The following is a 55,655-nucleotide window of genomic DNA, read 5'->3' as shown; positions in this document are numbered from 1 at the left end:
CGCCGGGACCGTGTGCGACCAGGCCGCGCGCAGGTCGTCGAGCGGCAGCTCGAACTGTCCCTGCACCTCGATCGAGGACTCCGGCACCGTGTAGCCCACGCGCACGGCGGGCACGCCGCGGGCCTCGAGCATCGCAGTGAAGCGCGGCTCGTCCTCGCGGATCACGCCCACGAGCACGCGGCCCTGGGTCTCCGAGAACAGCGCCTGAGCGGGCGTGACACCGTCGCGCTCGCACAGCTCGTCGAGGACGATGCGGGCACCCACGCCGTAGCGCAGCGAGGCCTGAGCCAGCGCGGCGGCGAGGCCACCCTCGCCGATCTCACGGGCGGCATCGGCCAGCCCGTCGCGCGAGCAGGCGACCATGACCTCGGCCAGGGTCTTCTCGGCCGCGATGTCGACCGTGGGGGCGTCGCCGCCCAGGTGGCCGGACAGTTCCGCGAAGCGCGAGCCGTCGAAGTCCGCGCCGGTGGTGCCGAGCACGTAAAGAATGAGGCCGTCCTGGCGCCAGCCGCTGGGGGTGACGCGCTCGACGTCATCGAAGATGCCGAGCATGCCCACGATCGCGGTGGGGTTGATGGAGCTGTCGATGCGGCCGGGCTCGCCCGTGCCGTTGTACAGCGACACGTTGCCACCGGTGACGGGCACGCCGAGCTCCTGGCACACGTCCGCCAACCCGCGAATAGCCTCAACGAACTGCCACATGGCGTCGGGGTCCTCGGGCGAGCCGAAGTTCAGGCCGTCGGTGATGGCCGTGGGCGTCGCGCCGGCGATGGCGACGGCGCGGTAGGCGGCGACCACGGACTGGCGAGCGCCGTTGTACGGGTCGAGCTTCGTGTAGCGGTCGTTGGATCGCGTCGCGATCGCGACGCCGCGCCCGGTCTCCTCGTCCACCCGCACCACGCCGACGGTGTCGGGGCGGGCGGCGGCGGTGTTGCCCTGCACGTACCGGTCGTACTGGTTGGTGATCCACGAGCGGTCGGACAGGTTGGGGCTCGCCATGAGGTCGACGACCGCCTGGCGAAGCTCCTTGCCGGTCGCGGGAAGCTCGGCCGCGTAGGTGTCCCCCTGCAGACCGTCCATCCACGCGGGACGCGCGTAGGGGCGGTGGTAGGTGGGACCCTCGTGGGCCACGGTGCGCGGGTCGACGTCGACGATGCGCTGACCGTGGTGATCGATGGTGAGGCGACCCGAGTCGTTGACCTCGCCCACCACGGAGGACTCGACGTCCCACTTGGCGGTGATGGCCATGAACTGGTCGAGCTTGTCGGGAGTGACGACCGCCATCATGCGCTCCTGCGACTCCGACATGAGGATCTCGCCGGCGTTCAGGGTGGGGTCGCGCAGCAGGACGTCGTCGAGCCACACGTGCATGCCGCCCGAGCCGTTACTCGCGAGCTCCGAGGTCGCGCACGAGATGCCGGCGGCGCCGAGGTCTTGGATACCCTGCACCACGTCCGCGCGGAACAGCTCGAGGCAGCACTCGATGAGCACCTTCTCCATGAAGGGGTCGCCCACCTGAACCGAGGGGCGTTTGGCGGGCACACCGTCCTCGAAGGTCTCCGAGGCGAGGATCGAGGCACCGCCGATGCCGTCGCCACCCGTGCGCGCGCCGAACAGGACCACCTTGTTGCCGACGCCCTCGGCGGAGGCCAGGTGGATGTCCTCGTGCTTCATGACGCCCACACACAGGGCGTTGACCAGGGGGTTGCCCTGGAAGCTCTTGTCAAACAGCGAACCGCCGCCGATGTTGGGAAGGCCCAGCGAGTTGCCGTAGCCACCCACGCCACCCACCACGCCGTGAACTACACGGGCGGTGTCGGGGTGATCGATGTCGCCAAAACGCAGCTCGTCCATCGCGGCGACGGGACGCGCGCCCATGGCGAGGATGTCGCGGACGATGCCGCCCACGCCCGTCGCGGCGCCCTGGTAGGGCTCGACGTACGACGGGTGGTTGTGGGACTCGACCTTGAACGTGACCGCCCAGCCGTCGCCGATATCGACCACGCCCGCGTTCTCGCCCATGCCGACCATGAGACGTTCCTTCATCTCAGGCGTGGTCTTCTCGCCGAACTGCTTGAGGTGCACCTTGGACGACTTGTACGAGCAGTGCTCGGACCACATGACGGAGTACATGGCGAGCTCAGCCGCGGTGGGGCGCCGTCCCAGCAGATCGACGATCTGCGCGTACTCGTCGGGCTTGAGGCCCAACTCCGCGAACGGCATGTCCTGTTCGGGAGTGGCGGATGCGTTCTCGACGGTGTCGAGGTGCTGGTCGCGTGCGTCGGTCATGTCGTCCCTTAATGGCCGCGGTCGGATACGGGTCAAGAGTACCGGCGGGCGTGCTGCCCATCGGCCCCGCCAGGGCGGCCGCTGCGCCGGTCGCCTGAGGCGGTCCCGTGCGGCTTCCCGAGGCGAGAGTTAGGTGCCGGTCACCTGGGCGGCGGCGAGGACCGCCTCGAGCAACTGCTCGGGGGTCAGCCCCTCGGAGCGGACGTGGATGAAGTCGCGGTCCTCGACCTCGGTGACGACGACCCCGGGCGTCGCGGTGAAGCGGTCGACGAAGCCGTCGTAGGCATCGGCCCCCGCCACGCGGCCCAGGTCCTCGTCGAGCCATACGGTCGCGGTCCAGCCGTCGGCCTGCGGCTCCATCACCGTGAAGGTGAGGTCGTTGTCGCCGACGGTCACGGTGCGCTCGACTCGGGTACTCATGCCGTCCACCGTAGCGAGCGGACGCCGCCGGGCCGGGTCAGACGCGGGCGAGCCTGCGCGCCTGCTCCAAGAGATCCTCGTGGCTCACGCCCGGGGCATCCACGTGGAGCAGCTCGGCGCTTTCCCAACCCACCTTGACGACGGACTCGAGCGCCGCGACCTGATCGGCGATGCTCTCAGCCACCACTGACGGGTCCATCCACAGCACGTGGGTGTAGCCGTCGGCACGAGAGGTGCCGCAGTCGAAAACACCCGCGTCATCGACGAACGCGGGCGGCCAGGTTCCCGCCCCGCGGCCGGGAAGGGGCGCGTCGGCCGGCGTCACGTCGGGAGCGAAGGACGGCTCGCCGTCGAGGTCGTTGGCGACCCGTGCGAGCGCGTCAAGGCCGTCGTCGCGAGGGTTGCCCATATCTGACCTCTCGTCACGTTGGTCCGGACCCTTGAGCGCCTCCGCTACGGCCTGCGCGGTGGCGAAGACCTCCGCGCCCAGCATCATGGCGGCGCGAAGATAGACCCGGTCACCCCCGGGCCACACGGCCTGCTCGATGCGGGGTTCGGCCTCGAGGGCGCGGCAGTAGCCCGCGGGCATCCTGACCGGGTCGACGTGGAGGGCGTGGGTGAAACCCGGTTCGCCGGCAGGTCCGACATCCAGGATCGTCGCGGCGGGAGCGGCGAGGGCCGCATCATCCGCGAGCGCGGAGCCGGGGTCGCGTGGGAGCCACTGGGGTTCCTGGGGGTGAAACATGCGTGCGCCTCGTCTGCTGGTGTTCTCCTGTCCTAACGCGCCGGACGGCCATTACTGTTCCCCCATGGTGTGGATTCTGAGCGTGCTCCTCGCGGCCGCACTGCTCGGCGTCGCCCTGCTCACTGTCCGCCTGCAGGCCACCCGCCGCCACGCCTACCGGCTCGAGCGTCAACTGACGCGCGATACCGAGGCGGAACGCGCACTCGCCGCGGCCGACGAGCGCGCCCGCATCGCCCGTGAGATGCACGACGTCGTCGCCCACACTCTGTCCGTCGTCGTGGCCCAGGCCGACGGCGGCCGCTTTGCCGCGAAGGCCGACCCCGCGCAGGCCGCCCACACGCTCGAGACCATCGCCGACGTCTCCCGCGCCGCACTCACGGAGATGCGCGCGCTGCTGGGGCTCCTGCGCATCGGCGACGAGGACGCCGCGTTGGGACCGCAGCCCAGCATCGGCGACATCCCCGCGCTCGTCGCCGCCACCCGCGACGGTGGCCTGGACTGCTCGTATGTCACCACCGGAACTCCGCGGACGCTGCCGATCGGGGCCGGGCTCGCGCTCTATCGCATCACGCAGGAGGGCCTCACTAACGTGTTGAAGCACGCGGGGCCGGCCGCGAAGGCCTTCGTGCAGCTCACCTGGGAGGCCGATGCCGTCGCGCTCACCGTCTCGGACGACGGCCGCGGCGCGGGGGCGCGCGACGACGGCGACGGTCAGGGCCTGGCCGGCATGCGCGAGCGGGCCACGGTGTTTGGGGGCACCCTCGCGGCCGGGCCGCGCGCGGGCGGCGGGTTTGTCGTGAAGGCGCGGCTGCCGCTCACGGCGGCCACGGCATCGGCCATACTTGCGCCATGACGGAGACTCCTGAGCGCGAAGTGCTCACCTGGCAGGGATACGGCGACGCGTCGCGCGAGCTCGCGCAGATGGTCGTGGACGACGGCTACGAGCCCGATGTGGTGGTCGCGGTCGCACGCGGCGGACTGCCGGTGGGTGGCGCGATCTCGTACGCTCTGGGCACCAAGGGCGTGGGCACGCTGAACGTCGAGTTCTACACGGGCATCGACGAGCGCCTGCCCGAGCCCGTGGTCCTTCCTCCCCTGCTCGACACCGACGCGATGGCGGGGCTCAAGGTCCTCGTCGCGGACGATGTCGCGGACACGGGCCACACCCTCGCGCTGGTCAAGAAGTTGATGGAAACTCACGCGGCCGAGGTGCGCACCGTGGTGCTCTACTCCAAGCCCCGCTCAGTCATCGAGCCCGACTACGTGTGGAAGCACACCGACCTGTGGATCACGTTCCCCTGGTCGGCACTCCCGCCCGTCACCCCTGGTAAGCCGCACCCCGAGGAAGGCTCGGCGGCCTGAGTCAGTCCGTGTAGTGATACCGGCAGGCGGCAATGCGGACCTCGTCGTCCACCACCTTGTAGACCAGCCGGTGCTCGTCGGTGAGGCGTCGTGACCAGTAGCCGTGGAAGCCGTGCTTGAGTGCCTCGGGCTTCCCGATGCCCTCGTGCGGGACGCCTTCCTGAGCGCCCCGCACGATGTCGCGGATCACGGTGTTGATGCGCTTCAGCACCCGGCGGTCAGCCGTCTGCCAGTGGACGTAGTCCTCCCACGCGGTCTCGGAGAAGACGAGCCTCACTCCACCAGGTCCCGCTCGGAGCCTTCGCCACGCTCGAGCGCCTCGATAGAGCCCAGGAGGCGCCGTGCATTTGCCGGGTTCTGCAACAGGTAGGCCGTCTCCTTGAGCGACTCGTAGTCGGCCAGGGACACGATCACCACGGGCTCCTTGCCCGCGCGCGTGACCACGACCTCCTCGCGGTCGTCGAGCACCGAATCGAGCACCCGGGCATAGTTCTGCCGCGACTGCGAATAGGACATGGTCTTCATGGCACCTCCTTACGTACAAAAAAGTGTACGTCGCGACCACGGATGGCGCCAGGCATACTGGGCGCCATGACCATCCGCGTCGCCCTGGTCGACGACCAGCAGCTCATCCGTGCGGGCTTCCGCATGGTCGTCGACTCTCAGGACGACATGGAGGTGGTGGCGGAGGCCGGGGACGGCGCCGCAGCAGTCGAGATGCTGAGTGCGCTCGAGCCGCCGGCGGACGTGGTCCTCATGGACGTGCGCATGCCTGGCATGGACGGCATCGAGGCCTGCTCGCGGGTGGCCGATGCCGTCGTCACCAAGGTCGTCATGCTCACCACCTTCGACCTCGACGAGTACGTGGTGGCGGCCATCAAGGCCGGGGCGAGCGGGTTCCTGCTCAAGGACGCGCCGCCCGAGGATCTGCTTGCCGCGATCCGCACGGTCCACGCGGGCGACGCGGTCATCGCACCCTCGTCCACCAAGCGGCTGCTCGCGACCGTCGCCGCCCAGGTGCCGGACCCTGCTCAGGCGAGTGACGCATCGGCCGTCGAGAGCCTCACCGAACGCGAGCGCCAGGTGCTGGTGCTGATGGCGCGCGGCAGGTCCAACGCCGAGATCTGCGCGGAGCTCTTCCTCGCCGAACCCACCGTCAAGACCCACGTGGGCCGGGTGCTCGCGAAGCTGGGCGCGCGCGACCGCGTGCAGGCGGTCGTGATGGCCTACGAGGCCGGGGTCGTGCGCGCGGGCTCGTAGCGTCATACCTGGGTATGACGCGATTGCATGCCGTGGGCTGACGCGGCGCCGCGACCGGCCCGCGTAGCGTGACGGCCATGGGGGAAGCAACGACGCCCGTCGCACTGACGGCACGCGGGCTCACGAAGACATATGGCTCCGGCCCGACCGGGGTGACGGCCGTTGACCACGTCGACCTGGACATCCCGGGCGGCGTGCTCACCGCGGTGATGGGGCCGAGCGGGTCCGGCAAGACCACGCTGGTGCACCTGCTCGCCGGGCTCGACAGGCCCGATTCCGGCCAGGTGTACGTGGGCGACGACGAGCTGACAGGGCTGTCAGACAAGCAACTCGCGCAGGTCCGCGGCCGCGTGGTGGGCTTCGTCTTCCAAGGCTTCAACCTCATCCAGACCATGAGCGGGCGCGACAACATCGTGCTGCCGCTGCGCCTCAACCGGCTGCCGCAGGACGAGCAGTGGCTGGCGACGCTCGTGGAGATGTTGGGCATCGAGCGGGAACTCGTTCGCAAGCCCTATGAAATGTCGGGTGGTCAGCAGCAGCGGGTCGCCATCGCCCGCGCGCTGATCACCCGGCCGCGCGTGGTGCTCGCCGACGAGCCCACCGGCAACCTGGACACGCACGCGAGCGCGCAGATCCTCTCGCACCTGCGCACGTCCTGCCGCGAGCTGGGCCAGTCGGTGGTGATGGTCACCCACGACCCCGCCGCGGCGTCCTATGCGGGCAAGGTCCTGCTGTTCGCCAACGGGCGGGTCGAGGGGCACATCACGGATCCCACGCCGGAGTCCGTGTTGGCTGGGTTGGACGCGCTCGCGGGGGTGGAGCGATGAGGTGGGTTCCTAGTGGCGTGATTGCCGTGTTCAGCGCGCTGTCGGCGTACGCGGCCTTGCCGCTGTACTCGGTGATCGCGAACTCGGGTGACCCGTTCCTGTTGGGGGGCATCTGGACTCCGCTGGGAATGCTCTTCTACCTCCCGATCCTCGTCGCGGTCGTCGGCGGTACCGCGGCCGTGTTCCGGGCGTTGTGGGTCGCCACCCGGCGAGCGGAGTTGGCCGCCTCGCTCGCCCTCGGCGGCACGCGGCGCGCACTGATCCGCTCACATGGCATCGCCGGCATACGCGACGCATGCGTGGGGTGGGGCGTCGGCACGCTGGTGGGGGCCGGGGCGCGCCAGCTGCGCGAAGGCATAGGCGAGGGATTCTGGATGGCCGATGCCGTCTCCACCTGGCTCGTGACACTCGCCATCGCTGTCGCCTGCCTTGCGGCCGCCTACGCCGCCGTCGCGCCGTGGTCGACACGCGGCTCGGTGGCCGATGTCTCCTCGGGCGCCTCCGTCATGACCGGCCCTGGGGTCCCGCAGCGCACGCCGGTGGCACCCGAAGCGGCGCGCCGGTCACGGCGGCAACGATGGGTGTGGGCGGGTGTGGCGGCACTCGCGATCGGTGCTGGCGTGATCAGCTTCGTGCTGCCGGGCCCGAACTCCGCAAACGACGATCCGGCCTGGCGATGGATCCTCAGTTTCGGAGCCGGCGCGGTCCTCGGATCCGTGGTCCTGGGCGTCATCCCCGCAGCGTTGGGATATGTCGGCGCACGGCTGGCTCGCGGAGCGTCCTTGTGGTCACTTCGCCGCGTGGGGGGCCAGGCCGTACCCGGCACTGCGAGAGCACTCGCGGCCGAGTCGCTTGCCCGTCCGGTGCCCCTCAGGTTCGGCACATTTGTCGCCATCGTCATGGTGATGGGCCTCACCGGCGCGCTCACCGTGGGATATGCGGGCAACGAGGCGCGCAACGAACTCAGCGGACAGTTGGAGACCCACGCGTCGATCTCCACGGTCGACCTGTTTGACGCCGACTTTGACGACGACACGGCGGCGACCACCGGCGGCTGGGCGCCTGGACTGCCGGGCGACGTTCTCGACGAGCTCCACGCCGACCCCGCGCTCACGGTCCTCCAGGCCGGCGTGCTCGTGACGGACGTCCGGATCGTCGAGGATCCATATAGCGAGAGCGAGTACGCGGCGCGCGACGTCCTCCTGGCCGTGCACGGCGCGGCCATCGACGCCTTCGTGCCGCACGCCACGTCTGCCCTGGGCTTGAGGGCGGGCACCGAATGGACATGGGGAGACCCGGGCAGTACGGGTGGATTTGGCGACGGCAGCCCCTTCGTCGAGGTCGGCGGCGTTCGCCGCGACACGACTGCGGCCAACAATGCACCGCCGTGGACAGGCATCGAACGAGGATGGGCGGAGTCTGTATGGGGCGCCTCCCCTACCGCCGCGGTCTTGCTCTTCCCGGCCGGCGATGTCAGCGTGGCAGACGCGATGGAAGCACACGACCTCACCGGTCTCCACACCATCGAGTTCAGCGGCTCCGCTCGTCATGAGGGGAGCGTCGACGGCGGTCTCGTCGCGACGATCGCGGCACCGTTCCTCCTCATCGCCGTCGCCATCATCGTGGGGATGGCCTGGGCATCGCAGCGGCTCCGCGCCCGAGACGACGCGACACTCCTTGCCCTCGGGGCCCGGGCCGGGTCCCTGCGCGGCGCGGCCGTGTGGGAGGCGGCGCTTCCCACCTTCTTCGCCTCGATGTTCGGCGTGCTCGGCGGTGCGGTGGTCGGCCTCGTCATCGAGGTCATCAACAATGCGGGCACGGCAGGCCTCGCGGGCGCCGCCTTCACCGCGTCGGTCATGCCGTGGGGCGCGCTCATCGGGCTCGTGCTCGGTGCCACCGCCCTCGCGGCCGCAGGCGCGGCGCTGGTCAGGGTCCGGCTCGACCGACTGACTCCGTCCGCGCAATTGCGCGAGGCGCAGAAGGCGGGGCTGTCGTGAACGGCGGGCCGATGCGGTGGGCCGCTGGCATCGTCCTCGCCCTTGGCGCGGGGGTCGGGTCCGCCATGGGCGGACCGGTGTGGACCTCGTTCGGCCAGTGGACCGGTGGAGACCTCGAGTGGCTCGTGTGGATCATGGCGCTGCTGTTCTACGGCATCCCCGGACTCATCATCACCGGTGTTCTCGCGACAGCATTCTTGCGCCTGGGGCTCGTGGGCGAGCGCGACGCGATCATGACGCGCATGGCGCTCGGTGAGCGGCGGGGAGAGATCGTGCGGGCGGCGGCGCGTGGTGGCGCAACGACGGGGCTGGCCGCGTCGGCGGTCGGCGTGCCGGTCGGGATGGTCATCGCGCAGGTGACCGACTCGGGCGCCCTGATGTCCTCGCGCAACTTCCCCGACGACCCCTCTGTGCAATGGGGCGCCATCGCGTGGAGCGTGGCCGTCGCCGTGGGCTTCACCGCGGTGGGCGCCATGGTCCACGCCATCGCGTTTGCGGCGGTCACGCGGGGCACGCCCGATGCCATGGCAGCCGCGAGCGCCGCCGGCACCGAGGTGCCGTACTCCACAGCGGAGCCGGTGCGGCGGTGGCACCGGGTGGCACGGACGGTGCCGGTAGCCGCGTTTGTCTTTGGCATGGCCATCGTCATCCTCAACCGCGCCGTGCCGCTCGACGCGTGGGCGATGGAGCACCTGTCTCCCGCAGGCTGGCTCATGGTGACCAAGAACGTCGGCCTGACCCTTGCCGTCGTGGGCGGCACGTGGTGCGGCTACCACCTGCTCGGGTGGGCGGCACGGCGTCTGGTGCGTGTCGCATCGGCCATCCTGGGCCGAGGGGACGCGACGGGCGGCCGGGCGTTTGCGGCGGACGGCCTCGCCCGCCCGACCGAGACGCGGCGACGTTCGCTCGCGATCACGGGGACGATCATGACGCTGTGGGTATGGGCGGTTGCCGCGAGTGGCGCCGAAGAGGCCGAGCTTGCGGCGGCGCTCGCGCTCGACGCCGACGCGATCGTGACCTCGGTTGACCCCTGGGCAGGAACCGGAGTACCCACGGGGCTCACGCAATTCGGGCTCGATCAGGACGTCATCGACGCGCTGACGCAGGACCCGGATCTGCGAGTCATCCCTGCACGCATCCTCGTCGAGGACGACACCAGCATGTGGTTCAGCAGCAATCTCGACCCAGATGAGCGCGAGCTCATGTATCAACCGTTCTCGCTGGCGATCACGCGCGAGGACGCGGATGTCGTGGCGCCCGACGCCTTCCGGCAGCTTGGGTTGTCCCCGGGCGTCCGCCTCACCGGTCGCGACACCGAGTATCTGCGCGACTACGAGTGGGTCGAGGTCGCCTGCTGCAGTACTGGCGTGAGCACGGTGAATACATGGATAGGCGCGTCACCCGTGTACTCGCTGTGGGCCCAAGCCCCCATGACTTCCGTCGACGGCGCCTGGGCGCGCGAGGTCTGGGGCGATGCACCCGTGTCGGCGCTGCTTGTCTTCGGTGCGGGAGGCCCGGACGAGCAGTTCGGGATGCCACGCTCGTCGGTCATTGCGGCCGTCGAGGAGGCCGTGCCGGAGGGATCGGGCTTTGTGTTGACGGCCGATGCGTCGACGGGGTGGATGTCCTTCACGAACGACGGCCTGGCGATGATCATCGGCGTGTTCGGTGCCGTGGTCGCCGTGGTGCTGTCGGCGGGGGTGGCGTCGGCATCGGCCCGCTCGCGCCGGCGTGAGCTCGCGACGTTCGCGGCGCTCGGCGCGTCGCCTCGGTCGCTGCGCGCAGCGCCGGTGTGGGAGGCAGTGGTGGTCTCCGTTGCGGCCGTCCTCGCGGGCACGGTGCTGGGTGCCGCGCTCGCCGTGACGCTAGGTAACCCATTCGTCCTCACGCCCGGCGCCCCGTTCGACCTCAGTGAGATCGCCTGGCACATGGGCCGCGACCTCGCGGCGGTGCCGTGGCTCGGCGTGCTGGGTGGGGCGGCGCTCGTGACGACTGCGTCGGCTTTGGTGGCGTGGCTGTTGGGGCGCGGGATGGCGATGGGTACGCCCGTCGATGAGCTACGCACCGCCGACAGGGAGGGCGTTAGATGATCGGGGTGCTGCTGCGCGAACAGCTACGGGCGCAGCGGGCGGCGCTGGCGTGGATGACGATGCTGATCGCTGCGGCCGCGGGCTTCGCCACGTACTCGTGGACGGCCAATCTGACGGACGATGCACTCGCCGCCCAAGGCGCGATCCTCCAGGGACGCGGCGAGCTGTGGGACCAATCCGCCGTGGTCGAGGACCACAGCAACGACGAGCTCGCCTCTGGCTGGGGCACGCCGATGACGCGCGACGAGATCGACGCGTTCGTCGCACAGGCGAACGCCGAGGGCGCGGGGCTCGTGGCGACCGAGACGGTCTACGACGCGTGGACCGCGCCCGAAGGTGACGCCGACGCGGGGTGGGGCGCGCTCGCCCAGGCCTTCTCCGGCGACGTGCTGTGGCACGAAGGGCTCGCGGAGGGCGACGCCCCCGGTGCCGGTGAGGTCGCGATCCCCGCCAACGTCGCCGCCGCGTGGGGCGTGGGGATCGGCGACCGCGTCGAGGTCGGCTACGACGCCGCTTCCGACACAGGTGACTACCACGCGGTCGGCGCTGGCACGCGGGTGGTGTCGGGCATCGTCGTCGACAGAGTGAACTGGGGAACCGACTGGGTCGGCGAGACGCCCACCGCCTTCTCCCCGGGCGACCCCCTTCTCGCCGCGAGTTTCGAGGCGTCTCCCGACTACGCCTGGGAGGGCGGAAAGTTCGCCCAGATGGAGTTCGCCTGGGAGCGCGACACTCCCGCAACCATCGCCGCGTTCCCCGATCATGGCTGGACGTGGGCGACGGGCGGCCCTCAGGCGAGCGGAGCGACGGTCTTGGCAGCGGTGCTGGCCGTTGGCACGGTCATCGCAGCCGTCGCCGTGGGTCGCTCCCAGGCGCAGCGCCGCGCTCGGTGGACGGCGACCGCGCGTGCACTCGGCGCCTCGCGATCATCCATTGCCGCCGCGACCCTCGCGGAGGGTTCGCTCGTGGGCCTGATCGGTGGCACCCTCGGGCTCGGCGCTGGGCTCGCGGTCGCGCAAGCACACCTTCAGGGCGTGCTGGACGCCGCCGCGGCCCCGCCCGACGTCACTCTCGCGGTACCGGCCACGACATACCTGACCGCCGTCGGCGGCGGGATCGTGCTGGGCCTGGTGATCACCGCGATTCCGGCGGCGCTGGCTGCCAGGGTGACCCCGGCATCGGCCCTCAAGGATGTCGCCGCCGTCGACGAGGCCGAATTGACGCGACGAGTGCGGGTGTGGCCTGTGGCGGTCATCACCGCGGTCGGCTACATCGGGATGGGCGTCTCCGCGGCGTTCTACCAACGCTCAGGTGACGGCTGGCTGCTGGTCTTCGGAGGCATCACCCTGGTGAGCGGCTTCGCGCTGCTCGTGGAAGGGTCGCGGCGGTGGGCCGGATGGCTGGGAGGGTGGCTGTCGCGGCGCTCGTCCCCTGCGGCGGTGCGTGCGGGACTCGACCTGCTGGCACATCCACGGCAGGCCGCGGCGCTCACCCTGTTGCAGTGCGTCACGCTCGGCGTGATCGTGGCGATGTCCACCATTTCCACGCTCACGGATACGAGCCCGGGAAGCGGGTCGTTCGGATGGTTTGCGTATGCACCGAACGGCGAGAGCTTCCCACTCCGGTGGGATGTCATCAGCATATGGATGGTGCAGTCGGCGGTGTCATGGCGGCTCTCCCTGGGCGTCCTGATTGCTCTGCAGGCGCTCGCAGGGGCGATCATCGCCGGCAGCCGCGGGCTCGCGGCCGTCGAAGAGGGTGCGGCGCGGGCACTGGGACTCAACGCACGGGCCGCACGCTGGGCAGAGGTGCTGCGGTTCACGCTCCCCCAGGCCGTCGGGGCGGCGGCGGGCGCCACTCTCGCGCTGGCTGCGGCGGTGCCATTCGTATGGGTGGGCGCGCAAGAGATGTACTACACCGGGCACGGGGTCACGCTGGTCGACGTCGCCGATGCGGCCCTCCTCGCGGCCCTCGTCGCGACACTAGCCTGGGCTGTCATCGCAGCGGGGGCCGCGGTGGCGTGGGCTGTCCGTGCGGTCAAGACGGGTCTGCGACGTGAAACAGCGCGCATCGGTGACGAGGTCACACGATGATCGGCACGCTGCTGCGCGAGCAGCTGAGGGCGCAGAGGCGTTTTCTCCTCTGGACGGGAGTCCTCCTGACGCTGGCGACCACCCTCGCGGCGACGGCCCTGACGGCCGCGGGAACACAGGCGAGCCTCGACGCACCCCTCGCGCCTCGAGAGCACGGCGCCTGGGTGCAGTGGTGGACCAACGGCGATCCCGTCTCGGGCAGCATCGAGGTGAGCGACACCATCGAGCCTGGTGACGTAGAGGCGCTCGTCGACGCGGCGCTGGTGGAGGGAACTGACGCTGGCGCCACCGTTGAGTCCTCGATCACGCCCGTCATGGCCACGGATACCGGAACCCCTCTCCTGGGCGCATACCCCTCGCTTAACTGGGCCGAAGTGCTCGTCGCGGGCACGGCACCTCAAGCCGGTGAAGTCGTGGTCTCCGCGAGCGTCGCCGAGCTGGTCGGCGTCGCTGTCGGTGACCTTGTCGATGTCGTCGACTCGTGGGGCGGCGATCGTGCAGCTACAGGGGTCAGGGTGAGCGGGCTCTCGGCCGCTGCGGCATCGGGCGCCTTCGTGACGTACCCCGCCACGGGATACGCCAACTGGGACGACGTACTCGACTGGGACGAGGCAACCGCAGAGATGACGGCGGAGAGTGCGAGCGGCACCACCACGCTCGCGAGCGCCCTCGTCTCATGGTCGGGACAGTCTGCCACCCTCGCGCCTCTCCTCACCGACGAGTCCGCGGCCCAACCAGCGTCCGCGGCCGAAATCTTCCGCGTGCCCCTCGACGGCTGGACGGGGACATTGTGGATCACTGCCCTCCTCGTCGGTGTCGCGGCCCTGGCGGCAGGTTTCGCCATCGGGCGATCGCAGGCGCAGGCACGTGTGGAGTGGGTCGCCACGGCACGTGTCCTGGGGGCCCATCGGGGCATGCTCCTAGCCGCGAGCGCGCTTGAAGCACTCGTGCTCGGGGCGGCCGCGAGCGCGGTGGGCCTGCTCCTTGGGTGGCTTGCCATCGCTGGAGTCCTCGCCATTCAGAGGTCGGCGCAACCCCTCGCAGACCTCCCGTCCTCGCCCGTGCTTCTGCCTGTCGCCGCCGGGTTCGTCGTGGGCCTTGGGCTCGCGCTCGCGGCACTGACCGCCGTTGTTCCGGCATTCTGGGCGGCCCGCGTTCCGCCAGCGGCTGCGCTCACGCCTGTCACCCCGCTCGCCGAGCAAAGCGTCTCGCGCACCGTGTCCGCGCGGTGGCTCGGTGCCCTGGTGATCACCGCCGCTGTGTGTGCAGCGTGTGGAAGCGCGCTGGCGAGCGCGGGAACAGGCTCCATTGCTCTCGCGCTCCAGTGGACTGGCCAGGTATCGCTCGTCGTCCTCGCGGCGCCCGTGCTCCTTGAGGCGTCGCGGCGTGCGATACCCCTCGTCGTCTCGCACGACGAGCGCTCGGGCGAGCCCTGGGCCATCGCCGCCGCGGGGGCGATGCGTGCACGTACCCGGCAGCTCTCCCTGGCCGCGATGATCGTGGGTCTCACCATGGCGGTGGCCTCGGGAGGACTCGCATGGACGAGACTCGACTCCGGTGACGCGGACCAGCTCTCGCTCGCGGCCGCCGCCGGAGTCGCGATCGCGGCCGCTACCGTGTCGATCCTCGTCGCGGTTGCCGTGGTGGCTACGGCCCGCGCCGCGGGTCGCGATGACGAGGGGGTTCGTGAAGCCCTCGGGCTCTCTCCCGCGAACGCACGACGTGCGGCAGCGGCGGAGTTGCGCGTGCCGGTACTGACGGGCGCCACGCTCGGCATCGGGCTCGCGTGGGTCACCGTCGTGGCCGCCTGGTCGCTGCGCGCGTCGACCGATGCGGGCGTCGACCTCGACGCCTGGGTCGCCGGCCTGCTGATCACGACCATCGCGGGATCGGTGACATGGCTAATCTCCGCCTGCGTGGGTGCGGGCGCCGCCGTTCTCGTGGGTCGCAGCGTGAGAACTCACTCGGGACACCGCCACGTTGCCCCGCGCCGATAGGCTCGCCGCCACCAACCTAAGGAGAACGATGCACCTCACTACCCGCCACCTCTCGATGGGCGCGGTAGCCCTGACGGGGGTCGCAGTCATGGGCGCGATCGTTGCGGGGATCGTGGCGATGCCTCCTGGACATCTCAACGAGGCATTCATCCCCGTCGATAATGCAGCAGGCGGCGGCCACGACGACGGGTACGTGCTCGACATCCCCGTCGCGTCCCAGTCCGAGTGGCAGGCCATGGTTGACGAAGTCATCGCAGCCGACCCCGATGCCCACATCTCCGTCACCGCACCCGCCGAGATCGAGGGTTTCGAGGGTTGGAAGACGCTGCTCGGGTCGACCACGGTGCCGCCCGAGGTCACGCTTCCCGGGGGCATGCCGCACACAGGCGAAGTGGTCCTCACTCGCCCCTTCGCGGAGGAGCTTGGCGTGGTGGCGGGCGACTCGATCTCTTTGCGTGACGGCGAGTCCGGCCCCGCGCCGTTCCCTGCCCTCGCGGTGAGCTCGATCACCGACAGCGATGATGCGACAGGCTTCGTGGCCTTCGAGGATGGGTGGGCGATGGCCGAGGCGTACTCATTCAGCGGCGCGATCGATACCTACCTCTCATGGGAGGGCGACATTCCTCCGTCCCTTGAGCCCTACGTGTGGGACGAGGGGTAGCGGGCACGTCCGCCGCCGTGCCTACACTGGCGCACATGAGCGGATACGCAGGCGACCTCACCCCGGCCCAGGCTTGGGAACTCCTCACGAGCAACCCGGATGCACGCCTCGTGGATGTCCGCACCGAGGCCGAGTGGCGCTTCGTGGGCGTCCCCGATACCTCTGCGACGGGCAAGGAGCCCATCCTCGTCGAGTGGGCGTCCTACCCCGCGATGAACCGCAACGAGGCCTTCGTGGATCAGCTTCTCGCTGCCGGGCTCGAGCCCGGCTCCGACAGCCCTGTCGTGTTCCTATGCCGCTCGGGTCAGCGGTCGATCGGTGGAGCGATGGCGGCCACGGCGGCAGGCATCGGCCCCAGCTACAACATCCTCGACGGCTTCGAGGGCGGTCCCGATGCCTCAGGCCACCGAGGTGCCCAAGGCTGGAAGGCCGAGGGCCTCCCCTGGCACCAGGGCTAGCTTCAAGCGCAAACCGGCCGATGCATCGGCCGCCCGTCATCGGTGCGTCACCTCGCGTTCAGGTTCCGTTTCGCTGACCCCCCTAGATTCTCCTCGTCCCTAGACACTCACGTCCCTACGAGGGGAAACACGTATGCCTTCAGTGAAGAGGGGGGCCGCGTACGCGGTGACCGCCACTCTCGCCGTCGCGCCGCTCGCGGTTGCGACCCCGGCGCTTGCCGCGCCACCCGCGCCCGAAGCGGCGCTCGTCATTAATGAGGTCAACTCGGACGGCACCGACTGGATCGAGCTTAAGAATCTGTCGGCGGAGCCCATCGACGCCTCGGGCGTCATCGTGTCTGACGCCGATGCCGACCACGCCTACGCCCTGCCCGAGGGCACCGACATTGCCGCGGGCGGCTACCTGGTGCTCGGTGCCGACGACTTCGGCTTCGGGCTGGGTAAGGGCGACTCTGTCCGGCTCTTTGCGGCGGGAACTGAGGTCGTCGAAGGAGTGATCTCCGCCACCGCTACGCCGTTTGACTCGACCACGTGGGCCGCGGGCGAGCACACGAATGCCTTCGGCGCCTCGTGGGGGCGACTTCCTGACGGCACCGGTGAGTTCACGTCCACGCAAGACGCGACGCCCGGCGCCAGTAACTCGCCCGCCGAGGTACCTGTCCCCACGGTCGAGTCCTCGGTCGTGATCAACGAGGTGCAGTCGAGCGCCCCGGACACCGAGATGGGTGGCGAGGACTGGATCGAGCTCGCCTCGACCGCCGATGCCGCGCTGGACCTCACCGGAGTGGTGGTGTCGGACGCGGACGCTGACCACGCGTATGTCCTGCCCGAGGGCACCGAGATCGCCGCCGGCGGCTACCTGGTCCTCACCGGCGACGTGTTCGGGTTCGGCCTGGGCAAGGGCGACTCCGTGCGCCTGTTCTCCACGGGCACCGCGATCGTGGCCGGCGAGATCGATGTTGCCGCGACTCCGTTCGAGGCCACCACCTGGCCCGAGGGCCAGCACACCGTCCCCTCGTGGGGCCGCTGCGCCGACGGCACGGGCGACTTCCGCATGACGGGGGCCGCGACGCCTGGCGCCGCCAACGACTGCTCCGGTGACGTCGAGGTCCCTGTCGAGGAGCCGGCCGAGTTCTCGGGCGACCTCACCATCAACGAGGTCGAGTCCAACGGCGACGACACCGACTGGGTGGAGGTCATGAACCTCACCGACGTCGACATCGACATCTCCGGCTGGGCGATCAAGGACGACGACGACTCGCGCACCGACGTGGTGCCGGCCGGCTCCGTCGTTCCCGCTGGCGGCCTGCTGGTGATCGACCAGGAATCGGCCACGTACCCCGAGGGCTTCACGTTTGGCCTGGGCAACGGCGACATGTTCCGCCTCTACGACGGCGCTCGTGAGCTCGCCGCGAAGTACACGTGGCCCGGCCACGCGCTCGTCTCCTGGGCCCGCTGCCCCGACGGCACCGGCGAGTGGGCGGATGCCACCGCCTCGACCAAGGGCGAGCCCAATGAGTGCTCCACGCCGCTGCGCCTCAACGAGGTGAACTCGTCCGGCGCCGACTTCGCGGAGATCATCAACATCGGTGCGACCGACGTGGACGCCTCCGGCCTCATCGTGAAGGACGCCGAGGACGACCACGTCTACGAGATCCCCGCAGGCACGGTCGTCGCCCCCGGCGCCGTCCTGCTGCTCACCGACCTGGGCTACGGCCTGGGCGGTGCCGACGCGGTGCGGCTCTTCGAGGCCGACGGCGAGACCCTCATCGACTCGTATGAGTGGGCCGAGCACGGCGCCCCCAGCTGGGGCCGCTGCCCCGACGGCCGCGGAGAGTGGGCGACCACGGCATCGGCCACTCCCGGTGAGCTCAACGACTGCGAAGGCTTTGTCCGGGCCGAAGTGTGGCCCGGTAGCGCCGACGTGATGGTGCTCGACGACGAGTCATGGTTCTCGGGCGACCTGTCCGGCATCGACTACGACGCCGCGACGGACACGCTCTGGGCCGTCCAGAACGGCGACGGCCTGCTCTACGAGCTGACGGCCGATGCGACGGGCACCTGGTCGCTCGCGCCCGGCTACGAAGCCGGCCGGGTTCTTGGCTACCCCGCCGGCGAGGCCGGCGTGGTCGACGCCGAGGGCGTCACCGTCCGCGAGGGCGAGCCGGGCGTGGTCTACGTCTCCTCGGAGCGCAACAACGACGCCAGCGGCGTGAGCCGCCCGTCGGTGCTGCGCTACGAGGTATCCGACACAGGCGCGCTCGTCGCGACCGACGAGTGGAACCTGTCGTCCATCCCGGCGCTGTCCGCGCTGCCCGCCAACGGCGGCCTGGAGGGCATCACCTGGATCCCGTCGCTCGACGCGTTTGCGGTGGGCGTCGAGGGCACGGCATCGGTATACGTGGTGCAGCTGGGCGCGGACGGGTCCGTGAGCCTGCTCGACACCCTGTCGACCGACGCGGCCGGCTTCTCGCTGGTGGCCGACGTGCAGTGGGACGCCGAGCGCGGCCAGCTGTGGGTGGTCTGCGACGAGGCCTGCGACGGCCGCATCGCGACCTTCGCCCTGGCGGATGGGTCGTGGGAGATGACGGCCCTGTACGAGCGCCCCGCGGGCATGGCCAACATCGCCAACGAGGGCTTCGCGATCGCGCCCTCGTCGACGGCTGTGGATGGTGCGGTCGCCACGTTCTATGTGGACGACGCCGACACCGACGGGTTCTCGCTGCGCTCGGGCACGCTGCCCGCTGTCAAGGCGGCGGACCCGGTGGATCCCGTGGATCCGGTTGACCCTGGCGACCCGGTGGACCCGGTGGACCCGGGCGAGCCCGCGGTTCCCGGTGACGGCTCGAGCGACGGCGCGGGCCAGGACGGTGGTGAGGGAGGCCAGGGCGGCCAGGCGCCCTCGGGTGACGATCTCACCGAGACCGAAAGCCCGAATAACCTCGGCTGCACCGTGGACGCACCCGGCTCCGCGGAGCGTGGCGGGGCCATCACGATCGTGATCGACCGCGCCTGCGCGGGCGCCGACGTCACGTCGGTCGAGGTGTGGATGTACTCCGAGCCCACCTTCGTGGGCACCTTCTCGGTCGCCGCCGACGGCTCCGTGGATATCGAGATCCCCACCTCACTTCCCGCAGGTCAGCACACCATCGAGGTGCGTTTGACGGATGGCACGATCGTCGGCTCGACCACGATCCAGGTGGCGACCGATGGGACCGCGTCACTGTCGAGCACCGGTCCGGCCGATCCCGCGGCGCTGACGTGGGGCGCGCTCACCTTGGCTCTCGCGGGCGCGGTCGTGCTGGCGGTGCGTCGCCGCGTGAGCTAGCCACCGCAACGGCGGAGGGCGGGGATCCCGTGAGGGGTCCCCGCCCTCCGCCGTTCTCGCTCCTTCGAGACGGACGTCCGGGGGGGCGACCACGGCATCGGCCCTCGCTAGTCTGAACCCATGGACAACCCGAATCTCAGCCCCGAGACCCTCGCCCTGCACACGGGCATTCACCGCTCCGAGGCCAATGAGATGTCGGAGGGCATGTTCCTGACTCAGGGATACGCCTACGAGTCCGCCGAGCAGGCCCGCGATGCCTTCGCCGGCAAGGTCGACGTCTACATGTACTCGCGCTACGCGAACCCCACCGTGACGGCGTTCGAGGAGCGACTTGCGGCCATCGAGGGTGCGGAGCGGTGTTTTGCGACCTCGACGGGCATGTCGGCGGTGTTCGTCGCTTTGGGTTCGATCCTCTCGGCGGGCGACCGTTTGGTGGCGTCGAAGGCGCTGTTCGGGTCGACGTTGCAGACCTTCGCCAACTTCTTCTCGAAGTGGGGCATCCAGATCGACTACGTCGACGGGAACTCCAACGACGCCTGGACCGAGGCTTTGGGGACGCCCGCGAAGGCGGTGTTCATCGAGTCGCCCACGAACCCCATGCAGGACGTGCTGGACATCCCCTTCATCGCTGAGGCCGCGCATGCGGCTGGCGCGATGCTGCTGGTCGACAACGTGTTCGCGACCCCTCTAGGCCAGAAGCCGCTCGAGTTGGGGGCCGATGCGGTGATTTACTCCGCGACGAAGCACATCGATGGTCAGGGCCGGGTTTTGGGTGGGGCGATCCTTGGCGCGGCTGACTACATCGACGGGCCGGTCAAGCTGATGATCCGCAACATGGGCGCGACCATCTCTCCGTTCAATGCGTGGGTGCTGCTCAAGGGCCTCGAGACGATGGGCGTGCGTGTACGGGCTCAGGCTGCGTCGGCTTTGGAACTGGCGTCCTGGCTCGAGTACCACCCGAAGATCGCGTCGCTGCGCTACCCGCTGCTGCCCTCGCATCCGCACCATGAGCGGGCCGTCAAGCAGATGACGTTGGGCGGGACGCTGGTGACGGTGGACCTGAACGTGGGCGACGGGGTGGACCGGGCGTCTGCGGGCGCCCAGGAGGCGGCGTTTAGGTTCCAGAACGGGCTGCAACTATTCACGATTTCCAACAACCTGGGCGACGCGAAGTCGATCTCCACGCACCCCGCGACCACCACGCACAACAAGTTGTCCGTCGAGGAACGCGCGGCGGTGGACATCTACGAGACGACCGTGCGGCTGTCGATCGGGCTCGAGTCGGTGGAGGACCTGCGGGCTGACCTGGATCGGGCGCTCGCGCTGGTGTAAGCAAGGGCACAGCACCGTCGACGGTCGTCGTATCAGCGTCAGTGTTGGCGGCGTCAGGCCCCTGGTGTGTCGGACGGCGTCGCAACGCCGCCATTGTTGGCGGCCGTGGTCGCCTCACGTTTGGCCCATGCATCAGCCATGCCATCGCGCACTGCTCGCCGAACCACCACATAGAGGACGTAAAAGGCCACCGCAAGCAGCAACACGTTCAGGACAAGAACTTCGAGGCCACCCATGGTGACCCATGCTGTCATACGGGCCTGGGACATGAGGCGGGGGACGTCTACACGGTGAGCTCTAGCGTCGTCCCCAGGCCCTGGTTTGTGGGTGGTTTGTCCACAGATTTTGGGTGTCTACCAGGGATGTCAGCGGTCGGTGCGATGCTGGTGTCATGACTTTTTCGACCGCCGAGCTCGACCGCACCGTCGCTGTCGCACGCTCGTTCGAGGGCGACGATCTGGGCTCGACGCCCGCGAACCGGTTGGTCGAACTCCAAAGCGCTTTGGTGCAGGTGCGTCGCATGACGGAAGTCGCTTTGGGTGAGGTGGCCGGAGAGTTGGCGCGGCGTTCGGATCCGGCCGACGGTCTCCAAGGCGTGGCACGTAAGCGTGGGTTTACGTCGCCGGGCCAGATGCTGGCCGACGCTCTTGGCGGCTCCGAGGCTGAAGCGCAACGGATCTTGGCGGTCGCCAATGCGACGCGGCCACGCGAGGTCGAGCCCGATGAATCTGGCGTGGATGCGGGTGGGGACGGTGAGGGTGCATCGGCGCCTGCGGCAGCGCATTTCCCGGTGCTCGCTGACGCCGTAATGTCGGGGGCGATCTCCATGGAAGCCGCCGCCGTCATCACCCGTGCACTGGAACGTATCGAGCAGGTCGCACCCGACAAGATCGTCGCCATCGAACACAAAGTCGTCACGAAGGCGCGAACACTGAATCTGCGTGACATTCGCCGCATGCTGCTGGCCGAAGAAGCCTGGCACCGTCCGCGCGATGTTGAAGAGCGTGATCGTGTCGCGTTCGAGAACCGGTACGTACAAATCAAGGACGAAGCCGACGGATCCGTCGGTATCCACGCCCGCCTCGACGTGTCCACCGCCGCACCCATCGTGACGCTGCTCAAAGGTGCGGTCAAAACAGTGATGCGCACCAGGCGTGACAACGCCCTGAAAAAGGGCAAGATCGGGATGGACTTCACCGACGACGACCGCACCCCCGGACAAATCCACGCCGACGCCCTCTCAGCTGCCGCGCGGCACAGTTTGGGCTGCACGGAAGTGCCCACCGGTGTGACGACCACCATCGTGCTGCGCGCCACCATCGACGATGTCGAGACCGGTGTGGGCTGCGCATCCGTGGACGGTATCGATTCACCCATCTCGGTCGGCACCCTGCGACGCATGGCCGTCGACCTCGAAGTCCTACCCATGATCATGGGCGGCGACTCCGTGCCCCTGGACGTGGGATGCAAAGACCGCCTGTTCAGTGCTGAGATCAAACTCGCCCTGGTCGAACGGGACGGCGGCTGCTCCTGGTGTCACGCCCCACCAAGTTACTGCGAAGCCCACCACATCAAATGGTGGAAACATGGCGGACCGACCGACCTGTCCAACGGCGTCCTCCTGTGCGTCAGCTGTCACCACCGCATCCACCACGGCGGCTGGGACATCGACATCCGCGGCACCGAAGTGTGGTTCATCCCACCCGCCTCCATCGACCCCGACCGCACACCCCGCATCGGCGGCAAAGCCCACTACCAACTCGAACAAGCCACCTAAACCCCTAGGGAGAACTCCGCCCGGCGCGGGGCGGTCGAACCGGGTCTGCGCGTGCTACGTTCCGAGCCATGAGCGACCCCGCGCCCCACGGCAGCGGATCGCGCATGCCCTTGTCCATCCGGATCATCGGGCGCAGCTCGGCGCCCGGGGCCTTGTTCGTGGTCGCGGTGGCGGCGTTTTTCGTGTTCGGGCTACCGCTCGTGGCCTCCTCGATCCCGGACACCGATGAGACGCCCGTTCCCGCCGACGCCACTCTCACCATCGGCGCACCGGACGCTTCCCAGGTCACCGTGACACTCTCCGGCGACTGGACCGAGGCCGCCCGCACCGATGGAAATATCACTCTGACGAACGCCGGCGCCGAACTCTCCATCGCCGCTCCCCAGCCCATCGCAGCGACCGGCACGCCGGACGACGTCATCGCGCGCGCCGTCGCTGACCTGACGGCAGATGTCGAAGCCTCGTGGGTTGCCTCCGACCCCATCGAGCTCACCACCGACGCGGGTGACTCTGGTCTCTGTGTCACCGGCACCACCGTCGTCGACGTTGCCATGACCTGCGCCGTCCAGCACGGCGAGGAGGTGTCGACGCTGACAGCGACGGCATCGGCCCAGGTATGGCCCTCGCTGCAGCCCAGCGTCGACGCCATGGTGCGGTCGATGCGGTTCACCGAGGCGGCCGCATGACCGCCGCCAGGGATGACGCCACGAACGCCGCCGCGGCTTCCGGCTTCGCCACCGCCGACCCCACCCCCACGGTCGCGATCGCCGCCATCCCGCGAGCCCTGCCGCGCACCCACACCTTCGTCGACGTGAGGTCGCTCGTGTTCTGGGCCGGCGCCGCCGTCACCCTCTACGGACTCGTCACCTGGATGCCGCTCGTTATCGCCGGCATGCGCATTCAGCCCGCGACGGGTGTCCTCTCGGGCCTGGTGTGGCTCATGTACGGCCTCGCCTTCATGCTCGTCCTGTACCGGATGGAGCTCTTCGAGCGGCGCTCTCCACTCACTGTCCTGGGCGCACTCGCATGGGGCGCCTTCGCCGCCCCCGGGCTCGCCTCGATCGCCGCACCCGCTATGCACGACGTGGTCGCCGCTGTCCTGCCGATCGACGAGGCCTGGGTCTCGTCGTTCGCGGCACCCTTGGTTGAGGAGCCCCTCAAGTGGCTTGGCATCGTCGCCCTTGCCCTGATCCCCGGGGCCCGCCTGCGCTCCGCCGCCGACGGCTTGTTCTACGGCGCCGTCGTGGGCCTGGGCTTCCAGGTCTCCGAGAGCTTCATGTACTCCGCGATCCTCAGCTCCGACGGCACCGCCGCCACCGTGTGGGCCATGCTCCTGCTGCGCGGCGTCATCGGCGGCCTGTGGAATCACCCCACGTTCTCCGGCATCGCCGGTGCGGGCGTCGGCTACTTTTTCAACGCCTCCGCCGGACCGTGGCGCCGCTGGGGAGTCATGGTAGGCACCCTCGCACTCGCCGTCACCGTGCACGGATTCTTCAACACGCCCATCGTGAACGCGAACGTCTTCGTCAGCTCCATCGTCAAGGGCATCCCCGTCCTCCTGCTGTTCCTGTGGGTGCTGCGCTGGGCCCACCTCCGCGAGCGGCGCACCTTCGCCGGCCTCGCCGCCGACGTCGTCCCCGATGACCTGGTGAGCCCCGCCGACTTCCGACTGCTCGCCACCCGGCGCATCCGCCAGGAGGTACGACGTGAGGCCGGCAAGCGTGCGGGCAAGCCCGCCGTGCGGACCCTGAAGTTCCTCCAGGGAGCCCAACTCGCGCTACTGACCGCCACCCACGAGGACGGGTGGGGATCACCCCGCACACTTGAGCTCTCGGCAGACGTCCGACTCATCCAGACCGACCTCCGCTCCATCTACGACGCCGCCGGCGTCGTCAACGGCCCCGGACTCACGGAGCAACCGCCGGTCTCGTCGCGCAGGCTGCGCGTCCAGCGCTGGGCCGAGTCCACCCGCGACCGCATCGAGACTCAGGGTGCCCGCCACGTGGTGCGGGCCGCCGCCACCGGTGCGACTGAGAAGGTGACCACCGGGGCGATCAGGATCGTGCGGCGGCGGAATGCGGGCGCAGGCGCGTCCGACTCGGGTGCGGACAGTGCGGGTGCGGCCAGTGCGCGTGCGAACGGTGCGGGTGCGAACGGTGCGGTGATAGGTGCCGGCACCACGGGCCGGGCCGCGGTCGACAACGCTGGCGAGGACACGGCTCCCGTTACCGAGACCCTCACCCTGCGCCGGGTCGACGACCGCGACCACAGCCACGACCGCGACTACGACCCCGACCAGCCCTAGCGGCAGCTAGCCCCGCTGCCGGTACCCCGCGAACGACCGCAGCCTGAGCGAGTTGCCCACCACAAACAGGGACGACCCACCCATGGCCGCCGCCGCGATCATCGGGTTCAAGATCCCGAGCGCCGCCAATGGGATGGCCGCCGTGTTGTACGCGAAGGCCCAGAACAGGTTGCCGCGGATCGTCCCCAGGGTCCGGCGCGACAGTGCGATCGCATCCGCGGCGGCCCTGAGGTCGCCCGAGACGATGGTGAGGTCGGACGCCTCCCGCGCCACATCCGTGCCCGTCCCGACGGCGATGCCAAGGTCGGCCTGCGCGAGCGCGGGCGCATCGTTGATGCCGTCGCCCACCATCGCGACCCGCGCCCCGTCCGCCTGGAGAGACCGGATGGTATCCGCCTTGTCTCCCGGCAGCACCTCCGCGATCACCCGGTCGATCCCGACCGACGCCGCGACCGCACGCGCCGCACGCTCGTTGTCGCCCGTGAGCAGCACCACGTCGAGCCCCAGGTCGCGGAACGATTGAATGGCCGATGCGCTGGTCGTCTTGATCGTGTCGGCCACCACCACGACGGCCTCGGCGCCCGGCGCTGAGCCAGAGACTGTGCCCCCGCCTGCGTTGGCATCCGTGCCTGCGCCTGCGCTCGCGCCCGCCGCGCGACCGACGAACACTGCGGTCTCGCCGCGCTCCTCGGCCGCGGCCGCGAGCGCCTCAACCTCCCGGGGCACCGCACCGAAGAGACGGCGCGAGCCGACCCACACCTCAGCATTGCCGGGGCGGCCGTCCTCACCGACGGCAACGCCGGCGCCCTGCACCGTCGCCACCACCCCGTGGCCCGCGACCGAACGGAAGCCCTTCACGCGGGGCAGCGAGCGCGAGCCGGCCGCGGCATCGGCCATCCGCGCCTCGTGGATGGCGCGACCGATGGGGTGCTCCGAGCGGCCCTCCACGGCCGCCGCGGCGTCAAGCAGCACCGACTCCTCGGCCGCCTCGAGCCCGGGCGCCGCTGCGGAAACGAGCGACATCCGTCCCTCGGTCACCGTGCCCGTCTTGTCGAGCACGATGGTCGTGACGTCGCGGGTGTCCTCGAGCGCTTCCGGCCCGCGCACCAGCACTCCCAGCTGCGCGCCGCGGCCCGTGCCGACCATGATCGCGAGCGGCGTCGCGAGGCCCAGCGCACAGGGGCAGCTGATGATCAGCACCGCCACCGCCGCCGTGAAGGCCGCGTTCGCGTCCCCGCTCGCCGCGAGCCACACCACCAGCGTCAGCAGAGCGACGCCGATGACGACGGGCACAAAGATCCTTGAAATGCGGTCCGCCAGGCGCTGCACCCGTGCCCGGCCGCTTTGGGCATCGTCGACCATGCGTGCGATCTGCGCGAGCATCGTCTCCGATCCCACCCGCGTCGCCTCCACGGTGAGCGCGCCGTCGGTCGCGATGGTGCCGCCCACCACCTCGGAGCCCAGCGACGCCCACACCGGCACCGACTCGCCAGTGACGAGCGAAGCGTCGACGGCGGCCTCGCCCTCGACCACCAGGCCATCGGTCGCGACCGTCTCGCCGGGGCGCACCACAAAACGCATCCCCACCTCGAGCGCATCACGCGCGATGACAGACCCGTCCTCGAGCCGCGCCGTCGCGGACTGCCGCGACGACAGCGCCCGGATAGCGTCCCCCGCCCGCGCCGACGAGCGCACCTCCATCCACTTGCCCAAGAGGATGAGCGCGACGATCACGGCGCCGGTCTCGTAGTAGACGTGCGCGCCGGCGAAGCCCCCGAACGCGCCACCCACCAACACCACCGTGGACCACGTCCATGCGGCGAGCGTGCCGAGGGTGACGAGGGTGTCCATTGTCGTGGCTCCATGGCGGGCCGCGGCCCACGTGGAACGGTGGAACGGCAGCGCCGACCACCAGATCACCGGGGTCGCGAGCAGCGCCACGACCCACTCCCAGCCCGCGAACTGCAGTACCGGGATCATCGACAGCAGCATCGTCGGCACCGCGAGGACCGCGGCCACCGTGAACCGGCGGCGGTAGTCGGCGATGCGGGCAGCGTCGGCCTGCGCATGCGCGGCATGCTCGTCGTCGCCGCTCCCGGCGACGACGTCTGGCACCGCGTAGCCCAGTCCGGCGACCGTCTCGCGCATGGCCGCCTGCAGCTCCTCGTCGGACACCGTGCCGTCCGGCGTCACCGTGGCGCGACGGGTCGCATAGTTGACGACCGCGTCCTCGACGCCGGGAAGCTTGGACAGGCCGCCCTGAATGGTCGCGGCGCAGCTCGAGCACGTCATACCCTCGACGGGCAGCGTGACGGCGTCAGGCACCGCAGGGATCGACGGTGAGGCCGCCGGCGTGAGGGCGGCCGATGCCGTGGTGGGCATGGTGCGTCGACCTAGGAAACGACGCGGTAGCCCACGGACTCGACGGCCTCGTCGAGCGCGAACTCCAGGTCCTCGGCGGGCACCGTGCCGTCGGGGGTGACGCGGGTCAGTCCGCTCTCGTGGTCGACCTCGACCGAGGCCACGCCATCGACGGCGGAGACGGCTCCCCGCACCTTGTTGGCGCAGCCATTGCAGGTCATGCCGGAGACGGTGATGTCAATCGTGTTCGTGTTCATACCGAGACTGTAAACCTTCCCCTTGACTGGAAGGTCAAGTGCTCAGGCGACGACGGCATCGGCCGCACCGACCGCCGCCAGAATCGCCTCGACCTGGTCCTTCGCGTCACCGAACAGCATCTCGGTGTTGTCCTTGAAGAACAGGGGGTTCTGGACGCCCGCGTAGCCGGTGGCCATCGAGCGCTTGAACACCACAACCGACTCCGCCTCCCACACGTGCAACACGGGCATGCCCGCGATGGGCGAGCCCGGGTCGTCGAGCGCCGCAGGGTTCACCGTGTCGTTCGCGCCGATGACCAGCACCACGTCGGTGGAGGAGAAGTCGTCGTTGATCTCGTCGAGCTCGAGCACGATGTCGTAGGGCACCCGCGCCTCCGCGAGCAGCACGTTCATGTGGCCGGGCAGGCGTCCCGCAACCGGGTGCACCGCAAACCGAACCTCGACCCCGCGCTCGCGCAAACGAGAGACCAGCTGCGCCACCGGGTACTGCGCCTTCGCCACCGCCATGCCGTACCCGGGAGCGATGACCACGGAGCGCGCGGTCGCGAGCTTCTGGGCCACCCCGGAAGCGGAGGTCGAGCGGTGCTCGCCCACGGCATCGGCCGTCGTAGAGGACGGCGACGACTCCCCGCCAAACCCTCCCAGGATGACCGCGAGGAACTTGCGGTTCATCGCCTTGCACATGAGGTAGGACAGGATCGCACCCGAGGCGCCGACGAGCGCACCCGTGACGATCAGCAGGTCGTTGCCGAGCATGAAGCCCGCCGCCGCGGCCGCCCAGCCCGAGTACGAGTTGAGCATCGACACCACCACGGGCATGTCTCCACCGCCGATCGCTGCGACCATGTGCCAGCCCACCGCGAGCGCGATCACGGTCATGAGCGCGAGCGGCCAGACGGACGGCGCCACCAGGAACCACGCCATGAGGGCCCCGCACGCGACGAGCGCGCCCAGGTTGAGGGCGTGGCGGCCGGGCAGCGTCAGCGGCGAGCCCGAGATGCGGGCCGAGAGCTTGAGGAACGCCACGATCGAGCCCGTGAAGGTCACGGCGCCGATGAAGACACCCAGGAAGACCTCGATGAGGTGCATCGCGTCGTGACCCTCGGTGAGGTACGAGTTGAAGCCGATCAGCACCGCCGCGGCGCCCACGAAGGAGTGCAGCAGCGCGATGAGCTCGGGCATCTGGGTCATCTCGACCGTGCGGGCGCGCCAGGTGCCGATGGTCGCGCCGATCGCGAGGACGGCGACGATGAGGCCGAGCGTCACACCCCACGGCCGCTCCGAGGTGTCGAGCGCGAGGGCAACGGTCGCGGCGATCGCGATGCCCATGCCCGCCATGCCCATGAGGTTGCCCCGGCGCGCCGTGGCCTGCTTCGACAGCCCGGCGAGCGACAGGATGAACAGGATGGCCGCGGCGAGATACGCGACGGCGGCCAGCGAGGCGACGGTCATCTCAGGCTCCCTTCGAGAACATGCCGAGCATGCGGTAGGTGACGAGGAAGCCACCGAAGACGTTGATCGACGCGATCGCGGCGGCAAGAAATGCCAGGGTCGTGACGACCGGGTCCGCCGAGCCCAGTTGCAGCATCGCGCCGATGAGGATGATGCCGCTAATCGCGTTGGTCTGGCTCATGAGTGGGGTGTGCAGCGAGTGGCTGACGTTGCTGATGACGTAGTAGCCGATCACCACCGCGAGCGCGAACACCGTGAAGGCCGCGAGGAAGGCGGCGTCGGCGAAGGCGAGGGCCACGCCAAGGAGGGCGGCCGATGCCACCATCGCCACCAGTCGTCCGCGCCCCTTGGCTCCGGGGCTGGGGTCCGTCGCGGTGGCCGATGCCGTGGCCGGGTTGAGGGTCGCAGTGTCGTCCGGGGTCGCGGTCGGGATTGCAGTCGGGGTGGCCGCCGCGGTGGGGGCGGCCGACACCGTGATGGGCGGCGGGGGCCACAGCAGTGCCATCTCGTGCGCCACCGTCATGCCGCGAATGACGTCGTCCTCGAGATCGAGGACAGCCTCACCGTCCTTGGCCGGCGTCATCAGCTTCATGAGGTTGACGACGTTGGTACCCACCAGCTGCGACGTGTGCCGGGGCATCCTGCCGGGCAGATCCGTATAGCCGATGACGGTGACGCCGTTTGCGGTGACGGCGCGCTCACCGACCACGGTGGCCTCGCAGTTGCCGCCGCCCGCGGCCGCAAGGTCCACGATGACGGCGCCGGCACGCATCTGCGCGACAGTCTCGCTGGTCAGCGTCGTGGGGGCCGCGCCGCGCACCAGGGCGGTGGTGATGACCACGTCCGCCTCGGCGGCCTCGCGGGCGTACAGCGCCATCGCGGCGGTCTGCTGCTCCTCCGTGAGGGGGCTCGCGTAGCCGTCGGGCGACACGTCCTGCTGGGCCTCGGGGGCCACTACGAAGCTCGCGCCCATCGATTCGATCTGTTCGGCGGCCTCGGGGCGCACGTCGAAGGCGCGCACCCTGGAGCCGAGTGAAACGGCCGCGCCGATCGCCGCCAGTCCCGCCACGCCGCCACCAATGACGAAGACGGTCGCGGGGTTCGTCTTGCCCGCCGCGGTGACCTGGCCGGCAAACATGCCGCCATAGGCCTCGGCGGCCTCGATGACCGCGCGGTAGCCCGAAACATTCGACCGGGTCGACAGCACGTCGAGGGCCTGCGCGCGCGAGATGCGCGGCACCGCGTCCAGGGCGAGCGCGGTGACACCCGCGGCCCGCACCTGTTCGAGGAGCGCAGGCTCGCTGTGCGGGGCGAGCGGCGCTATGAGGATCGCGCCGGGTCGCATGAGGGCGATCTCGGCAGCGCCGGGAGCGGCGACGGCGGTGACGATGTCGGCGCCCCAGGCATCGGCCCGCGACACGAGCGTGGCGCTCGCGGCCTCGTAGTCGAGATCGGCGAGGGACGCGCGCTCACCGGCGCCCGCCTCGAGGACCACCTCGTATCCGAGGGCGACCAGGCGCTCGACGGTGTCCGGGGTGGCGGCGACCAGTCGCTCCTCGGGGGGTGCTGCGGGGATGGCGATCCTCATGTCGGCGGCCCTTCCGTGACGTGCGCCTGTGGTCCACGAACCCTCGCGCGTACGTCGCGGCGTCGCCGGGGATCGACTTCTGACTCGAGGCTACGGCGCGCGGGCCCGCCCCGCGCGGGACGAGGGTCCCGCTCCCTGCCCTGGTAAAGCGTGCGGTGGCCGGCGTGCGACCTAGTGCTCGCCGAGCACCTGGCAGCGGTGCGGGTCGTTGCAGTCCGCGGGGTCGAGGACGTCCGCGCGGCGCCTCAGCGCCAGCAGCTCCGCACGTGCCGCCTCGAGCGAGGCGATCTGGGCGTCGATGTCCACGAGGTGACGGTCCAGCAGGCCGCGCGTGTGCTCGCAGGTGCCGTGGCCGGCGTCCTTCATGTCGAGGATCTGACCCGACTCCTTGAGACTCAGCCCCGCCGCCTGGGCATCGCGCACGAAGGTCAGCCGCTCCACGGCATCGTCCCCATACTCGCGGTAGCCCGAGGCCGTCCGCCCGGGGTCGGGCAGCAGCCCGATGGACTCGTAGTAGCGCACCGTCTTGGCGCTCACGCCCGCGCGGCCGGCCAGCTCGGAGATCTTCATGACCCCTACCGTACGCCTACCTTCCAGTTCGCTGGAAGGTAGGCGGTGCCATCCGCGACCCGACTGGACCGCCGTGCGCACGGTAGCGTCGCAGGCATGACCCGCACCGCTCCTCGTCGACTCGGCCTCCTGGGAGGCATCACCTGGCACTCCTCGCTCGAGTTTGAGCGCCTCCTCAACGAGGGCGTGAACGCGCGCCTGGGCGGCTCGAGCGCGGCCGATCTGCTGGTGCGCTCGTACAACTTCCAACAGATCGCCGACGCGCAGGCGGCAGGCGATTGGGACGGCCTGGGCGACCTCTTCGCGCGCGACGCCCGCGCCCTGCAAGCGGCCGGCGCGGAGGCAATCCTGATTTGCGCCAACACCATGCACAAGGTCGCACCCGCGGTCGCGGCGGCGATCGAGGTCCCGCTGATTCACATGCTCGACGCCACCGCCGACGCGATCACGGACGCGGGGCTCGACACTGTGGCCCTGCTCGGCACCGGCTACACCATGCGCGACCCCTTCTACCGCGACCACATGGCCGCGCGCGGGATCACCACGGTCGTGCCCGAGGAGCCGATGCTCGCCGAGGTGCACGCGCTCATCTACGACCACCTCGCGCGCGGCGTCGTGCCCGACGGCGCCCGTGAGTGGATCCATCGCGTCTACGAGGACCTCAAGCAGCGCGGCGCTCAGGGTGTGATTTCGGGGTGCACCGAGATCCCCATGGTCATGACGGCGGACGACGTCGCGGAGCCCTACTTCGATTCGATGGGCCTGCACGTCGCGGCCGCGCTGGAGTTCGCGCTGGACTGAGACGTCGTGGCGCAAATGAGGACATTTGCGCACGAAGCAGGTGCTTTGCTCGCCCGACCCCTTCACATCCCGCGCGTCGTCCCATTACCCTGAGGAATCAACCGGGGCTCGATGGCTCGACCGTCCCGGTCAACATGGGATGGCTGAGGGGCCTGCATGACCCAAAGATGGGAGTCCGGCGACGCCTGCGCGTCTGAGGACCACGAGCACGGCGCCGCGTGCCACGAGCGCGCGCGGATCGCCGCCGCGCGCATCGTCGCCTACGACCACCCCGCGCGCACTCCCCTCCAGCGCGCGCGCATGCTGCAACGCCTCGGCATCACGAGGATCGTGTGGGACTGGCGCGAGGAACACACCCTCGCCTTCCACGGCGAGCTCGAGGCGCTCGAGGCACACGGCGTCACCGTCGCGGGCTTGTGGTGCCCCATGCCCCTGCCGGACTCCTCCGATGGCGAGGCCGCCCACGGGATGGGCGCCATCGACGCACACGTGCGTGTCTACCTCACCGAGATGCATCGCCGCGGCCTCACCCCCGACCTGTGGACCTGCATCGAGTTCGGCCAGGAGGGCACGCCGGAGCGCCTCAACACGTGGGTGCAGCAGGCCACGGTCCGTCGCGCGGCCGATCACCTCGAGCCGCTCGTGCGGCTCGCCGACACCATCGGCGTGCGCGTGGCGCTCACCAATCACCTGGGTTGGTTCGGGGAGCCCGAGAACCAGATCGAGATCATCGACGAGCTCCGGCTGCGCGGGCTAACCAACGTGGGCCTCGCCTACCAGTTGCAGCATGGTCACGCGCACCTCGGACGCTTCGCCACCCTCATCGAGACGATGGCGCCCCACCTCTATTCGCTCGCCCTGTCCGGCATGGATGCCGATGCCCTCGCCACCGGCCGCAAGATCCTCCCCTGGGGTGCGGGCCGGCTCGATCGCAAACTCGCGCACCTCGTCATGGCCTCGGGCTGGCACGGCCAGCTCGCCGTGCAGGGCCATAGCGCGGACGACGCCGAGGCGAGGCTTCTCGACTCACTCGAGGGCATCGAGTGGATGATCGACCGCTGGCAGGGCCGGCGCCACCCCCGGCCCCTCCCCCGCATCGCGACCCCCGCCTGGCCCGCCCCCGCGGGCGTCTCGCCGCCCCACATGGGCTTGTCACGGTTGGGCCGCCACGCGCTCCAGCCCAAGGTGGCGACCGGCGAGATTGCCCCCACGCTCGCGCGCGTGCGGACGAGCCCGCCCGCGCCGGAGCCCCTCGACTGGGCCGCGGCTACCGCACCGCTCCCCGCAGCGACCGTGCAGGCACCACAGCAGCCGCCGCGCCTGCCGTCCCCCCGCGATCCCGATCAGCCCAGCGTCCTCGGCGGAGCCTTCGGGGCCCTTGCCGCGACCCGCTCGGCGCGGTCGTGGCTCGCCGCCGAGACGCCAGCAGTCACCGACCGTGATGAGCCGGCCACCTCAGCGGCGCCGACCGCACGGGCAACCCCACTCGAGGTGACGCCAGACCACGCAACCCGCGACCAGGCAACCCCAGACCGAGTGACGCCCACATCGCCGCTGTGGACGGCATCGGCCACACACACCACCGCCCCCTTTTCTCCGGCGACCGACGAAATCCCGCTGTCGCTGCTGCGCGACATCGCGCAAGCCGGCGACGCCTACGCCCCACCCAGCGCCTCCGATCCGCACGAGCCCGACGATGCTCCCGCGCCGCTGCCCATGCGGATCGCCAAGCGCGAGGTCTCGCTCGAGGCCCCCGATCCCTACACCGGCGCCCTCCACGCGCTGCTGACCCACCTCGAGCGCGTGGGCTTCCGCGGCGCCCCTCGCAGCTTTGGCTGGGACGCGCAGGGCCGTCACCTCGTCGAATGGGTCGCGGGCACCAGGGCCGACCACCCCGACGCGCCCGCGAGCGCGCTCGACCCGGCGCGCATCGGCCGCTTCCTGCGCGAGATGCACGACGCCCTCGCCTCGTTTGTGCCGCCCCCGGATGCGATGTGGTTCGACGGCCTGCCCGGCCCCGGCGGCAACATCGTCATCCACCAGGACATCGCGCCGTCCAACCTTGTGGTGCGCGACGACGGCCAACTGGTCGCGATCGACTGGGACGCCGCGGCGCCCGGCAGCCGCCTGTGGGATCTCGCGCACGCGGTCCACGCCTTCGCGCCGCTGCATGGCAAGGGCTTCGACATCGTCACGTCGGCGATTCGCATGCGCGACCTGGTCGACGGCTACGGCCTCACCGTCGCCGAGCGCGAGCGCCTGGTGCCACTCCTGGGGCTGCGCTCGGAGCGCATGTTCGAGTACCTCGATCACATGCGGTCGACCGGCGAGTCACCCTGGATCGAGCTGTGGGAGATGGGGGTCGGCTCCGTATGGGAGCGCGATGCCGCGTACATCCGCGACAACACCGTGCACTGGAAGGCTGCGCTCCTGAGCTAGGCCCACGGGCCGGAGCGCTACGCCCACCCGGCAGCCCGAAGAGCCGCCGCCGCGACCTCGAGCCGGTCGGCATCGTCCGTGCCGATCACCGCATCGTCCAGTCGCGCCGCGTCGAGAATGGCCTCGAGTTCCACCGTCCGCGCCAGCGCATGGTTGCGCCAGAACCCCTCAGGCTCGCGCGCCGTCAGGCGCGCCGCCCGCGTGGCCTCGGCCGCCGTCACCCGGACCACCGCGACCGAGGCGAGTCCGGCATCGGCCGTCGACAGCGCGGATGCGTAGCGCACACGGTCGTCGCCGTCCTCGACCACACGCGGCAGCACCACGAGCCCGAAGCCGCGAGCGCGCCACACCGGCGCGAGCGCCGCGAGCGAGGCGAACAGCAGCGTCTGGTGGTGCGGATCCTCGGGTCCGGACGGGTTCGCCTGGCACAGGTAGTCGCCGTCGAGGAACACCGAGCGCGCGCCGCGTTCGCCGAGGAGGTCGTGAATCGCGGCCGCCGTGGTGGTCTTGCCGGCACCCATAGTGCCGTTGATGACCAGGACACGCGTGGGCAGGTCCTTGCCCCAGCACATCGAGCCAGGCTCCTCGGCGTACTCGCCGTAGTTGTCGATCCGGTGGTAGCCCATGCGCGCGTACAGGGCGTTGGCCTCGGGCTGCATATCGCCCGTCTCGAGAATGATCCGGGTGGCGCCCGCACGCCTTGCGGCCTCCTCCGCGACCCGTATCACCGCCTTCGAGTGCCCGCGTCCACGATGCGTGGGCTCGACCCACAGGCGCTTGAGCTCGAGGTCGCCGGGCCGCGTCTCCGGGTACGGCGACCAGCGGGCCACGAGCGTTGCGACGGGCACACCGTCCTCGTCACCCACCCAGGAACCGACGAGGGTCGGGAACTCGGTCTCGAGCACCAACTCGGGGTCGTCGTAGCGCTCGGCGAGGTCGCGCTCCTGGGCCTTCCACAGGCGGTGCGCGTCGGCGTCGTCGGGCTCCACCCGACGGACATTCAGGGCGGCCGATGGAGCGGCGGGGTCGGGCGTCTGGGTCACCTCAGGATTATCGCGCCTTACGCTGCCTGGGCCGGTCGCTACAGCCCCTGCCCCGCGTCCCACAGCCGCTCGGTGCGGCCCGCGAGCATCGCGTCGAGGCCGGTCGCCTGGGCGTCCGTGAGGGCCGCAACGTAGTCGACGATGCCGCGGCCTGCCGCACGGCGGCGAATCTCGGTCTCGTCGACCGTGGGCAGCAGTTGCGGCTCCTCGTGGAGGACCCGCATGTAGTCCTCCGTGGCCATGTCGACGAGGTCGAGGAGGCGGCGTGGGGCGCGCCGGGCATCGTGGGGGTCGTCGAGCCAAGCGGCGAAGCCGTCCACCAGGCGCTCGATCAGGCTGGCCTGTCCGCGCTGGTAGACCGCCAGGTCGGGGCGGTCGAGGATGAAGCGCTCGTGGAGAAACTTCAGGACGGCAACCTCGTGCCACGCGGTGCGGTTGAGGCTCACGTGGCCCGAGCGGTGCGCGGGGTCGCGGTGCACCTCGACCGAGGACTGCAGGTGGCGAATCCAGTCGGTGGTGAAGCGTGCGAGCGAGCGGTCGGCCGCCAGGGAGCCGTCGAACGGCACCGTCAGCAAGCCCTCGACCACCTCCTCGGTGACCTTGGCAACGGCGGCGTCGAAGGCATCCGCGTCCGCGATCCACGGGTCGCGCTCATGGAGGCGGCGCCACAGCAGCTCGAGCGAATGGCCGGGCGAGCGGCTGGTGTCGCGCAGGGTCGCGGTGTCGAGCGCACGCAGGTCGGCGAGCTCCCGGCTCCACTCGCGGAACTCGCCCGCGATCGTGGCCTGGTTCAGCAGGCCCGCGCGGTAGAAGTCGTCGAGGTCGTGCAGCGAGTACGCGATGTCGTCCGCGATGTCCATGACGGAGCACTCGAGGGTCTGCTGGCCCTCGGCGATCTGGGGATAGGCGCTGAGGGCGTCCCGCGCGTCGTCGATGTCCACCACGTACATCGAGAACTTGTGGCTTGAGGCGCCGCGGCGCTCGCCGCCCTCGCCGCGCAGCCACGGGTACTTGAGGACCGCGGCGCGCACCGCCCGGGTGAGGTTGAGCCCGACGCCTTGGGTGTCGTGCTCGTCCAGCCGGGTGAGGATGCGGAAGGTCTGGGCGTTGCCCTCGAAGCCCTCGCGCAGGCGGAAGCGGTCGCGGGCCAGGCGGTCGAGCGCGCGCTCACCGAGGTGGCCAAACGGCGGGTGGCCCACGTCGTGCGCGCTCGCCGCGGCCTGAACCACCACCGGGTCGCAGCCGCCCAATTCCGCGACCAGCGCACCCGTGGGTCCCTGGTCGCGGTGGAGGTGCATGGCGATGGCGCGGGCAACGGCGGCGACCTTGACCGAGTGGGTGAGGCGGTTGTGCACCGCCATGCCGGCTCCCGTCTGCGAGATCACCTGGGTGACGGCGGACAGGCGCGAGAAGTACGGCGAGAAGCGGATGCGCTCGATGTCCACGCGATAGTCGGGCCGGGTCTCGGCGAGCTGGAACTCGTCGAGCTCCTCGGGCGCTCGGCGGGCGGTGCGCGGATCGGGGGTCGGTACAGCCTGAGTCATGCGCCCCATCCTGGCGCATCGGTCGATATGGTGGACAGAGGCCGAGCGCACGGGGGCGCAGGCAAGATCGGGGGATCACGCAGTGGACGAGCAATCATTGACGACACGCCAGGTGTGGCGGAGCATGCGGCCCACAGGGTGGTGGCTCGCGGCCATCATCGCGGCCTGCAGCCTGAACGTCGCATGGCTTGTCACGCTTCTTGCCACCATCGACGGTCCCCCGGCGTGGCTCGACGCTGTGACCGCGCCGCTCGTGATGCTCACCGGCGCCGTGGTCGTGGCGTGGATGACGGTGGCGTGGGTCGAGGCGGAGCGCAGGACGGGTCGGTCGTGACATTCGCGCGGGCGCGCGAGGTAGTGTCGTTCGCCCTCAACGGGCATGCGCCCCGATGGGCGGAGGCGCTGCTCACCACCGTCATGGTCGGGCTCTTCGCCTGCTGGGCCGTGACCTGGCTGGTCGACCCGAGCCCTGCGTGGGCGGACGCCGCGCTCGACCGCGTGTGGTGGATCATGATCCCCACGCTCGTCGTCTACAGCGCGGCGGCGCTAGCCGCCGCGTGGGGAGCCACGGCATCGGCCACCCCTACACAGGCGCCCCAGGAATCCGGCGAGTACGCCAGGCGTTCCTGAGCCGTGATCAACATCGGCTTTCTCAGTTTTGGCTGGTTCTCCGCCGCCCCCGGCTCGCGCGTGCGCACCGCGGGCGACCTCATGCAGGACACGATCGCGCTGGCAGAGGCGGCCGAGGATGCCGGGATGGACGGCGCGTGGATTCGCATTCACCACTTTGAGCAGAACACGTCCTCGCCCTTCCCGCTCCTCGCTGCCATGGGCGCGCGCACCTCGCGTGTGGAACTCGGCACGGGCGTCATCAACATGCGCTACGAGAACCCGCTGTACATGGCCGAGGCTGCCGCAACAGCCGACCTCATTTCGGGCGGCAGGCTGCAGCTAGGAGTGTCGCGCGGTTCACCCGAGCCCGCCGCCGACGGCCCCGGCGAGTTCGGCTACCCGCTTCCCGTCGGGATGAGCCCCGCCGAGGATGCCGCGCAGCGCATCGAGACCTTCCGCCGTGCCATCGCGGGCGACGGGATCGCGCTGCCGGGCCCGCGCGCCCACGTGCGCGCCGGCGAGAGGCTCCCGATTCAACCCCAATCCCCCGGGCTCACCGAGCGCATCTGGTACGGCGCGGGCGGCGAGGAGTCCGCGCGGCGGGTGGGGGCGCTGGGCATGAACCTCATGTCGTCGACGCTGGTGGAAGGCGGCTCCGGCGAACCGCTGGGCGTCATCCAGTCTCGTCAGATCGACGCATATCGGGAGGCGTGGAAGGAAGCCGGCCACCCCGGCACTCCGCGGGTGTCGATCTCGCGCTCGATCATGCCGATCATCGACGACACCACCGCCGCCTACTTCGGCACCACGCTGGAGCGCGACCGCATGGGAGCCAACCGCGATCAGGTGGGCCAGATCGACAACTTCATCGCCACCTTCGGCAAGACCTACGTGGGCGAGCTCGACAAGATCGAGGCGGAGTTACGCGAGGACGAGGCCGTCCAGTCGGCCGACACCGTCCTCGTCACCATCCCCAATCAGCTTGGTGCAGAGTTCAACCGCACGACGTTTGATGCCTTCACCGAGCTGCGTTCGCGCCTGGGTGGGGCGCATACGGGACCGGCGCCGGCGTCGGCCCTGCGCCCGCGAGGCTGACGACTACCTGGCTGACGACTGTCTGACTGACGGCTGTCTGGCTGACGGCTGCCGCGCTAGCGGTTGACCGCGTACCTCAGCAGGACGTTGCCGCCCTCGAAGGTGCGGTTCTCGACGAGGGTGAGGCGCTCGTGGCGGCCGTCGTGAGCGAAGAAGGGTGTGCCGCCGCCCACGATCGCGGGCCCGATGATCACCTGGTATTCGTCGATGAGGCCGAGCGCGGCCACCTGATGCGCGAGGTCCGCGCCGCCGATGGCGATGTCACCGTCACCGGGGACGTCTTTGAGGCGCGCGATCTCGGTCGCCAGGTCCTCGGTCGCGAGGCGGGCGGCGCCGGTGACGTCCGTGAGCGTGTGCGAGAAAACGAGCTTGGGCAGGGCGTTCCAGAGGTCGGCCCACTCGCGCTCGGCGTCGTCGAAGGTCGCCGCGTTGGCGGGGTCCTCCCAGTACGCCATCGTCTCGTATAGGCGCGTGCCCAGGAGGTGGGTGTGGACGCCGCGCAGCTCCTCGATGTGGAAGCGGAACTGCTCGGCGCTGGGCTCGGACCAGCCAAAGTCCCCGTCGGCATCGGCGATGTAGCCGTCGAGCGACATTCCCATTTGATAGGTGACGCGATGCATCCGTGCGGCCCTTTCGGTGGTGTCCTGTTCTAAGCCGAGCGTATGTCAGCGGGCGGTGACATGCTGAGCGAAAGCCTGCCACGGCATCGGCCCCCCCGTAGTCAAGGAGCATCCATGTCCCGAGTCCGCGTCGACCTCAACATCTCGCTCGACGGCTTCGCCACGACGACCGACCAGACGCCCACGAACCCCTTCGGCGATGACTGGGGACGTCTGACGGCGGACTATGTCGCGACGCGCACCTTCCGCGAGCGCGTCCTGGGGGTGGCCGATGGTTCTGGCACCACAGGCGTCGATGACAACTACGCGGCGCGCTACTTCGAGGACGTGGGCGCAGAGATCATGGGCGCCGCGATGTTCGGACTGCACCTTCACGGCGACGATCCCGACTGGCGCGGTTGGTGGGGCGAGGAGCCGCCGTTTCGCTGCCCTGTCTTCGTGTTGACGCATACGCCCCGGCCGCCCGTCGAATTCGACAACGGCACCCGGTTCGAGTTCGTCTCGGCGACGCCGGTCGATGCGCTGGCGATGGCCCGCACGGCTGCGGGCGGCGGCGATGTGCGGATCGGCGGCGGCGCGAGGACGGTGCGGGACTTCCTCGCTGCCGGGCTCGTGGACGACCTCCACGTGGCGATCGTGCCGATCCTGCTGGGCCGCGGCGAGCGGCTGTGGGAGGGCCTGCGCGGGCTCGAGGCGGGGCGCAGAGTCACCGCCGAGACCGCCGAAAGCGGCGTGGTCCACGTGACGTTCGAGCGCGAGGACGGAAGGTAGGACCTCTCGGACGGCCTACGCGGCCGGGAACAGCAGCCTGAAGCGCTCGCAGATCACCGGCATATCGGGCGCGAATCCGCGCGGGCTTTCGGCGTGGGCGCGCCAGAAGCGCTCGTGCGCGGCTCGCCAGTACTCGAGCGTGAGGTCGCCCTCGCCCTCGGAGGCCGCGTGCTCCGCATCGACCTGATCGAACGGCACGATGTCGATCGCGGTGGTCTCGAGCAGCGCGCGCGGCCGACCGGCGCCGTCGAGGATGATGCTGAGGTCGCCCACGGTGGGGATGGGATCGCCCGCGTGCTCGTAGTCCCAGAGGGCCGATGCCGTCCCCGTCTTGGTGCCCGCCAGCACCAAGGCGAGCAGCGCGTCGGCATGCTCGGGGGTGGCGCCGAAGGCCCAGACCTCGGGCAGAGCCTTGGGGAGGGCGGGAATCTCGGCGCGGCGGGCGGCCCAGAAGGCGGCGACGGCAGGATCGACGGCCGGGTTGACGGGGTCGCTGAGGCTCACGCGAGCAGGTCCTCTCCATAATGCAACACCACCGGGAAGGGGTCGTAGAAGCAGTGCAGGAGCCGCTTCCACTCCTGGTAGTCGGCGGAGCCGCGGAAGCCGACCTCGTGGGCATCGACGTCGGTCCAGGTCACGGTGAGCAGGTAGGTGCTCGGGTGTTCCACACCGCGCCGCAGCGAGTGGCCGAGGTACCCGGGCTGGCGCGAGATCAACGCCGAGGCCTCGCGGAAGGTCGACTCGAACTCGGCCTCCATGCCGGGGCGCACCGGCAGGACGACGGACTCGACGATGTCAGTCACGAGGACGACCGGGCAGTGTGGGGCGCGGGTTAGGCCGTCGCCAGCAGCACCTGGATCGCCGAGGAGAAGAACCCCAGTCCATCAGTGCCGCCGCGGCCCGCCTCGCGCGAGTCGGGGCCGAAGCCCGGCTCCACCGCGTGCTCGGGGTGAGGCATGAGGCCCACGACGTTGCCGCGCTCGTTGGTGATGCCGGCGATGTCGCGGCGCGAACCATTGGGGTTGAAGCCCACGTAGCGGAACGCCACGCGACCCTCGGCCTCGAGCGCGTCGAGCGTGTGCTCGTCGGCGACGTACTGGCCGTCCTGGTTCTTCAGCGGGATCGTGATCTCCTCGCCGTTCGTGTAGGCCGTGGTCCAAGCCGTGTCGTCGTTCTCGACGCGCAGCACCTGGTCGCGGCACACAAAGTGCAGGTGGTCGTTCTTGATCATCGATCCCGGCAGCAGGTGCACCTCGGTGAGGACCTGAAAGCCGTTGCAGATGCCGAGCACGGGCATGCCGCCGTTTGCGGCGTCGACGACCTTCTCCATGATGGGAGAGAAGCGCGAGATCGCGCCGGCACGCAGGTAGTCGCCATACGAGAAGCCGCCGGGCAGGACCACGGCGTCGACGTCCTGGAGGGATTCGTCCGAGTGGAACAGGTTGACGGCCTCGCCGCCGGCCAGGCGCACCGCGCGGGCCGCGTCCCGGTCGTCGAGCGTGCCGGGGAAGGTGACGACGCCGATGCGGGCCATCAGCCAGCGACCTCGGCGGTCGACTCGGAGACGACCTCCACCGCCACGACGTCCTCGATGACGGGGTTGCTCAGCATCGTCTCGGCGGCCTGACGGGCCGACTCGAGCAGCTCCTCGGTCACCTCGCCGTCGACCGTGAGTTCGAAGCGCTTGCCCTGGCGGACGGACGCGAAACCGTCAAAGCCCAGGCGGGGAAGCGCGTTGCCGACGGCCTTGCCCTGGGGGTCAAGAATCTCGGGCTTGGGCATCACGTGGACGACGATGGTGGCCATGGCGGTGAGTCTACCGGCACGCGCGCGCACGCGTGAGCGGGGTTCGAAGCGCGACCGTCAGCACACCCAGGCGTAGTCCAGCGGCGTCGACGTCAGCCACGTGTCGAGGTCGCCAAAGTTTGAGGTCCAGTGCGCCAGCCCGCCCTCGTATATCGCCAGCACCCCCTCGTCTTGGCCCGGCTCCGGCGCCACCACCGCGGGCGCGGCCACCACCGGCGTCACGTCGGCTGCGCCCGCACCGACCACCGCATTCCAGACGGCCGATGCTGTGGCCGCGTCCGCATCGGCGGCACCGTCCGTTTGGCCCGGCTCGGGCGCCGGGTCGGAGGTCGGCAGCTCGGCCGCGTTGGCGGGTCGGTAGGGGTACCAGGTCTCGCCATCAACGCTGAGCGTCTCGTTGCCGCACGCCGGGTAATACGTGAAATCCGTGATGAGCCGCTCGACCCCGCCGGGCGAGCCCAGATCGAGGCGGTCGTCGGGCCCGATCGGCCCGTCCGGACCGGCGGCCCCGCCCGGCGCGCACGCCGACAGCGTGACGGCGATCGCGACCAATCCCACCGCGAACGCCGCGGCCGGCGGCACCATCGCGGCCGCCAGCAAGCCCAGCACTCCCCTGGTGCGTCCTCGCATCGTCCCCATGCCATCCCAACGCACCCCGCGCGCGGAACGTTGGGTCGCCGCCCACGGATACGCTTGCCGCCATGAGCGGATGGGTGGAGGCGGCGACGACGCCCGAGATCGTCGAGTCCGCCCTCGGCACCCTCCGCACCGTCCTCGAGTACCTCGGGACGGTGGCCTTCGCCGTCTCGGGAGCCGTCGCGGCCGGGCGCAAGCGCATGGACCTCGTGGGCGCGATCGTCCTCGCGTGCATCGTCGCCGTGGGCGGCGGCACCCTGCGCGACGTCATGCTCGACGTCCCGGTGTTCTGGATGGCATCGCCGTCCTACCTGCTCGTCGCGGCCGTGACCGGGCTGGTCGTCGCGCTGCTCGCGCGCTGGCACCCGCCGGACCGGCTTGACCGCTACCGCATCGTCCAGATCACCGACGCGGCCGGGCTCGCGGTGTTCGTGGTCGTCGGCACCGGGATCGCGCTCGACGCCGGCGCGCACCCCATCGTCGCCGCCGTCATGGGCATCGTCACGGGCGTGGGCGGCGGCATCATCCGCGACATGCTCGCCAACGACGTGCCGGACGTGTTCCGCAACGGTCAGTTCTATGCGACCGCCGCGCTCGCCGGCGCCGCCTCCTACGCGCTACTGCTGTGGCTCGACGTGCCCCGCACGGTGGCGTTCTGGGTGCCGATCGTTGTCATCCTCGCCGTCCGCCTGGGCTCGTTGAAGTTCGGCTGGGGCGTGCCCACCATCGGCGGCAAGCGCGTCGACCTCGATTGGCACGAGAAGCACCCCGACCGCTAACGAGCGGCCGATGCGGTGGCCGGGCGCGGTAACGCCCTTGCCTCAGTGCTTGGCGAGCCTGTCGTACGCCTCGAGGTAGCGCTGACGGGTGCGCTCCACGACGTCGTCGGGAAGGGCCGGCGGCGGAGCATCGGACTTCTTGTCCCAGCCCGACTCACTCGAGGTCAGCCAGTCACGCACGAACTGCTTGTCGAAGCTGGGCTGGGCCCGGCCCGGCTCCCACTCGTCCGCGGGCCAGAATCGGCTCGAGTCGGGTGTGAGCACCTCGTCGGCCAGCAGGATGTTCCCGTCGCCGTCGCGGCCGAACTCGAACTTGGTGTCGGCGAGGATGATGCCCTTGGCCGCCGCGATCTCGTGCGCACGGGAGTAGACCGCGAGGGTGAGGTCGCGCAGCGCGGTCGCGTCGGCCTCGCCGATGCGCTCGACAACCTGCTCAAAGCTGATGTTCTCGTCGTGCTCGCCCACCTCGGCCTTGGCGGCGGGGGTGAAGATGGGCTCGGGCAGGCGCGAGCCATCCACAAGGCCCTCGGGCAGTGGAATGCCGCACACCGTGCCGGACTCCTGGTACTCCGCGAGCCCCGAGCCGGTGAGGTAGCCGCGCGCCACACATTCGATGGGGAACATGTCCAGGCGCTTACAGACCATCGCGCGGCCCTCGACCTCGGCGGGCACCGGGGCCTCGACCGTGTGGTTGGCCACGATGGGCGCGACCTGGTCGAACCACCACAGGCTGAGCCCGGTGAGGACGCCACCCTTGCCGGGGATCTCGGTGGGCAGCACCCAGTCGTAGGCGCTGATGCGGTCGGACGCCACGACGAGCACGACGTCTCCGCGCGGGTGCGGCTCGACGGGCTCGTACAGGTCGCGGATCTTGCCCGAGTAGACGTGGCGCCAGCCCTCAAGCGCGGGGGCGGTGGGGGGCGTGACGTGTCCGGGCATCAGGCGGCTCCGTTCCCGACGGGTGCGTCTGCGGCGGCGCCATCGGGGATCGCGCCCGTGGGGGTCTCGCCGCGCGAGGCCGCGAGCGCAATGTCGCTGCGGTGGTGAGCGCCCGCGAGATGGATGCGGCTCAGGGCCTCATAGGCGACCTCGCGGGCCGCCGCGAGAGTCTCTCCGCAACCAATCACCGACAGCACGCGGCCACCGGCCGAGACCACCTCGCCGGCGTCGTTGAAGGCGGTGCCGGCGTGGAGCACGTGAGCCCCCTCGACGGCCTCGGCATCCTCGATGCCCGTGATGGGGTCGCCCGTACGGGAGGACTCGGGATACCCCTCGGAGGCCAGCACGACCGTGACCGAGGCGTCCTCCGACCATTCGAGCGGAGGAAGTTCGTGGAGGCGTCCCTCGGCGGCGGCGAGTAGCACGCCCGCGAGGGGTGTCTCGAGGCGGCTCAGGACCGACTGCGTCTCGGGGTCGCCGAACCGGGCGTTGAACTCGACCACGCGCACGCCTTTCGACGTGAGCGCCAGGCCGCAGTACAGCACGCCCACGAACGGGGTGCCGCGCCGGCCCATCTCGTCGACGGTGGGCTGGGCGACGGTGCGGACCACCTCGTCGACAAGATCCTCGGGTGCCCACGGCAGCGGCGTGTAGGCGCCCATGCCGCCGGTGTTGAGGCCCGCGTCGCCGTCGTAGGCACGCTTGAAGTCCTGTGCCGGCTGGAGCGGCACCACCGTGCGTCCGTCGCACAGGCAGAACAGCGACACCTCGGGGCCGTCGAGGAACTCCTCGATGACCACGACGCCGCCGGCGGCGAGAATCGCCTCGCCGTGCGCGGTCGCCTCGGCAAGGTCGGTGGTGACGACGACGCCCTTGCCCGCCGCGAGCCCGTCGTCCTTGACGACGTAAGGCGCACCGAACTCGTCGAGCGCGGCGGCAAGCTCCGTCGAGTCGGCGCACACGCGCGGCGCTGCCGTCGGCACGTGGGCGGCCTCCATGACCTCCTTGGCGAAGGCCTTGGAGCCCTCGAGCATGGCGGCCTTGCCCGACGGCCCGAAGACGGGCACGCCACTATCGCGCACCGCATCGGCCACGCCGGCAACCAACGGCGCTTCAGGACCGACCACGACGAGGTCGGCCTTGACGTTAGCGGCCAACGACGCGACGGCGATCCCGTCGTTCTGATCCACACCGTGCAGCGTGGCCAGCTGGCCGATGCCGGGGTTGCCGTTCGCGGCGTGCAGCTCGGTGACCGCGGGATCGAGGTGGAGGGAGCGGGCGAGAGCGTGCTCGCGCGCACCGTTGCCGACGAGGAGGATCTTCACGCAGGCGAGTCTAGCGAGGGGCGGGCGCGACCGACTCCGGGTCTGCCCGCCGAGCCTTCTCGTGGGACATGAGTGCCCGAATCGAGCCGACACCGGCACTCATGTCCCACCCGGAGAGTGGGGGAAGCCGCTCCGTCGCTATGCGCCGCGCGCGTGCAGCAGGTCGTGGTTGACGATGATCTCGTCACGGCCGGGACCCACGCCGATCGCGGAAATGCGGCAGTTCGAGATCTTCTCGAGTGCCATGACGTAGTCCTGCGCCGTCTGCGGCAGGTCGGAGAACTCGCGCGCCGTCGAGATTTCCTCGGTCCAGCCCGGCAGGTACTCGTACACCGGCGTCGCTGCGGCGAACGCGGCCTGGTCCTGCGGCAGCTCCTCGTAACGCACGCCGTCCACGTCGTACGCGACGCACACGGGAATCTCCTCGAGTCCGGTGAGCACGTCGAGCTTGGTCAGCACCAGGTCGGTGAGCCCATTGATGCGCGAGGCGTAGCGAGCGATGACCGCGTCGTACCAGCCACAGCGGCGCTGACGGCCCGTGGTGGTGCCGAACTCGTGACCCACCCGGGCCAGGAACTCGCCGTTCTCGTCGAACAGCTCGGTGGGCATCGGCCCCTCGCCCACGCGGGTCGTGTAGGCCTTGACGATGCCGATGACGGAGTCGATGCGGGTGGGGCCTACGCCCGAGCCCGTCGAGGCGCCGCCCGCCGTCGCCGACGAGGACGTCACGAACGGGTACGTACCGTGGTCAACGTCCAGCATGGTGGCCTGGCCGCCCTCGAACAGGACGGTCTCGCCGCGGTCGAGTGCCTGGTTCAGGATGAGTGACGTGTCCGTGACCATCGGCTCGAGCCGGTCGCGGTACTGCAACAGTTCGTCGGCGACCTCGTCGACCGAGATGGCGCGGCGGTTGTAAACCTTCACGAGCAGGTGGTTCTTCTGCTCGAGCGACCCCTCGATCTTGTCGCGCAGCAGCTGCTCGTCGAACAAGTCGCCCATGCGGATGCCGAGGCGGTTGATCTTGTCGGCGTACGCGGGGCCGATGCCGCGACCGGTGGTGCCGATCTTGCGCTTGCCCAGGAAGCGCTCGGTGACATTGTCGAGCGTGCGCGCGTAGGGCGCGATGACGTGTGCGGCGTTGGAGATGAGGAGCTTCGATGGGTCGACGCCGCGCTCGATCAGCGCGTCGATCTCGCTGAACAGCACGGAGATGTCGACGACCACGCCGTTGCCGATGACGGGCGTCACGTCCGGCGTCAGGATGCCCGACGGCAGCAGGTGGAGGGCGAACTTCTGGTCGCCGATCACGACCGTGTGACCGGCGTTGTTTCCCCCGTTGAACTTCACCACATAGTCGACGCGGCTTCCCAGCACGTCCGTGGCCTTGCCCTTGCCTTCGTCGCCCCACTGGGCCCCGACGATCACCACTCCGGGCATAGCGCCCCACTCCCCTCACCCCGGTCCTTGCCGGGGGCTTGGTGCCGGCCACGCCAGGCGGCGCGAGCCGGTGCCGCCCAACCGATGCGCGACCGTCCCACCCTACGGGAGGCGACGGCGGCATCGGCCGGACGTACGCGAGCCCCGACCAGTCAGTCCGACTGATCGGGGCTCGCGCCTGCCGAATTTCGGACTTAGATCTTCTTGCCTGCCGAGCCGAGCTGCTGCGCAGCCTCGACGATGCGGGCGGCCATGCCGGCCTCGGCGGCCTTGTACCAGGCGCGCGGGTCGTAGGCCTTCTTGTTGCCCCACTCGCCGTCGACCTTGAGGACGCCGTCGTAGTTCTTCATCATGTGGTCGACGACCGGACGCGTGTAGGCGTACTGGGTGTCGGTGTCGATGTTCATCTTGATGACACCGTGCGAGACGGCCGTGGCGATCTCCTCGGCGGTCGAGCCAGAGCCACCGTGGAACACGAGGTCGAAGGGCTTGTCCTTGCCGAACTTCGCGGCGGCGGCGGCCTGGATGTCACCGAGGATCTCGGGACGCAACTTCACGGCGCCGGGCTTGTACGCGCCGTGCACGTTGCCGAAGGTCATCGCGGTGAGGTAGCGGCCCTTCTCGCCCAGACCGAGCTTCTCGATCGTGGCGATGCCGTCCTCGGGCGACGAGTACAGCTTGTCGTTGATCTCGGCGCTGTGACCGTCCTCCTCGCCGCCGACGACGCCGATCTCGATCTCGAGGATCGTCTTCGCGGCCTGCGACAGCTCGAGGAGCTCCTCGGAGATGGCGAGGTTCTCGTCCATCGGCACGGTCGAGCCGTCCCACATGTGCGAGTTGAAGATGGGCGTGCCACCGTTCGCGACCTTGTCGGCCTCGATCTTCAGCAGCGGCTTCAGCCACGAGTCGAGGTAGGTCTTGTGGCAGTGGTCGGTGTGCAGCGCGATCGTGACGCCGTACGAGTCCGCGACCTCACGGGCGAACGCGGCGAGGGCGAGCGAGCCGACGACCTGATCCTTGATGGTGCCGCCCGAGGCGTACTGGCCGCCTCCGACCGAGACCTGCAGGATGCCGTCCGACTCCGCCTCCGCGAAGCCCTGGATGGCTGCGGTGATGGTGGACGACGAGGTGATGTTGACCGCGGGGAACGCGTAGCCGCCGGCCTTGGCGGCGTCCAGCATCGCGGCATACGACTCAACGGTGGCGATAGCCATGGGTAACTCCTGAGCTTGTGCGGATGGAACCGTCGTCCATTCTGTCAGATGTTGAGGGGGGCCCGCAGAGGGCCAAGGGTCCTGGTGCGCACGCGCCTCACACGGGGACGGTGAGGATGTGTCCGGCGGCGGCGGTGCCGAGCGTCACGGTGCGTCCGTCGAGGTCCAGCTCGACGATGCCGACCGACGCGCGCTGCGCGCGCACCGTGAGCACGGCGCCGATGTCGAGGGCGACGTCCGACAGGTGCCTCAGCAGGTCGGGGTCGTCATCCCACACGCGCGCCACACGCACCCGTGCCCCCTCGACGACGGCATCGAGCGAGGTGTGATGTTCGGCGGGCACGGTGCCGTCCGCGGAGGGAATGGGGTCGCCGTGCGGGTCGTGGGTGGGCTGGCCCAGCCTGTCGGCGAGGCGCTCGACGAAGTCGTCCGAGACGGCGTGCTCGAGCACCTCGGCCTCGTCGTGCACCTCGTCCCAGTCGTAGCCGAGGTAGTCCACGAGGAACGTCTCGATGAGCCGATGCTTGCGCACGGTCGCGAGCGCGATGGCCCTGCCCTCGTCTGTCAGGTCCACCGACCCGTAGCGCTCGTGGGTGACGAGGCCGCGACCGGCGAGCTTGCGCACCAATTCGGAGACCGAGGACGGCGACAGGGAGAGCCGCTGGGCCAGGACGCCGACCGTCACGGCGTTGTCCGACCATTCCCCGGCGTTGTAGATCGCCTTGAGGTAGTCCTCGGTGACGTTACCGTCGGCCATCGGCCTGCTCCTCCCGTTACGCGGTCATTGTCGCGGTGCGCCGCCACCGGCGCACCAGCCCGTGGCGCGGGCTGAGCAGGTAGACGAGCGCGAACACCACTCCCTGCACCACCACGACCAGTCCCCCCGAGGAGGCGTCGAGCCAATAACTCAGGTAGATGCCCGCCACCGAGCATAGTGACGAGATCACCGGCGCGATCAGCAGCATCCGCGAGAACCGGTCCGTGAGCAGGTGCGCCGTGGCCCCGGGGATGATCAGCAGCGCCACCACCAGCACGACGCCGACCACCTGCAGGCCCACAACCGCGACGACCGCGAGCAGCACCAACAGGAGCGTCGCGAGGCGACGCGGCGACAGCCCCATCGCCCGGGCGTGCATGGGGTCGAAGGCGTAGAGCACCAGGTCGCGGCGCTTGAGGATCAGCACCGCGAGGGCGATCGCTGCGAGCACGCCCACCTGCACCAGGTCGGCGACACTCACCCCCAGGATGTTGCCGAACAGGATGTGCGACAAGTCCACCTGGCTGGGCACCACCGAGACCAGCACGAGTCCTAACGCAAAAAGGGTCGTGAAGACGATGCCGATGGCGGCGTCTTCCTTGATCCGGCTGGTGCCGCTCACGGCCCCGATCAGCCCGACCGCCACGAGCCCGAACACCAGCGCGCCGATCGCGAAGGGCAGCCCGAAGACGTACGCCAGCACGATGCCCGGCAGGACGGCGTGCGAGACCGCGTCACCCATGAGCGACCAGCCGATGAGCACGAGCCAGCACGACAGCACGGCGCTCACCACGGCCGCCATGAGCGTGACGAGGAGCGCGCGCACCATGAAGTCGTATTGCAGCGGCTCCAGGATCAGGTCGAGCACGCTCATGGAGCACCCCCCGTCACGTCGACGCCAAAGGCCCGCACGAGGTTCTCGGGCTGGAGGGCGTCCCCAACCGAGCCGTGGAAGAGGATGCGGTGGAGCAGCAGCGCCGCATCGTCCGCGAGGTCGGGCAGCGCGTGGAGGTCGTGTGTCGAGACGAGCACCGCGCGGCCGTCGTCGGCGAGCGACCTCAGCAGCCGCACGATGGTCGCCTCCGAACGCTTGTCGACGCCAGCGAACGGCTCGTCGAGCAGAAGCAGCGCCGCGTCCTGGGCGATAGCCCGCGCCACGAAGGCACGCTTGCGCTGGCCCCCCGAGAGTTGGCCGATCTGCCGCTCCGCCAGCTCCGTCAGCTCGACCCGCGCGAGCGCCTCGTCCACCGCCACCCGGTCCTCCGCACGAGCGCGGCGCGTGAATCCCAGGTGTCCGTAGCGGCCCATGCCGACGACGTCGCGGACCGATACAGGGAAGTCGAGGTCGATGTCCTCGCTCTGGGGCACATACCCGACGGTGGCGGCGGCCCGAGCGGCCGCGGGACTGCCGCCCGCCACGGTCACGGTGCCGGAATCGACCCTGACCGCCCCCATCACCGCCTTGAACAGCGTCGACTTTCCCGAGCCGTTCATGCCGATCAGCCCCGTCACGCGACCCGGGGCCACCGAAAGGGTGCAACCGTCGAGCGCCACGACGTCGCCGTACGTGACGGTGAGGTCGCGGATGTCGAGCGCTGGCCCGGTCACGACGCGTCTCCCGTGAGGCCCGCGGCGATGAGCTCGGCATCGTGGCGCAGCAGGTCAAGGTAGGTCGGCACGGGGCCGTCGGCCTCCGAGAGCGAGTCGACGTAGAGCGTGCCCGCGAGCGTCGCCCCGGTGGCGTCGGCCACCTGCATCATCGCCTTGTCCGAGACGGTCGACTCGCAGAACACGGCGGGCACCTCGCGTGAGTCCACTTCTTCGATCGCGGCGGCAATCTGCTGCGGGGTCGCCTGCTGCTCGGCGTTGACGGGCCACAGGTAGACCTCCTCGAGACCCGCGTCGCGCGCGAGGTACGAGAACGCGCCCTCGCACGTGACGAGCACGCGCTGGGCTGCGGGAACGGCCGCGAGGTCGGCCTCCAACTCGTCGGCCACGGCGCGCAGTTCCTCCTGGTAGGCGGAGCCTCGGCGCGCGTAGGCGGCCGCGTTGTCGGGGTCGAGGGCGGCGAAGGCCTCCACCATCGCGCCGACGTAACCCTGCGCCACGTGCGGACTCATCCAGGCGTGCGGGTTGGGCAGGCCGTCGTAGGCGTCACCCGCGATCGCGATGGGCTCGACGCCGTCCGAGACCACCACGTGCGGCGCGTCCACGGACTGCACGAACTGCGCGAACCACGCCTCGAGCCCCAGCCCGTTGTCGAGGATGAGGTCCGCCTCGGACGCCTTCGCGATGTCGAGCGGTGTGGGTTCGTAACCATGGATCTCGGCGCCCACCTTGGTGATGGACTCGACCCGCAGGTCGTCGCCCGCGACGTTGGCCGCCATGTCCGCGAGCACGGTGAAGGTCGTGAGCACCAGGGGGCGAGAGTCGTCGGCCGATGCCGCGGCGGAGCCCGTAGGCATCTCACAGCCCGTGAGCGCGAGAGTCGCACCGAGGCACGCCGCGATCACGGCGGCAGCACGGACAACGGTGCGTCCTCGACTTTTCGGCATGCCGAAAACTCTAGTCCGGCGCGCTGAAGAAAGAAACCGCTAAGCGTCGCCCATGTCCGTTACCTTGTACGGCGCTCCCGCCTTGTCATACGTGGTCCACTCACCTACCTGGCGTCCGTGGTCGAACGTGCCCGAACGCATGAGCGTCCCGTCCCTGCGAAAGAACTCCCAGTAGCCGTGCTCTGCGCCCTCGTGGAGCTGCCCGCGCGCCCACAGCGAACCGTCGCGGTGGAGCTTCTCGAAGGGTTCCAGATCGTCCTCGGACACCTCGGCCACGGCCTACCTCCTCGTCGCGCGTCAGCCGGCGTGCCCGGCCGCAATGTCTCCATGCTGGCCCACCCAGGCGTGCATCGCGATCGCCGCGGCGGCGCCCGCGTTGATCGAACGGGTGGAGCCGTACTGGGCGATGGCGAGCGTCGCGTCGGCCGCCCTCCTCACCGCGTCGGTGAGACCCACAGATTCCTGGCCAAACACCAGGACACACTCGCGCGGCAGGGCGTACGTCTCGAGCGGCACCGAGCCGGGCAGGTTGTCGATGCCGATGACCGCGAGGCCCTCGCCGTGCGCCCACGCGATGAACTCGTCGACCGTCGAGTGGTGCGTGACGTGCTGGTAGCGGTCGGTGACCATGGCGCCGCGGCGGTTCCAGCGGCGGTTGCCGACGATGTGGACGCCGCGCGCCGCGAAGGCATTGGCGGTGCGCACGACGGAGCCGATGTTGAAGTCGTGCTGCCAGTTTTCGATCGCCACGTGAAACGGGTGACGGAGGAGATCCAGGTCGGCGACGATCGCCTCGTGCCGCCAGTACCGGTAGCGGTCCACGACGTTGCGGCGGTCGCCGTCGCGCAGCAGCTCGGGGTCGAAGTGGTCGCCTGGGGGCCAGGCGGCCTCGCCACCGGGCCAGGGGCCGACGCCGTGGCTGGGCGACTCGTCCGAGGCGGGGCCGGGCGCAGCGGGGCCGGGCGCTCCTGTCACGCGAGTTCCACCGTCAGCGCCGCGGCCGCCTCCCGCGCTCGCTCGCGCGCCTGACCCACCGTGCCGCCCCTCGCCACGGTCGCGGCGATGCGGCGGCGTCCCTCAACGCGGGGCTTGCCGAAGATCCTGAGGTCGGATTCGGGCACCGCGAGCGCCGCGTCGACGCCTGAGACGACGGGCACGCCCGAGCCCTCCGCGAGGACGGCGACGGAGGCCGCGGGTACCGCGTCGACCTCGGCCGGCAGCGGCACCCCCAGGATCGCGCGAGCGTGGAGGGCAAACTCCGACAGCCGTTGGCTCGCGAGCGTGACGAGCCCGGTGTCGTGCGGACGGGGCGAGACCTCGTTGAAGATCACCTCGCCGCCGCGCACGAACAGCTCGACGCCGAAGACCCCGTACCCGCCGAGCGCCTCGGTGACGGCGCCGGCCACCTCGCGGGCGCGGCGCACGGTCGACTCGGCCATGGGGTGCGGCTGCCACGACTCTCGATAGTCGCCGTCCACCTGCACGTGACCCACCGGATCGAGGAAGGTGGTGCCGCCCGCATGACGCACGGTCAGCTGTGTGATCTCGTAGTCGAAGTCGACAAATGCCTCGACGATCAGCCGGCCGCCAGCAGCCCTCGCCCCGGCGGCGGCATAGTCCCAGGCGACCACGGCATCGGCCGGATCCCTCACGACCGACTGTCCCTTGCCCGAGGAGGACATGACGGGCTTCACCACGCACGGAGTGCCGAGGTCCGCGATGGCTGCCTCGAGCTCAGCGAGCGAGTCCACGAACCGGTAGGGCGAGGTGGGCAGTCCCAGCTCCTCGGCGGCCAGGCGCCTGATGCCCTCCCGGTTCATGGTGAGGACCGTGGCGCGCGCGGTGGGGATGACGGTCGCGTCGCCGGCGGCCTCGACCTCGAGCAGCACCTCGGTGGCGAGCGCCTCGATCTCGGGCACGATGAGGTGGGGGCGCACCTCGGCGATGACGGCTCGTAGGGCGTGCGCGTCGAGCATGTCGAGCACCCTGGAGGAGTGCGCCACCTGCATCGCAGGGGCATCGGCGTAGCGGTCGGCGGCGATCACCTCGGCTCCCAGGCGCATCAGCTCGATCGCGACCTCCTTGCCGAGCTCACCCGAGCCCAGGAGCAGGACGCGGGTGGCGTGAGGAGTCAACGGGGTGCCGAGCGTGGTCATGACGACCAGTGTGGCACCGGCCGCGGGCGTCCCATGCGGGACCGGAGGGGGTCCTCGACCTCCACAGGTGGTCTAGAACTGCACGTTCGGCGCCTGGCGTGCCGCGGGGTCCTCGGTCTCGAAGTACTCCTCGCGCGTGAAGTGGAACATGCCCGCGATGATGCTGGTGGGGAACACCTCGATCTTGGTGTTCATGGCCCGCACGTTGGCGTTATAGAAGCGGCGGCCGGCCGCGACGCGATCCTCGGTATTGGTCAGCTCGGCCTGGAGCTGCAGGAAGTTCTGGTTGGCCTTGAGGTCGGGATACGCCTCGGCGACGGCGAACAGGCGGCCGAGCGCCTGGGTCAGCACGTTCTCCTGCTGAGCCTGCTCGGCGGGGCTCGAGCCGGGGGCGGCGGCGATGGTGCGCGCCTGCGTGACCTCCTCGAGGGTCGCGCGCTCGTGGGAGGCGTAGCCCTTGACCGTCTCGACGAGGTTGGGGATGAGGTCGTGGCGACGCTGCAGCTCGACGTCGATCTGGCGCCACGACTCCTGCACCAGGTTGCGCAGTCGCACCAGGGCGTTGTACTGGCCGATGGCCCAGATGACGGCGATGACGACGAGCACCGCCAGCGCGACGAAGAACCACTCCATGGCGTCTACCTCTTCCCTCGGGGGTCGTCCCCGATGCTAGCGGGGCCGGCGGCGGGGGGCTAGGGTGCGGAGCCGAGCGGCCCCGGTGCGCGCAGTGAACGGACGTCAGGGCGCGGCGCGCCGGCGCATGGCGATCCGCGTCTGGGTTTGGGCCACACCACCGTCGGACTTGAGGGTGCGGAGCAATCGGTCGAGTGCCGCGGTGTCGCGGACAAACGCGTGAAGCAGATAATCGAAGGCACCTGTCATGTGGACGGCCTCGACAACCTCCGCGATCGCGGCAACCCGGTCGGTGAAGTCATCCCCGTCCACCTCATGGCGGAGGCGCACGTCGATGTAGACCTCGAGCCCTGTGCGGCCTGGTGTCCCCGGCGCGGTGAGGGCCGTGTACCCCACGATGATGCCGTCGGTCTCGAGGCGACGCACCCGCGCCGCGGCCGCGTTAGGGCTCAGGCCCACCGCGCGCCCGAGCTCGCTGAACGATAGCCGAGCATTCGCCTGCAAGAGACCGAGAAGTTTTTCGTCGAGATGGTCCACACAGAGAATCTATCGCTGGCACAGGAGATGTGACGGTCACCGGGGCGGGAGCGGTCCAGGCTGGCGCGTATGGACGCATCATGGGCGACGGCGGCGCTCGCCGGCTTCGCCGCGGGGCTGGGAGTCGCCATGCCGCTCGGCGGCGTCGGCACTCTACTCATACGTGAGGGCCTCACGCGCGGCTTCCGGCTTGCCGCTGCCGGCGCCGCGGGAGTCGCCAGCACGGACGCAGTCTACTGCGCAGCGGCAGTGGTGACCGGGGGCGCGATCGCCGCTCGCCTCGACGCATACCGGGCGGCGTTCCTGATCGCTGCGGGAGCGCTGCTGGTGGCCCTCAGCCTGCGCCAGCTCCTGGGCGCGACCTCCCACGCGGCGCCCACCACGGGCGTGGAGAGCCCCGGCTCCGCGGCCCGCACGTACTCGCGATTCGTCGTCCTCACCGCCGTGAACCCCCTGACCTTGGTGTACTTCGTCGCGCTCGGCGCGGGCGTGGCGACAGCCGCGCCCTCCTGGGTGGGGCCGGCAGCGTTCATCGTCGCCGCGGGCGCGGCCTCGTTGGCGTGGCAACTCCTCCTCGCCGGCATTGGCGCGTACTCCGGCCGCCTGCTAGGCACACGCGCGACGCGCGCGATCGGGGTCATCGCCTCGGGCCTCGTGGCAGCGCTCGGCGCCGCGATGCTGATCGGCGGCGTGAGCGCCATCCCCTCGGCGGCGGGCTAGGGCCGCGGGCCGGCCTCGGGGAAGGTCTGGCGGCGCGGCGCGTCCGTGTCCTCGACGCCGATGCCCG

Annotated in this window: 56 protein-coding genes (2 of these 56 running past the window's edge); 23 read left to right on the top strand and 33 right to left on the bottom strand. The window is 70.2% G+C overall.

The genetic code is table 11. The features are described from left to right. From purL to B7K24_RS03180, 3 genes are all read right to left on the bottom strand, one after another. Positions 1–2,289, bottom strand: the 5' portion of a protein-coding gene (gene purL / locus B7K24_RS03190) for a phosphoribosylformylglycinamidine synthase subunit PurL (protein WP_084128663.1). 12 nt of this gene lie to the left of the window's left edge; the window shows 2,289 of its 2,301 coding nt (coding positions 1–2,289); the start codon lies at positions 2,287–2,289; its stop codon lies off the left edge, out of view. A 129-nt stretch (positions 2,290–2,418) separates the two neighbouring features. Next, complete coding sequence (locus B7K24_RS03185) at positions 2,419–2,709, bottom strand: hypothetical protein (RefSeq protein WP_084128661.1); 291 nt, start codon at positions 2,707–2,709, stop codon at positions 2,419–2,421. A gap of 37 nt (positions 2,710–2,746) precedes the next feature. After that, on the bottom strand, positions 2,747–3,454 hold the full coding sequence (locus tag B7K24_RS03180) for a hypothetical protein (protein ID WP_084128660.1): 708 nt from the start codon (positions 3,452–3,454) through the stop codon (positions 2,747–2,749). A 64-nt stretch (positions 3,455–3,518) separates the two neighbouring features. Here B7K24_RS03180 and B7K24_RS03175 point away from each other — a divergent pair, with 64 nt between their 5' ends. After that, complete coding sequence (locus B7K24_RS03175; RefSeq protein WP_234986531.1) at positions 3,519–4,307, top strand: sensor histidine kinase; 789 nt, start codon at positions 3,519–3,521, stop codon at positions 4,305–4,307. Then, positions 4,304–4,816: a phosphoribosyltransferase gene (locus tag B7K24_RS03170; protein WP_084128656.1), complete on the top strand. Its 513-nt coding sequence runs from the start codon at positions 4,304–4,306 to the stop codon at positions 4,814–4,816. The genes B7K24_RS03175 and B7K24_RS03170 overlap by 4 nt, the downstream gene beginning before the upstream one ends. 1 nt (position 4,817) lies before the next feature. Here B7K24_RS03170 and B7K24_RS03165 read toward each other — a convergent pair whose 3' ends face one another. Both B7K24_RS03165 and B7K24_RS03160 read right to left on the bottom strand, forming a co-directional pair. Continuing rightward, positions 4,818–5,093, bottom strand: a complete 276-nt coding sequence (locus B7K24_RS03165) for a Txe/YoeB family addiction module toxin (protein WP_084128655.1) — start codon at positions 5,091–5,093, stop codon at positions 4,818–4,820. Continuing rightward, a complete protein-coding gene (locus B7K24_RS03160) occupies positions 5,090–5,341 on the bottom strand; it encodes a type II toxin-antitoxin system Phd/YefM family antitoxin (RefSeq protein ID WP_084128653.1) in 252 nt (83 codons plus the stop codon). Before B7K24_RS03160 ends, B7K24_RS03165 begins: the two co-directional genes overlap by 4 nt. A gap of 66 nt (positions 5,342–5,407) precedes the next feature. Here B7K24_RS03160 and B7K24_RS03155 point away from each other — a divergent pair, with 66 nt between their 5' ends. From B7K24_RS03155 to metZ, 10 genes are all read left to right on the top strand, one after another. After that, on the top strand, positions 5,408–6,076 hold the full coding sequence (locus B7K24_RS03155) for a response regulator transcription factor (RefSeq protein ID WP_084128652.1): 669 nt from the start codon (positions 5,408–5,410) through the stop codon (positions 6,074–6,076). A gap of 77 nt (positions 6,077–6,153) precedes the next feature. Further along, positions 6,154–6,903, top strand: a complete 750-nt coding sequence (locus B7K24_RS03150; RefSeq protein WP_084128650.1) for an ABC transporter ATP-binding protein — start codon at positions 6,154–6,156, stop codon at positions 6,901–6,903. Then, entirely contained in the window at positions 6,900–8,900 is a 2,001-nt protein-coding gene (locus B7K24_RS03145; protein WP_144268092.1) for an FtsX-like permease family protein, read from the top strand. Before B7K24_RS03150 ends, B7K24_RS03145 begins: the two co-directional genes overlap by 4 nt. Beyond that, positions 8,897–10,990: an FtsX-like permease family protein gene (locus B7K24_RS03140; protein WP_084128647.1), complete on the top strand. Its 2,094-nt coding sequence runs from the start codon at positions 8,897–8,899 to the stop codon at positions 10,988–10,990. Before B7K24_RS03145 ends, B7K24_RS03140 begins: the two co-directional genes overlap by 4 nt. After that, positions 10,987–13,083, top strand: a complete 2,097-nt coding sequence (locus B7K24_RS03135; protein WP_084128646.1) for an FtsX-like permease family protein — start codon at positions 10,987–10,989, stop codon at positions 13,081–13,083. Before B7K24_RS03140 ends, B7K24_RS03135 begins: the two co-directional genes overlap by 4 nt. After that, entirely contained in the window at positions 13,080–15,080 is a 2,001-nt protein-coding gene (locus B7K24_RS03130) for an FtsX-like permease family protein (protein ID WP_084128644.1), read from the top strand. Before B7K24_RS03135 ends, B7K24_RS03130 begins: the two co-directional genes overlap by 4 nt. A 28-nt stretch (positions 15,081–15,108) precedes the next feature. Next, positions 15,109–15,741: a hypothetical protein gene (locus B7K24_RS03125; RefSeq protein ID WP_084128643.1), complete on the top strand. Its 633-nt coding sequence runs from the start codon at positions 15,109–15,111 to the stop codon at positions 15,739–15,741. 35 nt (positions 15,742–15,776) lie between these two features. Then, the gene (locus B7K24_RS03120) at positions 15,777–16,199 is read left to right on the top strand and encodes a rhodanese-like domain-containing protein (RefSeq protein WP_084128641.1); all 423 of its coding nucleotides are present in this window, start codon (positions 15,777–15,779) and stop codon (positions 16,197–16,199) included. A 133-nt stretch (positions 16,200–16,332) separates the two neighbouring features. Further along, positions 16,333–19,527: a lamin tail domain-containing protein gene (locus tag B7K24_RS03115; protein ID WP_084128640.1), complete on the top strand. Its 3,195-nt coding sequence runs from the start codon at positions 16,333–16,335 to the stop codon at positions 19,525–19,527. A 120-nt stretch (positions 19,528–19,647) separates the two neighbouring features. Beyond that, positions 19,648–20,859 carry an O-succinylhomoserine sulfhydrylase gene (metZ, locus tag B7K24_RS03110; RefSeq protein WP_084128638.1) on the top strand — a complete coding sequence of 404 codons (1,212 nt, stop codon included), beginning with the start codon at positions 19,648–19,650 and terminating at the stop codon, positions 20,857–20,859. Positions 20,860–20,912: 53 nt separating this feature from the next. Here metZ and B7K24_RS13210 read toward each other — a convergent pair whose 3' ends face one another. Next, a complete protein-coding gene (locus B7K24_RS13210; RefSeq protein WP_144268090.1) occupies positions 20,913–21,095 on the bottom strand; it encodes a hypothetical protein in 183 nt (60 codons plus the stop codon). A gap of 155 nt (positions 21,096–21,250) precedes the next feature. On the opposite strand from B7K24_RS13210, the gene B7K24_RS03105 reads away from it, so the two are divergent. From B7K24_RS03105 to B7K24_RS03095, 3 genes are all read left to right on the top strand, one after another. Continuing rightward, complete coding sequence (locus B7K24_RS03105; protein WP_084128637.1) at positions 21,251–22,636, top strand: HNH endonuclease signature motif containing protein; 1,386 nt, start codon at positions 21,251–21,253, stop codon at positions 22,634–22,636. 68 nt (positions 22,637–22,704) lie between these two features. Next, positions 22,705–23,322 carry a hypothetical protein gene (locus tag B7K24_RS03100; RefSeq protein WP_084128635.1) on the top strand — a complete coding sequence of 206 codons (618 nt, stop codon included), beginning with the start codon at positions 22,705–22,707 and terminating at the stop codon, positions 23,320–23,322. Further along, positions 23,319–24,941 (top strand): PrsW family intramembrane metalloprotease, encoded by a 1,623-nt coding sequence (locus B7K24_RS03095; protein ID WP_084128634.1) that lies wholly within the window; start codon positions 23,319–23,321, stop codon positions 24,939–24,941. Before B7K24_RS03100 ends, B7K24_RS03095 begins: the two co-directional genes overlap by 4 nt. 6 nt (positions 24,942–24,947) lie before the next feature. Here the strand turns inward: B7K24_RS03095 and B7K24_RS03090 are convergent, their stop codons facing one another. From B7K24_RS03090 to B7K24_RS03070, 5 genes are all read right to left on the bottom strand, one after another. Then, the gene (locus B7K24_RS03090) at positions 24,948–27,323 is read right to left on the bottom strand and encodes a cation-translocating P-type ATPase (RefSeq protein ID WP_084128632.1); all 2,376 of its coding nucleotides are present in this window, start codon (positions 27,321–27,323) and stop codon (positions 24,948–24,950) included. A gap of 11 nt (positions 27,324–27,334) precedes the next feature. Continuing rightward, positions 27,335–27,559, bottom strand: coding sequence for a heavy-metal-associated domain-containing protein (locus B7K24_RS03085; RefSeq protein WP_084128631.1), 225 nt, complete (start codon positions 27,557–27,559; stop codon positions 27,335–27,337). A gap of 42 nt (positions 27,560–27,601) precedes the next feature. After that, positions 27,602–29,011, bottom strand: coding sequence for a Re/Si-specific NAD(P)(+) transhydrogenase subunit beta (pntB, locus tag B7K24_RS03080; RefSeq protein ID WP_084128629.1), 1,410 nt, complete (start codon positions 29,009–29,011; stop codon positions 27,602–27,604). Between the two features lies 1 nt (position 29,012). Next, positions 29,013–30,599, bottom strand: coding sequence for a Re/Si-specific NAD(P)(+) transhydrogenase subunit alpha (locus tag B7K24_RS03075; RefSeq protein ID WP_084128628.1), 1,587 nt, complete (start codon positions 30,597–30,599; stop codon positions 29,013–29,015). A 171-nt stretch (positions 30,600–30,770) separates the two neighbouring features. Further along, positions 30,771–31,169, bottom strand: coding sequence for a heavy metal-responsive transcriptional regulator (locus B7K24_RS03070; protein ID WP_084128626.1), 399 nt, complete (start codon positions 31,167–31,169; stop codon positions 30,771–30,773). 96 nt (positions 31,170–31,265) lie between these two features. On the opposite strand from B7K24_RS03070, the gene B7K24_RS03065 reads away from it, so the two are divergent. Further along, positions 31,266–31,970 carry an aspartate/glutamate racemase family protein gene (locus tag B7K24_RS03065; protein WP_084128625.1) on the top strand — a complete coding sequence of 235 codons (705 nt, stop codon included), beginning with the start codon at positions 31,266–31,268 and terminating at the stop codon, positions 31,968–31,970. 156 nt (positions 31,971–32,126) lie between these two features. Further along, complete coding sequence (locus B7K24_RS03060; RefSeq protein ID WP_084128623.1) at positions 32,127–34,409, top strand: phosphotransferase; 2,283 nt, start codon at positions 32,127–32,129, stop codon at positions 34,407–34,409. A gap of 17 nt (positions 34,410–34,426) precedes the next feature. Here the strand turns inward: B7K24_RS03060 and B7K24_RS03055 are convergent, their stop codons facing one another. Continuing rightward, complete coding sequence (locus tag B7K24_RS03055; RefSeq protein ID WP_159449125.1) at positions 34,427–35,452, bottom strand: GNAT family N-acetyltransferase; 1,026 nt, start codon at positions 35,450–35,452, stop codon at positions 34,427–34,429. A gap of 38 nt (positions 35,453–35,490) precedes the next feature. Then, positions 35,491–36,996, bottom strand: coding sequence for a deoxyguanosinetriphosphate triphosphohydrolase family protein (locus B7K24_RS03050; protein ID WP_084128620.1), 1,506 nt, complete (start codon positions 36,994–36,996; stop codon positions 35,491–35,493). 124 nt (positions 36,997–37,120) lie between these two features. Between B7K24_RS03050 and B7K24_RS03045 the strand changes: the two genes are divergently transcribed. From B7K24_RS03045 to B7K24_RS03035, 3 genes are read left to right on the top strand one after another with little or no spacing between them, the layout of a single operon-like run. Then, positions 37,121–37,330, top strand: coding sequence for a hypothetical protein (locus tag B7K24_RS03045; protein WP_084128619.1), 210 nt, complete (start codon positions 37,121–37,123; stop codon positions 37,328–37,330). Beyond that, entirely contained in the window at positions 37,327–37,626 is a 300-nt protein-coding gene (locus B7K24_RS03040; RefSeq protein ID WP_084128618.1) for a hypothetical protein, read from the top strand. The genes B7K24_RS03045 and B7K24_RS03040 overlap by 4 nt, the downstream gene beginning before the upstream one ends. A gap of 3 nt (positions 37,627–37,629) precedes the next feature. Next, positions 37,630–38,703: an LLM class flavin-dependent oxidoreductase gene (locus B7K24_RS03035; RefSeq protein ID WP_084128617.1), complete on the top strand. Its 1,074-nt coding sequence runs from the start codon at positions 37,630–37,632 to the stop codon at positions 38,701–38,703. A gap of 56 nt (positions 38,704–38,759) precedes the next feature. Here the strand turns inward: B7K24_RS03035 and B7K24_RS03030 are convergent, their stop codons facing one another. Next, positions 38,760–39,323, bottom strand: coding sequence for a dihydrofolate reductase family protein (locus B7K24_RS03030; RefSeq protein WP_084128616.1), 564 nt, complete (start codon positions 39,321–39,323; stop codon positions 38,760–38,762). A gap of 114 nt (positions 39,324–39,437) precedes the next feature. Between B7K24_RS03030 and B7K24_RS03025 the strand changes: the two genes are divergently transcribed. Beyond that, positions 39,438–40,094, top strand: coding sequence for a dihydrofolate reductase family protein (locus B7K24_RS03025; RefSeq protein WP_084128614.1), 657 nt, complete (start codon positions 39,438–39,440; stop codon positions 40,092–40,094). Positions 40,095–40,109: 15 nt separating this feature from the next. Here B7K24_RS03025 and B7K24_RS03020 read toward each other — a convergent pair whose 3' ends face one another. Genes B7K24_RS03020 through B7K24_RS13205 form a run of 5 tightly spaced genes read right to left on the bottom strand, consistent with a single transcriptional unit; the run spans position 40,110 to position 42,530 of the window. Then, on the bottom strand, positions 40,110–40,598 hold the full coding sequence (locus B7K24_RS03020; protein ID WP_084128613.1) for an ASCH domain-containing protein: 489 nt from the start codon (positions 40,596–40,598) through the stop codon (positions 40,110–40,112). Next, a complete protein-coding gene (locus tag B7K24_RS03015; protein WP_234986530.1) occupies positions 40,595–40,897 on the bottom strand; it encodes an antibiotic biosynthesis monooxygenase in 303 nt (100 codons plus the stop codon). Before B7K24_RS03015 ends, B7K24_RS03020 begins: the two co-directional genes overlap by 4 nt. A gap of 29 nt (positions 40,898–40,926) precedes the next feature. After that, positions 40,927–41,628 (bottom strand): phosphoribosylformylglycinamidine synthase subunit PurQ, encoded by a 702-nt coding sequence (purQ, locus tag B7K24_RS03010; RefSeq protein ID WP_084128612.1) that lies wholly within the window; start codon positions 41,626–41,628, stop codon positions 40,927–40,929. Continuing rightward, positions 41,628–41,900, bottom strand: coding sequence for a phosphoribosylformylglycinamidine synthase subunit PurS (purS, locus tag B7K24_RS03005; protein WP_084128610.1), 273 nt, complete (start codon positions 41,898–41,900; stop codon positions 41,628–41,630). Before purS ends, purQ begins: the two co-directional genes overlap by 1 nt. A gap of 57 nt (positions 41,901–41,957) precedes the next feature. Then, positions 41,958–42,530: a hypothetical protein gene (locus tag B7K24_RS13205; protein WP_144268089.1), complete on the bottom strand. Its 573-nt coding sequence runs from the start codon at positions 42,528–42,530 to the stop codon at positions 41,958–41,960. A gap of 71 nt (positions 42,531–42,601) precedes the next feature. On the opposite strand from B7K24_RS13205, the gene B7K24_RS02995 reads away from it, so the two are divergent. Beyond that, a complete protein-coding gene (locus B7K24_RS02995; RefSeq protein ID WP_084128607.1) occupies positions 42,602–43,315 on the top strand; it encodes a trimeric intracellular cation channel family protein in 714 nt (237 codons plus the stop codon). Between the two features lie 42 nt (positions 43,316–43,357). Here the strand turns inward: B7K24_RS02995 and B7K24_RS02990 are convergent, their stop codons facing one another. The 13 genes from B7K24_RS02990 to B7K24_RS02930 form a co-directional block, all read right to left on the bottom strand. Further along, positions 43,358–44,254: a phosphoribosylaminoimidazolesuccinocarboxamide synthase gene (locus B7K24_RS02990; protein WP_084128606.1), complete on the bottom strand. Its 897-nt coding sequence runs from the start codon at positions 44,252–44,254 to the stop codon at positions 43,358–43,360. Beyond that, positions 44,254–45,579, bottom strand: a complete 1,326-nt coding sequence (gene purD, locus B7K24_RS02985) for a phosphoribosylamine--glycine ligase (RefSeq protein ID WP_084128604.1) — start codon at positions 45,577–45,579, stop codon at positions 44,254–44,256. Before purD ends, B7K24_RS02990 begins: the two co-directional genes overlap by 1 nt. Before the next feature lie 138 nt (positions 45,580–45,717). Then, positions 45,718–47,016 carry an adenylosuccinate synthase gene (locus B7K24_RS02980; RefSeq protein ID WP_084128602.1) on the bottom strand — a complete coding sequence of 433 codons (1,299 nt, stop codon included), beginning with the start codon at positions 47,014–47,016 and terminating at the stop codon, positions 45,718–45,720. A gap of 194 nt (positions 47,017–47,210) precedes the next feature. Beyond that, positions 47,211–48,230, bottom strand: a complete 1,020-nt coding sequence (gene fbaA, locus B7K24_RS02975) for a class II fructose-bisphosphate aldolase (protein ID WP_084128601.1) — start codon at positions 48,228–48,230, stop codon at positions 47,211–47,213. 97 nt (positions 48,231–48,327) lie between these two features. Further along, entirely contained in the window at positions 48,328–48,987 is a 660-nt protein-coding gene (locus B7K24_RS02970) for a metal-dependent transcriptional regulator (protein ID WP_084128599.1), read from the bottom strand. A 16-nt stretch (positions 48,988–49,003) separates the two neighbouring features. Beyond that, the gene (locus B7K24_RS02965; protein WP_084128597.1) at positions 49,004–49,861 is read right to left on the bottom strand and encodes a metal ABC transporter permease; all 858 of its coding nucleotides are present in this window, start codon (positions 49,859–49,861) and stop codon (positions 49,004–49,006) included. Continuing rightward, on the bottom strand, positions 49,858–50,595 hold the full coding sequence (locus tag B7K24_RS02960) for a metal ABC transporter ATP-binding protein (protein ID WP_084128596.1): 738 nt from the start codon (positions 50,593–50,595) through the stop codon (positions 49,858–49,860). The genes B7K24_RS02965 and B7K24_RS02960 overlap by 4 nt, the downstream gene beginning before the upstream one ends. After that, positions 50,592–51,542, bottom strand: coding sequence for a metal ABC transporter substrate-binding protein (locus B7K24_RS02955; RefSeq protein WP_084128594.1), 951 nt, complete (start codon positions 51,540–51,542; stop codon positions 50,592–50,594). The genes B7K24_RS02960 and B7K24_RS02955 overlap by 4 nt, the downstream gene beginning before the upstream one ends. 39 nt (positions 51,543–51,581) lie before the next feature. Beyond that, positions 51,582–51,818: a toxin-antitoxin system YwqK family antitoxin gene (locus B7K24_RS02950; protein ID WP_234986529.1), complete on the bottom strand. Its 237-nt coding sequence runs from the start codon at positions 51,816–51,818 to the stop codon at positions 51,582–51,584. A gap of 21 nt (positions 51,819–51,839) precedes the next feature. After that, on the bottom strand, positions 51,840–52,517 hold the full coding sequence (locus B7K24_RS02945; protein WP_084128592.1) for a TrmH family RNA methyltransferase: 678 nt from the start codon (positions 52,515–52,517) through the stop codon (positions 51,840–51,842). Continuing rightward, complete coding sequence (gene purT / locus B7K24_RS02940; RefSeq protein WP_084128591.1) at positions 52,514–53,698, bottom strand: formate-dependent phosphoribosylglycinamide formyltransferase; 1,185 nt, start codon at positions 53,696–53,698, stop codon at positions 52,514–52,516. The genes B7K24_RS02945 and purT overlap by 4 nt, the downstream gene beginning before the upstream one ends. 72 nt (positions 53,699–53,770) lie before the next feature. Beyond that, positions 53,771–54,331 (bottom strand): LemA family protein, encoded by a 561-nt coding sequence (locus B7K24_RS02935; RefSeq protein WP_084128589.1) that lies wholly within the window; start codon positions 54,329–54,331, stop codon positions 53,771–53,773. A gap of 105 nt (positions 54,332–54,436) precedes the next feature. Further along, positions 54,437–54,868 carry an Lrp/AsnC family transcriptional regulator gene (locus tag B7K24_RS02930; RefSeq protein WP_084128588.1) on the bottom strand — a complete coding sequence of 144 codons (432 nt, stop codon included), beginning with the start codon at positions 54,866–54,868 and terminating at the stop codon, positions 54,437–54,439. Positions 54,869–54,937: 69 nt separating this feature from the next. On the opposite strand from B7K24_RS02930, the gene B7K24_RS02925 reads away from it, so the two are divergent. Continuing rightward, positions 54,938–55,588, top strand: a complete 651-nt coding sequence (locus B7K24_RS02925; RefSeq protein ID WP_084128586.1) for a LysE family transporter — start codon at positions 54,938–54,940, stop codon at positions 55,586–55,588. Here the strand turns inward: B7K24_RS02925 and B7K24_RS02920 are convergent. After that, on the bottom strand, positions 55,585–55,655 hold the final stretch of the coding sequence (locus B7K24_RS02920) for a DUF3137 domain-containing protein (protein ID WP_084128585.1). It continues 844 nt past the right edge of the window; only the last 71 of its 915 coding nucleotides appear in the window; the start codon falls outside the window, past its right edge; its stop codon occupies positions 55,585–55,587. The two genes, B7K24_RS02925 and B7K24_RS02920, sit on opposite strands and share 4 nt — an antisense overlap.

The sequence above is a fragment of the Demequina sp. NBRC 110055 genome (genome assembly GCF_002090135.1).
Taxonomy (GTDB): domain Bacteria; phylum Actinomycetota; class Actinomycetes; order Actinomycetales; family Demequinaceae; genus Demequina.
This window is presented reverse-complemented; position numbering and strand designations above follow the sequence as displayed.

Excerpts from the sequence above, each read along its gene's own strand:
- B7K24_RS03185 (WP_084128661.1), bottom strand. The coding sequence starts at position 2,709 with ATGAGTACCCGAGTCGAGCGCACCGTGACCGTCGGCGACAACGACCTC.
- B7K24_RS03180 (WP_084128660.1), bottom strand. The coding sequence starts at position 3,454 with ATGTTTCACCCCCAGGAACCCCAGTGGCTCCCACGCGACCCCGGCTCC.
- B7K24_RS03175 (WP_234986531.1), top strand. The coding sequence starts at position 3,519 with ATGGTGTGGATTCTGAGCGTGCTCCTCGCGGCCGCACTGCTCGGCGTC.
- B7K24_RS03170 (WP_084128656.1), top strand. The coding sequence starts at position 4,304 with ATGACGGAGACTCCTGAGCGCGAAGTGCTCACCTGGCAGGGATACGGC.
- B7K24_RS03160 (WP_084128653.1), bottom strand. The coding sequence starts at position 5,341 with ATGAAGACCATGTCCTATTCGCAGTCGCGGCAGAACTATGCCCGGGTG.
- B7K24_RS03155 (WP_084128652.1), top strand. The coding sequence starts at position 5,408 with ATGACCATCCGCGTCGCCCTGGTCGACGACCAGCAGCTCATCCGTGCG.
- B7K24_RS03150 (WP_084128650.1), top strand. The coding sequence starts at position 6,154 with ATGGGGGAAGCAACGACGCCCGTCGCACTGACGGCACGCGGGCTCACG.
- B7K24_RS03145 (WP_144268092.1), top strand. The coding sequence starts at position 6,900 with ATGAGGTGGGTTCCTAGTGGCGTGATTGCCGTGTTCAGCGCGCTGTCG.
- B7K24_RS03135 (WP_084128646.1), top strand. The coding sequence starts at position 10,987 with ATGATCGGGGTGCTGCTGCGCGAACAGCTACGGGCGCAGCGGGCGGCG.
- B7K24_RS03130 (WP_084128644.1), top strand. The coding sequence starts at position 13,080 with ATGATCGGCACGCTGCTGCGCGAGCAGCTGAGGGCGCAGAGGCGTTTT.
- B7K24_RS03125 (WP_084128643.1), top strand. The coding sequence starts at position 15,109 with ATGCACCTCACTACCCGCCACCTCTCGATGGGCGCGGTAGCCCTGACG.
- B7K24_RS03120 (WP_084128641.1), top strand. The coding sequence starts at position 15,777 with ATGAGCGGATACGCAGGCGACCTCACCCCGGCCCAGGCTTGGGAACTC.
- B7K24_RS03115 (WP_084128640.1), top strand. The coding sequence starts at position 16,333 with ATGCCTTCAGTGAAGAGGGGGGCCGCGTACGCGGTGACCGCCACTCTC.
- metZ (WP_084128638.1), top strand. The coding sequence starts at position 19,648 with ATGGACAACCCGAATCTCAGCCCCGAGACCCTCGCCCTGCACACGGGC.
- B7K24_RS13210 (WP_144268090.1), bottom strand. The coding sequence starts at position 21,095 with ATGGGTGGCCTCGAAGTTCTTGTCCTGAACGTGTTGCTGCTTGCGGTG.
- B7K24_RS03105 (WP_084128637.1), top strand. The coding sequence starts at position 21,251 with ATGACTTTTTCGACCGCCGAGCTCGACCGCACCGTCGCTGTCGCACGC.
- B7K24_RS03100 (WP_084128635.1), top strand. The coding sequence starts at position 22,705 with ATGAGCGACCCCGCGCCCCACGGCAGCGGATCGCGCATGCCCTTGTCC.
- B7K24_RS03095 (WP_084128634.1), top strand. The coding sequence starts at position 23,319 with ATGACCGCCGCCAGGGATGACGCCACGAACGCCGCCGCGGCTTCCGGC.
- B7K24_RS03090 (WP_084128632.1), bottom strand. The coding sequence starts at position 27,323 with ATGCCCACCACGGCATCGGCCGCCCTCACGCCGGCGGCCTCACCGTCG.
- B7K24_RS03085 (WP_084128631.1), bottom strand. The coding sequence starts at position 27,559 with ATGAACACGAACACGATTGACATCACCGTCTCCGGCATGACCTGCAAT.
- pntB (WP_084128629.1), bottom strand. The coding sequence starts at position 29,011 with ATGACCGTCGCCTCGCTGGCCGCCGTCGCGTATCTCGCCGCGGCCATC.
- B7K24_RS03075 (WP_084128628.1), bottom strand. The coding sequence starts at position 30,599 with ATGAGGATCGCCATCCCCGCAGCACCCCCCGAGGAGCGACTGGTCGCC.
- B7K24_RS03070 (WP_084128626.1), bottom strand. The coding sequence starts at position 31,169 with ATGAAGATCTCCGAGCTGGCCGGCCGCGCGGGCGTGAGCGCCAAGACG.
- B7K24_RS03065 (WP_084128625.1), top strand. The coding sequence starts at position 31,266 with ATGACCCGCACCGCTCCTCGTCGACTCGGCCTCCTGGGAGGCATCACC.
- B7K24_RS03060 (WP_084128623.1), top strand. The coding sequence starts at position 32,127 with ATGACCCAAAGATGGGAGTCCGGCGACGCCTGCGCGTCTGAGGACCAC.
- B7K24_RS03050 (WP_084128620.1), bottom strand. The coding sequence starts at position 36,996 with ATGACTCAGGCTGTACCGACCCCCGATCCGCGCACCGCCCGCCGAGCG.
- B7K24_RS03045 (WP_084128619.1), top strand. The coding sequence starts at position 37,121 with ATGCGGCCCACAGGGTGGTGGCTCGCGGCCATCATCGCGGCCTGCAGC.
- B7K24_RS03030 (WP_084128616.1), bottom strand. The coding sequence starts at position 39,323 with ATGCATCGCGTCACCTATCAAATGGGAATGTCGCTCGACGGCTACATC.
- B7K24_RS03025 (WP_084128614.1), top strand. The coding sequence starts at position 39,438 with ATGTCCCGAGTCCGCGTCGACCTCAACATCTCGCTCGACGGCTTCGCC.
- purQ (WP_084128612.1), bottom strand. The coding sequence starts at position 41,628 with ATGGCCCGCATCGGCGTCGTCACCTTCCCCGGCACGCTCGACGACCGG.
- purS (WP_084128610.1), bottom strand. The coding sequence starts at position 41,900 with ATGGCCACCATCGTCGTCCACGTGATGCCCAAGCCCGAGATTCTTGAC.
- B7K24_RS13205 (WP_144268089.1), bottom strand. The coding sequence starts at position 42,530 with ATGCGAGGACGCACCAGGGGAGTGCTGGGCTTGCTGGCGGCCGCGATG.
- B7K24_RS02995 (WP_084128607.1), top strand. The coding sequence starts at position 42,602 with ATGAGCGGATGGGTGGAGGCGGCGACGACGCCCGAGATCGTCGAGTCC.
- B7K24_RS02990 (WP_084128606.1), bottom strand. The coding sequence starts at position 44,254 with ATGCCCGGACACGTCACGCCCCCCACCGCCCCCGCGCTTGAGGGCTGG.
- B7K24_RS02980 (WP_084128602.1), bottom strand. The coding sequence starts at position 47,016 with ATGCCCGGAGTGGTGATCGTCGGGGCCCAGTGGGGCGACGAAGGCAAG.
- fbaA (WP_084128601.1), bottom strand. The coding sequence starts at position 48,230 with ATGGCTATCGCCACCGTTGAGTCGTATGCCGCGATGCTGGACGCCGCC.
- B7K24_RS02970 (WP_084128599.1), bottom strand. The coding sequence starts at position 48,987 with ATGGCCGACGGTAACGTCACCGAGGACTACCTCAAGGCGATCTACAAC.
- B7K24_RS02965 (WP_084128597.1), bottom strand. The coding sequence starts at position 49,861 with ATGAGCGTGCTCGACCTGATCCTGGAGCCGCTGCAATACGACTTCATG.
- B7K24_RS02955 (WP_084128594.1), bottom strand. The coding sequence starts at position 51,542 with ATGCCGAAAAGTCGAGGACGCACCGTTGTCCGTGCTGCCGCCGTGATC.
- purT (WP_084128591.1), bottom strand. The coding sequence starts at position 53,698 with ATGACCACGCTCGGCACCCCGTTGACTCCTCACGCCACCCGCGTCCTG.
- B7K24_RS02935 (WP_084128589.1), bottom strand. The coding sequence starts at position 54,331 with ATGGAGTGGTTCTTCGTCGCGCTGGCGGTGCTCGTCGTCATCGCCGTC.
- B7K24_RS02925 (WP_084128586.1), top strand. The coding sequence starts at position 54,938 with ATGGACGCATCATGGGCGACGGCGGCGCTCGCCGGCTTCGCCGCGGGG.